General features: G+C 46.1%; 33 protein-coding genes (2 of these 33 cut by a window edge). 19 read left to right on the top strand and 14 right to left on the bottom strand.

Annotated features, from left to right (window positions below):
- The 6 genes from JI741_RS31485 to JI741_RS31460 all read right to left on the bottom strand — a co-directional run.
- Positions 1 to 157, bottom strand: partial view of an ulvan lysase-like protein gene (locus JI741_RS31485; RefSeq protein WP_202016439.1) — the start only. Its footprint begins 1,757 nt before the window's first position; the window shows 157 of its 1,914 coding nt (coding positions 1–157); it begins with the start codon at positions 155 to 157; the stop codon falls past the left edge of the window.
- Positions 158 to 213: 56 nt separating this feature from the next.
- Positions 214 to 1,506: an MFS transporter gene (locus JI741_RS31480; RefSeq protein WP_236676373.1), complete on the bottom strand. Its 1,293-nt coding sequence runs from the start codon at positions 1,504 to 1,506 to the stop codon at positions 214 to 216.
- Entirely contained in the window at positions 1,503 to 2,441 is a 939-nt protein-coding gene (locus tag JI741_RS31475) for an ROK family protein (protein WP_202016437.1), read from the bottom strand. The genes JI741_RS31480 and JI741_RS31475 overlap by 4 nt, the downstream gene beginning before the upstream one ends.
- 58 nt (positions 2,442 to 2,499) lie before the next feature.
- Positions 2,500 to 3,315 (bottom strand): glucosamine-6-phosphate deaminase, encoded by an 816-nt coding sequence (gene nagB / locus JI741_RS31470; protein WP_202016435.1) that lies wholly within the window; start codon positions 3,313 to 3,315, stop codon positions 2,500 to 2,502.
- Positions 3,316 to 3,555: 240 nt separating this feature from the next.
- The gene (locus tag JI741_RS31465) at positions 3,556 to 5,097 is read right to left on the bottom strand and encodes an alpha-L-fucosidase (protein WP_202016434.1); all 1,542 of its coding nucleotides are present in this window, start codon (positions 5,095 to 5,097) and stop codon (positions 3,556 to 3,558) included.
- Positions 5,094 to 7,664 carry a DUF4962 domain-containing protein gene (locus JI741_RS31460; protein ID WP_202016433.1) on the bottom strand — a complete coding sequence of 857 codons (2,571 nt, stop codon included), beginning with the start codon at positions 7,662 to 7,664 and terminating at the stop codon, positions 5,094 to 5,096. The genes JI741_RS31465 and JI741_RS31460 overlap by 4 nt, the downstream gene beginning before the upstream one ends.
- Before the next feature lie 253 nt (positions 7,665 to 7,917).
- On the opposite strand from JI741_RS31460, the gene JI741_RS31455 reads away from it, so the two are divergent.
- Entirely contained in the window at positions 7,918 to 9,900 is a 1,983-nt protein-coding gene (locus tag JI741_RS31455; protein WP_202016432.1) for a sulfatase family protein, read from the top strand.
- A 413-nt stretch (positions 9,901 to 10,313) separates the two neighbouring features.
- On the opposite strand, the gene JI741_RS31450 is transcribed toward JI741_RS31455, so the two are convergent.
- From JI741_RS31450 to JI741_RS31435, 4 genes are all read right to left on the bottom strand, one after another.
- Entirely contained in the window at positions 10,314 to 11,849 is a 1,536-nt protein-coding gene (locus tag JI741_RS31450; RefSeq protein ID WP_202016431.1) for a RagB/SusD family nutrient uptake outer membrane protein, read from the bottom strand.
- A 9-nt stretch (positions 11,850 to 11,858) separates the two neighbouring features.
- Positions 11,859 to 15,029: a SusC/RagA family TonB-linked outer membrane protein gene (locus JI741_RS31445; protein WP_202016430.1), complete on the bottom strand. Its 3,171-nt coding sequence runs from the start codon at positions 15,027 to 15,029 to the stop codon at positions 11,859 to 11,861.
- Positions 14,989 to 16,305 carry a glycoside hydrolase family 88 protein gene (locus JI741_RS31440; protein ID WP_202016429.1) on the bottom strand — a complete coding sequence of 439 codons (1,317 nt, stop codon included), beginning with the start codon at positions 16,303 to 16,305 and terminating at the stop codon, positions 14,989 to 14,991. The genes JI741_RS31445 and JI741_RS31440 overlap by 41 nt, the downstream gene beginning before the upstream one ends.
- A gap of 193 nt (positions 16,306 to 16,498) precedes the next feature.
- Positions 16,499 to 20,590, bottom strand: a complete 4,092-nt coding sequence (locus JI741_RS31435) for a hybrid sensor histidine kinase/response regulator transcription factor (protein WP_202016428.1) — start codon at positions 20,588 to 20,590, stop codon at positions 16,499 to 16,501.
- Positions 20,591 to 20,961: 371 nt separating this feature from the next.
- Between JI741_RS31435 and JI741_RS31430 the strand changes: the two genes are divergently transcribed.
- The 6 genes from JI741_RS31430 (at position 20,962) to JI741_RS33205 (ending at position 29,357) form a co-directional block, all read left to right on the top strand.
- A complete protein-coding gene (locus tag JI741_RS31430) occupies positions 20,962 to 22,479 on the top strand; it encodes a sulfatase-like hydrolase/transferase (RefSeq protein WP_202016427.1) in 1,518 nt (505 codons plus the stop codon).
- 346 nt (positions 22,480 to 22,825) lie between these two features.
- Positions 22,826 to 23,131, top strand: a complete 306-nt coding sequence (locus JI741_RS31425) for a hypothetical protein (protein ID WP_202016426.1) — start codon at positions 22,826 to 22,828, stop codon at positions 23,129 to 23,131.
- Between the two features lie 217 nt (positions 23,132 to 23,348).
- Entirely contained in the window at positions 23,349 to 24,581 is a 1,233-nt protein-coding gene (locus JI741_RS31420; RefSeq protein WP_202016425.1) for an MFS transporter, read from the top strand.
- 157 nt (positions 24,582 to 24,738) lie between these two features.
- Positions 24,739 to 27,105 carry an FAD-dependent oxidoreductase gene (locus tag JI741_RS31415; protein WP_369411896.1) on the top strand — a complete coding sequence of 789 codons (2,367 nt, stop codon included), beginning with the start codon at positions 24,739 to 24,741 and terminating at the stop codon, positions 27,103 to 27,105.
- 13 nt (positions 27,106 to 27,118) lie between these two features.
- Positions 27,119 to 28,822 (top strand): sodium:solute symporter family protein, encoded by a 1,704-nt coding sequence (locus JI741_RS31410; protein WP_202016424.1) that lies wholly within the window; start codon positions 27,119 to 27,121, stop codon positions 28,820 to 28,822.
- Positions 28,794 to 29,357 carry a beta/alpha barrel domain-containing protein gene (locus JI741_RS33205; protein ID WP_202016423.1) on the top strand — a complete coding sequence of 188 codons (564 nt, stop codon included), beginning with the start codon at positions 28,794 to 28,796 and terminating at the stop codon, positions 29,355 to 29,357. Before JI741_RS31410 ends, JI741_RS33205 begins: the two co-directional genes overlap by 29 nt.
- A gap of 146 nt (positions 29,358 to 29,503) precedes the next feature.
- Here JI741_RS33205 and JI741_RS31400 read toward each other — a convergent pair whose 3' ends face one another.
- The 4 genes from JI741_RS31400 to JI741_RS31385 all read right to left on the bottom strand — a co-directional run bounded on the left by JI741_RS31400 (position 29,504) and on the right by JI741_RS31385 (position 36,442).
- The gene (locus JI741_RS31400; protein WP_202016422.1) at positions 29,504 to 31,018 is read right to left on the bottom strand and encodes a RagB/SusD family nutrient uptake outer membrane protein; all 1,515 of its coding nucleotides are present in this window, start codon (positions 31,016 to 31,018) and stop codon (positions 29,504 to 29,506) included.
- A 17-nt stretch (positions 31,019 to 31,035) separates the two neighbouring features.
- Positions 31,036 to 34,317, bottom strand: coding sequence for a SusC/RagA family TonB-linked outer membrane protein (locus JI741_RS31395; protein WP_202016421.1), 3,282 nt, complete (start codon positions 34,315 to 34,317; stop codon positions 31,036 to 31,038).
- 308 nt (positions 34,318 to 34,625) lie between these two features.
- Complete coding sequence (locus JI741_RS31390; protein ID WP_202016419.1) at positions 34,626 to 35,645, bottom strand: FecR family protein; 1,020 nt, start codon at positions 35,643 to 35,645, stop codon at positions 34,626 to 34,628.
- A gap of 221 nt (positions 35,646 to 35,866) precedes the next feature.
- Positions 35,867 to 36,442 carry an RNA polymerase sigma factor gene (locus tag JI741_RS31385; RefSeq protein WP_202016417.1) on the bottom strand — a complete coding sequence of 192 codons (576 nt, stop codon included), beginning with the start codon at positions 36,440 to 36,442 and terminating at the stop codon, positions 35,867 to 35,869.
- A gap of 57 nt (positions 36,443 to 36,499) precedes the next feature.
- Here JI741_RS31385 and JI741_RS31380 point away from each other — a divergent pair, with 57 nt between their 5' ends.
- The 12 genes from JI741_RS31380 to JI741_RS31325 form a co-directional block, all read left to right on the top strand.
- Positions 36,500 to 36,769: a hypothetical protein gene (locus JI741_RS31380; protein WP_202016416.1), complete on the top strand. Its 270-nt coding sequence runs from the start codon at positions 36,500 to 36,502 to the stop codon at positions 36,767 to 36,769.
- Positions 36,770 to 37,470: 701 nt separating this feature from the next.
- Positions 37,471 to 38,514 (top strand): LacI family DNA-binding transcriptional regulator, encoded by a 1,044-nt coding sequence (locus JI741_RS31375; protein WP_202016415.1) that lies wholly within the window; start codon positions 37,471 to 37,473, stop codon positions 38,512 to 38,514.
- Positions 38,515 to 38,590: 76 nt separating this feature from the next.
- The gene (locus tag JI741_RS31370; RefSeq protein ID WP_202016414.1) at positions 38,591 to 39,454 is read left to right on the top strand and encodes an AraC family transcriptional regulator; all 864 of its coding nucleotides are present in this window, start codon (positions 38,591 to 38,593) and stop codon (positions 39,452 to 39,454) included.
- A gap of 44 nt (positions 39,455 to 39,498) precedes the next feature.
- Positions 39,499 to 41,763 carry a glycoside hydrolase family 95 protein gene (locus tag JI741_RS31365; RefSeq protein WP_202016413.1) on the top strand — a complete coding sequence of 755 codons (2,265 nt, stop codon included), beginning with the start codon at positions 39,499 to 39,501 and terminating at the stop codon, positions 41,761 to 41,763.
- Positions 41,760 to 42,890, top strand: coding sequence for a glycoside hydrolase family protein (locus JI741_RS31360; protein ID WP_236676372.1), 1,131 nt, complete (start codon positions 41,760 to 41,762; stop codon positions 42,888 to 42,890). Before JI741_RS31365 ends, JI741_RS31360 begins: the two co-directional genes overlap by 4 nt.
- A gap of 559 nt (positions 42,891 to 43,449) precedes the next feature.
- Positions 43,450 to 46,761 (top strand): SusC/RagA family TonB-linked outer membrane protein, encoded by a 3,312-nt coding sequence (locus JI741_RS31355; protein WP_202016412.1) that lies wholly within the window; start codon positions 43,450 to 43,452, stop codon positions 46,759 to 46,761.
- A 34-nt stretch (positions 46,762 to 46,795) separates the two neighbouring features.
- The gene (locus tag JI741_RS31350) at positions 46,796 to 48,295 is read left to right on the top strand and encodes a RagB/SusD family nutrient uptake outer membrane protein (protein WP_202016411.1); all 1,500 of its coding nucleotides are present in this window, start codon (positions 46,796 to 46,798) and stop codon (positions 48,293 to 48,295) included.
- 102 nt (positions 48,296 to 48,397) lie between these two features.
- On the top strand, positions 48,398 to 50,227 hold the full coding sequence (locus tag JI741_RS31345; RefSeq protein WP_202016409.1) for a LamG-like jellyroll fold domain-containing protein: 1,830 nt from the start codon (positions 48,398 to 48,400) through the stop codon (positions 50,225 to 50,227).
- Between the two features lie 150 nt (positions 50,228 to 50,377).
- Entirely contained in the window at positions 50,378 to 51,847 is a 1,470-nt protein-coding gene (locus JI741_RS31340; protein WP_202016408.1) for an alpha-L-fucosidase, read from the top strand.
- Between the two features lie 445 nt (positions 51,848 to 52,292).
- Positions 52,293 to 55,370, top strand: a complete 3,078-nt coding sequence (locus tag JI741_RS31335) for a SusC/RagA family TonB-linked outer membrane protein (protein ID WP_202016407.1) — start codon at positions 52,293 to 52,295, stop codon at positions 55,368 to 55,370.
- 22 nt (positions 55,371 to 55,392) lie between these two features.
- Entirely contained in the window at positions 55,393 to 56,916 is a 1,524-nt protein-coding gene (locus JI741_RS31330; protein ID WP_202016406.1) for a RagB/SusD family nutrient uptake outer membrane protein, read from the top strand.
- A gap of 82 nt (positions 56,917 to 56,998) precedes the next feature.
- Positions 56,999 to 57,671, top strand: partial view of an FAD-dependent oxidoreductase gene (locus tag JI741_RS31325; protein WP_202016405.1) — the start only. The gene runs 1,259 nt beyond the window's last position; 673 of the gene's 1,932 nt are visible here — the first part of the coding sequence; it begins with the start codon at positions 56,999 to 57,001; its stop codon lies beyond the right edge, outside the window.

The following is a 57,671-nucleotide window of genomic DNA, read 5'->3' as shown; positions in this document are numbered from 1 at the left end:
GACACCAGGCGGCTAACAACTGCTGTGATTCGTCAAGGAGTCGATTCGATTGAGGTGGTGCATTACCCTTTACTTCAATAGACGGAAATGAAAGCATGGTAAGTGCACCCACGGCTAGGTTCTGCAAAAATAGACGTCTGTTCTCTAATGTATTCATTGCATCATTCTTGTCTTACTAAAATAGGATCCTCTATCCGCATTTGGCCAGCGCTATTATACGGTCTGCCTGCGTTTATAAAGCTTGTTCCCAACCAAAGGCCTCGCCCAAAAGCCCACACTCATGATATAGCTGAGCAAACAAAAATTGAGAAACATTGCTGTGCGTAAGGATAGGACCTCACTTAAGGCGCCAATGAGTAGCGGTGCTATGGCACCACCTGCAATACCGGTACATAGTATGCCGGTAAGGGCGCCGTGATGTGTTCTGACTGAATTCAAAGCCAATGAGACAATGATAGACCACATGACTGAGGCAAAGAAACCGACAGCAGGGAAGGCCATCAAGGCTACAGGGGCAGGGCCAAGCAATGCCAGTACAAGGGATAGTCCCGCGAGCAAACTAAACAAAACGAGAACCACCTTGCTATCCATGACTTTTAGTAAGGCCAATCCGAGCAAACATCCCAAGGTTAAACACCCCCAAAAATTTCCAACCGTTTCTGCTCCATTGGTATTCGGATCGATACCGTGATATTTTTCCAGAAATTGGGACAGCCAAAAGGAGACCCCTTGCTCAAAGCCGACATAGCAAAAAATTCCGACGAAGAAACCAATGGTTCGTGGTGCTTTTATAATCCAAACAATATCTTTTAGGTCGCTAATTCGCTCCTCACTGTTAAGGACCGTTTTTGGAAATCGTATGCAGGTGAGAACTGTTATTATGATTAACGTGATGATAGCAAAGACTACATAAAGGGATGCCCATGGCATTTGATGTGGCGCCCAGGAATATAGTAGTATCCGTATTGCTCCGAACGGACTCTGGATTTCTGTAGGGTCCATCAAAAATGAAAAGAAATAGGGGCCCATAAATCCTGCCAGGCCAAAACAAAGCTGGCCAAGTACTGAATAGAAGGCAAAATGTTCCTCACCACCGGATGTTCTTAGTAATGGATTAATAGCGACCTGGAGAATTGCCATTCCTGCGCCGATCAGAAAGAGCGAAAATAGAAAGGTGGAAAAATCGGGAAACAGCACGAATGCTACCGACCCGCTTCCGGCAAGGGTGAAGGCGAATATCATGGTTTTTTTTTCCTTCCAGCGTTCTACCAGGATGCCGGCGGGGATTGACATTAGCGCGTAAGCAGAGAAAAAGGCCATCGTCATAAAGCCAAGCGAAGAAAGCTCAAGGTTAAAGCTGCTCTTGATGGAAGGGTTAAGCGCACCGAGTATGTTTGTTAAAAATGAAATTACAAAAAAGATAAGCAGGACAAGTGCCACCAGTGCGGGCCGTCTTTTCATACCGTCGAAATTATTATTGATGCTGATTTTGAGTTTGCTGTTCATAGAATGGACAGCGCACTGCGCGTGTGTTTTAGGGCAAGCAAAGCCGCGCCTTTAAATCCTGCTTTGTTTCCTGATTTCGCGGCAATAATTTCAACGCTTTTAAATGCCTGGGGTATCACATAATGTTTAATGTGATCGATCAATGCCGGCATGAACGTTGTTATAGCCGTTGAAAACCCCCCGCCAATAATTACGCGTGCGGGATTAAAAACATTTATGTAGCCAGCGAGTCCTAGCGCTAGGTAATGGAGGAATTCGTTGATGCATTGAATTGCTATAGGGTCATGAGCCACATACCGTTCCACTAGAAAATGGCCATCAATTAAATGATCAGGATAAACGTTCGGATCTAAACGTTGCCGATAATGTTTTAATAATGCCTGGGTAGAAGCAATATCTTCCCAGTTTTGAACTTTGCCATTTATCGACATCGGAAAGACGCCGAGTTCTCCGCCCATACCGAACTGACCTTGAAATGCCTGTCCATGGATATAAAGTGCTCCGCCTATTCCCGTGCCCAGACTAACGAACAATGCAGTGTCGCCTTGTTGGCATTCCACTTGAAACTCGGAGAAAGCTGCGGCATCAGCGTCGTTGTAGATACAAGTTGACAAACCAACGGAGTTCTGTACGATGTCCGCCAATGGCAAGTTTATCAGTTCAGGTATGTTATCGCATGTCAATATTATGTTTGAATTGCTTACCAGACCTGGGACGCCCACGCCGATGCAACACGTTATAGCGCCCATGGCTTTGGCGACCGCGATCGTCTCTTCAATAATTTTGACCAGGGTTACCCTAACCGATGAATCTTCTTCGCCTATTTTCGTAGGCCTTTCGAGGGCGTATACCTCACGACCATCGAATTCGATTAATCCATACTTTATGGATGTTCCCCCGACGTCAATGCCCAAAGCCACACATTTTGAATTCATAGTCCTTTGCGGGTTAGATTTTAATATTCTTCCGATGAAATCTGGTTTTTAGATTTCTTCATTTCATTCGTGGGTTCAATTGAGGCCCGTTCGCAGTGCGCAACACTTGCATTGCGGCCAGACGATCAAGCACAATAGAACATGCATCATGTTGTCGCAAGAAGGAAGCGGGAACCATTTCCGTGATCTCGCAGTCGAGCGTTCGCTTAACAATTGGTGCTTTTTGAACGCCCCACGCCATTAGAATTATGCGCTTGGCCTGCATAATTGTCTTTATCCCCATCGTGAGTGCATGGGTAGGGACTGCCTCCAAACATCCAAATCCTGGAACAGCATCCTTTCTGGTTATTGGATCCAGGGACACCAAGCGTGTTTCTGAATCTGATGGGGATCCAGGCTCATTGAATCCAATGTGTCCTGTTCTGCCAATACCTAAAATTTGTAAGTCGATGCCACCCCAGGAAACGATTTGCTGTTCATATCGCTGGCAGAAATCATGGACGTGGATAGCGTCAATGGTCCCATTCGGCATATGAACATTTTTAAAATCGATATCAATATGATTAAACAGATTATCCCGCATGAATCTGGCATAGCTCTGTTGATGCTCAGGACGCATGGGGAAATATTCATCCAAATTAAAGGTAACAACGTTCCGGAAACTCAATCCCTCATTACGATGCATGGCAATTAAGTGTGCGTATATCTTTTTGGGTGTTGCGCCAGTGGCAAGCCCTAAGACACAATAGTTACCATTTGCTTGCCGTGAGCGGATAGTTGTAGCGATTTGTTCTGCTACGTAGCGGGATCCATCGTCCAGGAGTGGGAAGATTAGAATGCGGGTTTTATCCCTGTCGATCGTTATATGCTTCACTCGTATAGCTGATTTTAGAAAAAGGCTGTCACCCCAAGCGGGATGCGACAGCCCACAACGTTAACCCAGCGTTGTGTTCCCCTTATTTGTAATTGTAAAAGTAAGCGCCATGCCCCGCAGGTAAACGGGCAATCGTTCCAATGCAGATGATGAATGTTTCATTATAGTTCAGCATACCTACATCTCGCGGTTGTAATTGCTGATGGTATTCGGCGGCGGAGGAATACACCATTTTGATGATCATTGCAAAGAAAATTTAAACACCGTGGCATAGTCGCTGGAAACACAATCTGGTATAGTTAAAAAGAAAGCATTGTCCATGGTCTCTAAAATGGCGGGTGTTCCGGTAGATAATTCTTCAACTTTCTTGACGGAAGATGGTGGTGGATAGCGATGTGGGGCGAAATCCCGAAGCTTTATCCGAGTCCCAATCGGCGGCTTCCCTAAGAAGATTATGTAGATCGATTTCCCATCTTTCGAAAAAGTATACCGATAGTCGTGCCAGGTGTAGGTGGTCGTATTTTCAAATCCACCGTGTTCGTTAACACCTGCAATCGTCGGGCCGCCTCCATAGATCAGCCAGGGGCGAGTGTTATAAATCGCCTCGCCATTCTGATGCAACCATTGTCCAAGTTGGGTGAGTGTTCGCTCTTGTTCGGGGGGTACGGACCCATCCGCACGGGGTGACACGGCCAAGAGTAACGCGCCATTCTTGCTAACAATGTCAATCAGACTATGGAGTACCATCTGTACAGGTTTGATCCGGCTGCTGTCTGTATAGGACCACGAGCCAAAATTTATCACGTCATCAGACATCCAGAAAGGATTGAATACTTCGGCATGCCCACCCTTTTCTATATCGTTGATGCCAATGGTGATGGGTAGATCGTGTTGTTTATAAACAATAGCAACATCTTGTTGGGTCTTGTTGGCGTGGTTCAAATAATATGCGCAAAATTCCTGACTATAGTTTTCAGGTATCAGGTTCAACCAAGAATCAAAATAGATGATGTCAGGCGAATAGCGGTCAACAACTTCATGAAGTTTCTCAGCCCAGCGGTAATAAAACTCATTTTTAGTAATGTTACCATATAACAAACGCAATCTTGGATCTGTAGATGATGTATGCCATTTCGGGTTATAGATGAAATGACTGTCATAGTTACCGTCGTTTTCGGAAGAACTGTTTCGTTGTAAATTACGCGCATGGTGGAAGCTTACAAAGAATTTAATACCCAACTTCGTCATCTCATTTTTGACCAAGCCTGCTATGTCCTTATGAGGGCCGGTATCAAAACTGTTCCAAGGATTTATCGAACTCTTCCACATCGAATAGCCATCGTGATGTTCAGCAACAATGCCTCCGAAGTGGGCACCGGATAATTTGGTGAGGTGGGCCCAATGCGATGCGTCAAAGTTTTTGCCGGTAAACATTGGGACGAAATCATGGTATCCAAATTTTGATTGATCGCCATAGGTTTCTTTGTGATATTGAAATGCTGGATCATTCACGTCATACATCTGGCGCGGGTACCATTCTGAGAATTTTTCAGGAACGGAGTATACGCCCCAATTGAAGTATAGACCAAACTTCCCGTCTCGTAGCCAGTCCGGGACAATTTTATGATTTGCTAAGGATTTCCAGGTGGGAAGGTATTTTTCTTTATGTATTGAATCTTGTGCTCCCAGCTGAAGGGAGGGAAGGAAAAACGCAAGGATTAGCGCGCCGTTCAAAACACAAAGTTTTGTTGTCATTTTAGTCGAATGATTTTTTTTCTTCATGGTTTATATTGCCCTGGTAGTTGGTTTCTTGATTTTGTAACTGTCTTCTTGCCCTCATCAGTCTCCAGCAACAATGTGGAAATGGAGGGATCGTACGTGAAGCCGGAACGCTCGGAGAAATCTTTGTTCACATAAAGCTGTTCGCCCTTTGTTATAACGGTTAAGCTCGGCGGCAGCTGGGTGTTTAATTCAGCCTGCAATCGAATATCTCCAATCAAAAATTGGTTGTTTGACATCGCTACGGACGGAACGGCCCTGCCACTGTCGCTCAGTTGGAAGATGGCTAAAAAGCGCATAGACTTTGTCTTCTCAACCGATTCAAAACGAATATGATACTGATTTGGAAGGCTCTTATATTTTTTGCGAATATCAATTGGCGGGGAATGAAACTGATCGGTAAGGGTTCCCTCAATTTTAGTCGAGGCCAGCACAGTTCCCCGCACATCGTTTTTGGCTGTTGACAATTTTAGACCTTGGTTGGCTAGCGCTGGCTTTTCCGGGCTATGCAATAGGAATGCCCATTGTGAAGGTTCCTCGGCTTCCAGAATATCATAGATAACCACAATGTCCTGGCGTAACAGAATGAGGTGACGTTCGAACAAGCGGAGGCGAGCGTCTCCGAATCCATTCTGGGGTGTTGCCAAAATTCCATTCTCAGCTAATAATGTTAGAAATTGTTGATCAACCACGGGCTTATAGGCCATTGTTGCATCTCCCATGACATAGGATATCTTGGTTCCGTTAATAAACCGTTTGATCCATCCGTAGCCTTCATGGCCAAAGGCCTGTCCCATTCCGTTTACTAGAATTCCGTTGTGGGCTCGTGTGTGTCTATAGGAGGTTAGGGAATGGGGATCTGCGAATGTGGTATAATACCCGGATGAATAGAAGATGGGGTCGCCCCGGCGGGAAATATTAAAACAGTTTTGGCTGGCGTGCATATGTCCCTTTGCGCCGAAAGGCGAAGAGCGAAAGTATACGGCGGTGTTGTGTTCGCTGTGGAGGACATCGGTATGGAGTGCAGCATCACCTACGCCAGGAAATAATTTCGCCTGCTCCATCGCGGGAGGGTTTTTGGTGTTCAGGTCCAGGTGAACGTCATGGATAATCTGGTACCATGGTTCTATCAAGGACAGTTCTTTTTCGTACCAGTCCTCCGCTTCACCCATAGGTCGCTTGGCCTTAAGAAGCGTCGCCAAGCGGTAGAGCGCACGTTGATCTTGATTTTCATTGGCGACGATCAGCATCATGGAATGGCCAACGTTACCATTTCCAACACGATCATGCATATCTCCAAAACCTTGTATACGTCCATCGACGGGAGCGAAATAAAACAGATAATCCGCCAGCGTCTTATACCAGTTCATTTTAAAGACATCGCAACCGCCAACGCTCTTCATAAGCAGTGCCATGTCAACAATGGCAGATTTATTTACCCCGAAATAGCCGATACCTTCCGCCCAGCCACCCTGTTGGGTTGATAGATTTGGAAAGCGCGCCAGGAATAACCCATAGGTGTACTCCAACATTTGCTTGCTTACCGGCAGTTCGTCAACGGTGGCTAGCGATGCGATAAAGTTTCCGGCAATCTCCATTTGCCAAAAGTGATTTTCGACCTGGCGCGTTTCAATGTCGCCTTGCCAATTTTTTAACCCCACGCTCAACCGATTTTCAATTACGTTTAATAGTTGTTGTTTAACAGGCTTGCTGAGTTCATTAACCAGAGCATCATACCCCATCGCTAATGAGGTCAGTACTTGAGAGCCGAGTAGGTCATTGGTGGGCCATTGGAGCAACACCATCATCCGCTTTAGCAGGGAAGCCAGCATGTCCTTGTCTCCTGATAGTACATAACCTTCTAGGATTTTAGTAAAACGGCCTACTTCTTTTCCGGTAAGGATGGACAGCGCTTTGTCCTTGGCGGGGTCCTTATCTGAAACGGGGCCCTCATATATAGGGGAAGCCATGGCCTTGTGTGCTTCCGCTACGATCGTGTTGTAGAGTGGATGATGTGGCGCCATTTTCCTGATCGTGGTCATGTCCTTTCCCTGGTTCATCACCCGAGGGTGTGTTTTCTTAATGGCGTTTAGAAACTCTTGGAAACTTGGCGAAGTAAAGACATATGCATCCTTGGTTACTGAAAATGCGAAAGGACCTCGGGAATCGACCACTTGATTGTCCTTCAGAATAGCATATTTCCAATACCATGTACCGAAGGCCAACGGTTTGTGAAGGTTGTAAAAACAATATTTGAGTTTTTCACTGACGTAGGTTGACCTCGTTTTGAATACGGAATCGCGGCTCACGTATACTTGATACCAAACCTCTTCACCCTTCCAATGGCGTTCAGATGGCCATAAAAAGGGCGAAGGATTCATTTCGGGCACCGTGCCGTTGGCTGGAGACGGTGTTGTTCGCCATTCCTCATAAAATGTCGAGGAAGGTTGTTGGCTTGACTGGGCGAGCGAAAGCTGCGAAAAGCATATGGCCAAAAAAGCAGTAGTCATACTCGATAGATAAAAGCCCTGTAATGCCCGCCGGTTGGGATGGCAAATCCGATAGTTCATTTTTATTGGTTTGATAGGCAAAAATGGAACTGTTGTCCGGGTTGCCCGGGGAATATTATCTCAAGAAACCTTTGTCACGGTTACCAATTCCTTTCGGCGTAAGGCCCTACGGGACGGATGTAACATATGTCGTTCCTACCTGAAACATTTGCCGTATGTCTGCCACTGGATTGCAAGTAACTTGCTGGTAATAATCCATGTCCTGAATGGGCTTATTATACATGTACCAACTCCTGTCCAAACTGCACGACCAATGAATATATTTTTAACACGCATCAGTATCACCATATTGACCCTATTTTCCTTTTGGGCAGCTCCAGGATGCACGGCCCAGGCTCAAAAGCAGGAAAAGCCAAATTTTATATGGCTTACTTTTGAGGACGCGAGTCCGTATGGTTTTAGCTGCTATGGGAACAAAGCCTTCACGACTCCAACCGTGGATAGCCTTGCCCAACGGGGCATACTTTTTACAAATGCTTATGCTACTGCACCTCACTGCTCGGCGTCTCGCTCAACATTGATTACGGGGTGTTTTGCCACCACGTTTGGCATGGACATTCATCGCGAAAAATATCAAACGCCTTCAGATATTTTTTATCCGTCCATTCTGCGAGCTAATGGATATTTTTGTTCCAACAATAAGAAGACAGACTACAACACGTTCACTTCGGACAAATCGCTCTGGAATGAATGCGGGGCATCGGCCAGTTACAATAGTGTGGAACGTAAGGAGGGCCAGCCTTTCTTTGCTGTATTCAACGCTACGGCCAGTCACATGAGTAGGATCAGGACGATTACAACGGAAGGGCGCGGCCACTATCTTGAACTCGGAATTGAGCCAGGACAACTGAAACTGCCAAAATACCTTCCTGATTTGCCAGAGGTCAGGTCTGACTTTGCCGTGCATCTGGAATCCTACCTGGAAATGGATGCGTGGTTAAGAACTTTTTTGTTGGATCTGAAGAATCGCAAGCTTGCTGAAAATACGATTGTTTTTTTCTTCAGCGATCACGGTGGATGCTTGCCCAGGGGTAAGGGATTTCCCTACGAGTCCGGTCTTAAAATTCCGCTAATTATATATATACCTGAAAAATGGCGAGACAAGTTTGACATCCCCGCAGGAGCTGTGAACAGTAACCTTGTTGGTTTTGAAGATTTCGCGCCAACGGTATTAAGATTAAGTGGTATTGATATTCCTCCATTCATGCAGGGCAAACCTTTTCTAGGCACCAGGCGTGTTAAAAAATATCAGTTCGGGTTCCGTTCCAACCAAGAAAATTATCACTTCGATCCCTGCCGGACAGCAACGGATGGTCGGTTCAAATATATTCGTAACTATCACCCGTATAAACCGTTCGCCTTGCGCAACCTCTATCAATCGGGAATGCCCGCCAATATTGCGTGGGACGAATACGTGCTGTCCGGCAAATGCACTAACCCCGATTGGAAGTCGCAGTACGAGGCCAAAGGAACGGAAATGCTATTTGATCTACGGACAGATCCCGACGAGCTCATTAATTTGGCTGCGACCCGTGAGCACCAAGTCAAGCTTAAAACGATGCGCAAGGCCGTTTCCGAACATATACGCGAATCGAAAGATCTGGGACTTTTTTACAGAGACATGCGCAAGGAAAAGACGGGCGGCTTATTCGATTGGGTTCGCTCAACAAACTTTCCGTTATCAGCCATGTATGACGCCGCAGAAAAAGCAAGTATGGCTACTTTGCGGGATACTACTTACCTGTCCAAATTGTTAAGCAGCCAATATGCGGAGATGCGGTATTGGGGTGCAGTTGGGTATGTCATGCTGGCGTCAACAAAGCAGCTTGTGCACGTGCCCCTGATTCTTACCAAGACTATGAATGATCCAGCTGCCGCGGTGTCAGCGACAGCCGCCGAAGCCGTTTTTAGGGTAACAAAAGATTCCAAAGCTCTCCGTCGTCTGGTGGACATCTTTATCACCAATGATAATTTTGCCTATTCGTCCCTGGAGAATCTTACATGGGTTGCTGATTGTAAACCACACCTCAAAGAGTATGTTGCAGAGTTCAAAAAACTGTCAACCGATGCAGAAGAAACAAAGGCTGACCGTATGGGAATATACCTCAAACTTAGATCACTTCTGGTTAACCTTGATGCATTACCAGTTCGCGAATTGTTCCCGCAGCGTGAAATTGAGGAAGGAATAAAGATAAATGAGACAAGGAACTGGCAAGCCCAATATCCTAAAAGCTAATACCCTAACGACACCGTTGTTTGTGAGCCAGATAAATAAATTACAGCGCCGCTGCGAAATTTGCAGCGGTATGGATGTCCTTGAGAACGGTGGTGTTTTCCCTCACAGCAGTAGATGTCCAGCGCCATGGCGTTAATGTTTCGGAGAAATCGTTTTAAATGTTAATATTTTTTACGCCTGGGCTTTCCAATGGAGGGGCAGAAACAATGGCCACAATAGAGGGTCAATCTCGTGGCAAAAAAAGACGCCATGCCAAAGCAGGTGCATAAGGAAGGAACCAAAAGTGGTCGGTAAGTTGTGTGATTTGAAAATGATCACGCCTTGAGATGAATGGAAACGTACTCAGTCATTAAAAAAATTGCCGAAACAGATATAAAATCCATTTCGGCAATCTATGAACTTACAACCGAATTCTACCGATAGCCATTGTTGGTGGGATCAGTGTCCAGCAACCTTGGATTTAGAAGGATTTCCTGTTGGGGGAGAGGATACAATACATGCCGGTCCCGAATATTGTCTTGCGGATTATTGAACGGCCGGTGTAACGTTTTTTTAACGGTCTCTACAAGAACTCCCCAACGCACCAGATCCATTTTTCTGCCGCCTTCACCGGAGAGTTCGTATTTGCGCTCGTCGCGGATTTTTAACCTAAATTCTTGTTGGGTTAAACCGCTCCAAGGCTTATCGATTTCAAAAGCGCGTTCTCGGACTTTATTTACAAAGGGATAAGCATTCGAAGGTCCGTTCAATTCATTTTCAGCTTCTGCTGCCATCAGGTATAGGTCTGCGAGGCGAAATACAATATTGTTGTTGGTGGAGTTATCACGTGATGAATTTGCCTGGTCCAGATTCCACATTTTTGAAAAGTAAGGCCAGCGTAGTTTAAATCCCAAATAGCTTGTGACGATGCTTTTGTCGTATCGCAGGTCTCCCTCTTCCCAGGTAGATTTGTCCGCAAGTTCAGGCAAGGGGATCGCTTTTCCATAGCCTGTCATGTTTTCATTTCTATCAGCCAACGCTTTTTGAAACGCTTGCAGTTGTGTCATATCAAATGGTTCATCCCTTGCAATGCGGGGATTATAATTGTTTACACGAAAGGATGCCAGCGTATTGATCACCCTGTTCTTACCGGTGAAATCTATCACGAATATTATTTCCTTGTTATATTGCTTAAGGGGATCTTTTTGATTGAATACTTCGGCATAGTCATCGAGCAAAGTGAATTGCCCACTGTTAATCACCTTGACAGATTCATCCAACATCCCTTGCCATTCTCCTGCCATCATGTGGTATTTGGCCTTAAGAGTAGCGGCAGCCCACTTTGTGGCTCGACCAAGGTCAACGCCGGTATACGACCCGGGCAATAATTCGAAAGCTTTTTGGAGATCTGCTTGCATCTCTTGTCGGATGATATTTTTGTCAGTCCGTTGGATCGTTGCGAGCTCGTCAATGGAGAGGAGGGTTCGGAAATAGGGGACATCGCCCCAGATGTTGGTTAGGTGGAAGTATGCCAACGCGCGCAAAAACAACAGCTCTCCTACGGCTTGTTTTCGATAGTCACCACTTACGTTGGGGCTTTTCTCTATGGACTCAATAAACAGATCACAATTGCGTACGACACTGTAAAGGTCCATATAGGTGTCCAAAATAAATTGAGAGGCTTCTGTAAATGTATAGCTATGAACGTCCGAATCTTCCGCACGATTTGCCGCGACCTCATCGGCGCCGTGCAAATAGAATTTATCAAGACCAACATCATTGTATAAAGATTTATTGTGGTAGATCTGGTAAACACCGTTTACAGCTAGTTGCGCTTCGCCATCACTTTTGAAAAATGAGTTTGGCGAGAGCTGGCTCTTCGACTTCTCTTCTAAAAAGTCATTACAAGACGTGGTGATCGCCAGCAAAACGAGGCAGGTGGATATTTTAAGTATAAAATTTGTTTTCATTTTCTTTAATTAAAATTCAACAGATAGGCCCGCGGTAAAAGACTTGGTATAAGGATATTGTCCCGATGCGACACCCTGTTCGAGCGCGCTACCTCCGTAGTTGTTAACTTCGGGATCACCCAGTGAATAGTTACTTAACAACCAGAGGTTGGTCCCGGAGACGTACACGTTAATTCTTTTAAAAACGCCATCGATACCCAGACCGACCATGGGAAGTTCATAGGACAATGTGACGGTGCGCAATCGTAAAAAGGAACCATCCTCAATCCACAACGTGCTTACAGGATTCCAGATGTTTGCTGAAGTACCAGCACGCGGAATGTTTGAGGTTTCGTTCACCCCTTCAATCCAACGATTAACAATGTCTGGCGAGAGATTTTCATCGCCTCTACCAAATATGGCTGATGAGTTTGCGGCGTTGAAGATTTTATTCCCGACCGAGAATTGAAAGAAGAAATCGAGGCTTAGTCCTTTATACTTCAAGAGATTTCTGAATCCTCCATAAAAATCAGGTTGTGGATTTCCTACAGGAATTTTGTCACCGTTATCAATTACGCCATTCCCATCTTGGTCTTTGTAGCGTGGTCCGCCGATAAAGGCAACGCCTTTCATGCCATCCGCTACAATCTCTTCTGCATTTTTGTAGGTACCCAGATATTCAACGCCGACAAAGGTTGGTGACACTTGACCGGGCATGAGTCGAATACCTGTCCCGGAAGTACCCGTGGCGACCAGGTCTGATGGAGGGGTACGTAAATCGATGAAGGGTGCCCCGCCCAAGTCAATAATTTTGTTTCGGTTGGCGGAAACTGTTAACGTGGTCTCCCAGGAAAAATTAGACTTCTCCAAATTGACAGTATAAAGGGACAATTCAAGTCCACGGTTTTCCATCGAACCAATGTTTTGCAACCTTGTACTTCCCACCGTTCCGGCAACTTTTCTTTCCAGCAAGAGGTCTTCTGTTTTTTTATTGTAGTAGTCGGCCTCAATCCTGATTCGATTGTTAAATAATCCGAGCTCTAGGCCAATGTCCAACTGCTTGGTGGTTTCCCAAGTGAGGTTGCTGCTAGGGAGTTCGCCGATAACCACACCGTTTAAAAGCTTCTCATTAAAGTACGTGTTGGTTCTGGCAAGGGTGGCAATGGAATTATACGGTCTCACGCCCTGTTCACCCACCAATCCATAGCTGGACCGGAGTTTCAGCGCTGAGACAATCTTGGAGTTCTGTAAAAATCGTTCCTGATCAAGGTTCCACGCGGCGCCCAGGGAAGGGAAAAATGCATACTTGTTGCCTTCCTGGAACACCGAAGAGCCATCACGCCTTCCTACCAGTGTCAATAAATATTTATTCTTGAACGAGTAATCGATGCGCGAAAGCAGCGAAGAGAATGTGCGTTGTACAAAGTTGGAGCTCAATTGATAAGTTGCTGGGTCCGAGCCAAAAGAGATATTATTAACGCCGACGGCGTCATTGACGAAACCGCCTGCCATCATAGAGGTTGTTTCTATCGTATACTTTTGCCACGTCGCTCCACCGAGGACAGTTAATATATGGCTGCCAAATTCACGTTTGTAGGTAAGTGTGTTTTCATTCAAGTAATTATCGCTGCGATCTTGTGTTACAGTAGCCAGCCCACCCAGACTCGAAATTTTTCTGTCTGGCAGTTGCCCAGGTAAATATTGGTTGTTTCGGTTGTTGGTTAGCTCAACACCAAAGGAGGATTTGAAAATCAAATGCTTTAGTGGTTCATATTCAACATAGACATTTCCAATGTTTTTACCTTCCTGACCGTAATCCTCCCGCATGTTTATGTCGGCAACGGGGTTACGTTCGGTGCGGGCGCTCTCTGGGTTAACGCCGTTATATGAACCATCGGGGTTATAAATTGGTCGTATGGGTAATGCACGGAACATGGCAGAGTAAAAATCGACTTTTGGATTTTCTGTCCGCACGCGTGAAAGGTTCATTCGCAATCCCGTTCTTACCTTTTCAGATATTTTGAAATCGAGGTTGGTCCGGAATAGATATCGTTCAAGGCCGGAGTTTTGAATGACGCCATTCTGTTTGAACCGGTTGAAGGAGACATAATATTTTACACGTTCAGCATTTCCTGACAGGAAGAGGTCGGCGTTACTAATTGTTCCGGTGCGGGATATTGCTTCCAGCCAATCGGTATTGGGGTATTCCTTTCCAGCAGGAAACGGAATTGGTAAGTTTCGATCAGTTTCACCGAACCCTGATGTTCCGGGCACAAACTGGGCTTCTTCATTTTTATAATCCAGGTAAGCCTGTCCATTTAAGGGGCGAACAGTATTTATTAGCGATTGGACCGATTGATAGTAATTGAAACCTACGTTTACTCCATCGGACCTTGCACCGTTTCCACTTTTAGTCGTAACAATGATAACCCCGGCTGCTCCACGCGTTCCGTAAATTGAAAGGGCGGTGGCATCTTTTAAGACCTGAATTGACTCGATGTCGTTCATGTTCAAACTATTTAAGTTGAAACCTTCTCCTGCGATAAAGCCGTCAATGACGAAAAGAGGATTGTTGTTACCGCTCAGCGAACTCGAGCCCCTGATTCTGATGGTGGCGGCCGCCCCTGGAGCACCACTATTCGAGGTTACCTGAACACCTGCCGCACGCCCCTGTAAGGCTTGATCGAGCCGGGCGACGGGTTGATTTTTCAGTTCTTCTGCGCTTACGGAAGCTACGGATGAAACGAGGTTTTTCTTTGTCGTTGTACCATAGCCGATCACAACGATGTCACCTAATGCTGTTGCATTTGGTTGTAAGGAAATGGCGAACTCCTTGCCCGGGGATGCGGGGAGTTCGACGTTTTCATATCCGATGTAGGAAATTACCAAGGTGGCTTCAGGTGACAACAGCGTTAGCGAGAATGCTCCGTTCATATCCGCTTGTGTCCCGTTGGAGGTGCCTTTCTCAAGGACACTTGCACCCGGCAAGGGCTGTCCAGTTTCGTCTTTCACGACTCCCTTTACCGGTGCCTGAAAACTTTTCATACCGGCATGAGTGGTTGGCCTTTTTAATCCAGTAGCTGAGGATAAACCTTCTACCGCATCAAAAAACACGGCCACAAGAAAACAGAACAGGAACGGAAAAATCTTACTGTATCGCTTACTGTGAAGCGATGATTTTGTTTGATAGACTTGCTTCATATGAAATTGAGTTGGATTTAAGTGCGGCCTGAGATTCAAGACCAAGGTGTCCCTTCAGTCTTTTGTATTTGCTGAGCGATTCAAGAAAATAATAATCTGCATAATTAAGCGGCGTGTTGACCTCAGAGAAATTTCGGAAGTTTCCAACCGCGTGATGAACAATGAAAATTTCATCGGCATTGTTTTCAGTAACGTACTTGTCTGTCAAGTTTTGAAGAATGGCCTCTCCGAATTGAAAGTACTGGGCGTTTTCTTTGGAGACGGTACTTAAATCAAGCATGGCGCTGGCCATTACTGCTGCTGCTGATGCATCTCGCAATACGTGCGGAATATTTGGTGCATCAAAGTCCCAGTAGGGGACCTTGTCCTCCGGCAACCGGGGGTGGTGCATAATGAAATGGGCAATTTTTTTTGCGTGTATTAGGTATTTTTCCTGGGCCGTTTCTTTGTACATCATTACATAGCCGTACAGTCCCCACGCCTGTCCTCTTGCCCAGGCAGACTCGTCGGAAAATCCCTGGTGCGTGAGCCTTCGTTTAACAATGCCGGTCAGCGAATCGTAGTCTATAACATGGTAGGAGCTGCCATCATCCCTAAAATGATTGCGAATCGTGAGGTCTGCGTGTGACGTGGCAATGTGATAGAAACTGGAATCACCTGTCGCATGAAACGCTTTTAACAGCAATTCAAGGTTCATCATATTGTCAATAATGATTGGAAAATTAAAAGCGTCATTCTTTACTGATCGAATCTCATTATCCCAAGATTTTATTCCGCCTACGGTGGTGGAATACCGTGATGACAGCGAACGTGCGGAGTTTAGCAGTACATGTTGCCAGCTGCTATCCTGGGTCAATCGAAACCCATTGCCAAAGGAATTATTAATGATAAATCCCAAGTCATGCGTGTTAGTGGCATACTGGATCGAGTCCAATCCTTGGGTAAACATTATCGCTTTGCCTTTGAAATATGAGTCGCCCGATAATTCGTACATATACCATAAGGACCCCGGAAAGAATCCGGAAGTCCAATCCTGCGCCTTCACGCAGCGCACCTCTCCATCCGGCCACATTGAGCGAGGATATGTACCGGGTTGCATTACTGTAGCAGCACGGCGCATTCTTTCTTCACTGAGTCGAACTGCTTTTTCAAACCAGGCGATATCGCCTGCGGATTGTTGCCGAGCTGGGGTAGTACAGGCCGTCATTAGGCCGAAGAAACCACATAGAAATACAAGACGCTTAAGACCGCGGAACGCGGAGGGACATTCATTCATATAACCTTCTTTATTGCACATGGGTACAAAAGAAGCACGTGATACTAAATCTAGGCAGGTGAAATGTTTCATAAACCACCAACAAATGCTCCCAAAGGAGCTTGGCGCTTCGGAAGGTGGCGCTGGAAGAAATCCTATACTCGCCAATGGAACGTGAAAGGACGCTGGAAATATTGGTTACTTTACGGAGAGGTTAATTCGCGTCGGGTTTTTCACTGGGGTGCATCTTTTCAGAGTTGTTTGCTTTGGCGTAATCCTTAGGCACAACATTATACTTTTGCTTGAACATTTTTCTAAAGTAGTTCAGATCTTGAAAACCCACAGCATCACAGACTTCGTTAACGTTCATGTAGTGTTGTTCCAGCAATTGTGCAGCAACCGATAGTCGGAAGTCCCGGATGAACTCCACCGGACTTTTGCCAGTTACTGCCTTCACCTTTCTGTACAAATGGACGCGACTCAACCCAAGGTCTTTGCCGGCCTTCACGATCGTTAATTCGGGATCGGCAATGTGCTGCCGTACGTAGTCCGACAATTTTTCAAGAAAGCGTTCGTCTAAAGACGCTGAATTTACCTGGTTGTCCTTCAGCAAAACCTCTTTCCTGGAATACTCACGAAGCTTTTCTTTGGAGATCACCAAGTTGCTAATTTTATACTTGAGCGTATCCACGTCGAATGGCTTTGAAATAAAATCGTCGGCACCTGCCGTGTAACCTTCCTTCGCGGTTTCCTCTTCGCCTTTTTCTGTTAAAAGTAATACCGGGATATGGCAGGTCCGGGGTTCACGCTTTATCATTTTCACGAGTTCCAAACCAGTCATACGGGGCATCACGATGTCGGAAATTACGATGGAAGGAGGAGAATTTTCAATTACCATCAAGGCTTCCTCGCCATTGGCTGCTGTCATTACATCGAAATCTTCGCTAAACTTCTCTTCCAGGAGATCTCTCAATTCAAGATTATCCTCAACAATAAGGAGAGAATATTGCCTTGTCCGGATTTTTTGAGGAACGGACCATTTTTTCTTGAATTGGAAAAGCTTGTTTGTGGGTGATTTTGTTTTTTGGGTTTCAGTAAAAGCGTCGGTTATAGGAATGCCAATTAAAAATTTAGCATACTCTCCATAAACGCTTTGAGCCGTTAGATATCCTTGGTGCAATTCGATCAAAGCTTTAGCGATTGACAATCCTATTCCAGTTCCCTGTTTGTGATTAGATTCACCTTGATAAAAGCGAGTGAAAATATTTTTTAAGTCATTTTCATGTATTCCAACACCTGAATTTCGAATGCCAATCTCGACGAATTGTGTTGTGTCTTCTTTTTCATTGACCGTGGACACCAGACGGACTGTAATATAAATGTGGCCACCGTCTGGGGTAAACTTGAAGGCATTGGACAGTATGTTATACAACACTTTTTCCATCTTTTCGCGGTCCATATATAGTCGTTGGTCCGGAATTTCACTATCAATGTTGTATTCAATATTCCTGGAGTGGGCGATTCCCGCAAAGGACTCCATAACTTCCTTTACAAACGGTGTAACGGTGCAGCGACTCACATGCAGGGGTGTATTTTCATTTTCGATTTTTCTAAAATACATCAGTTGGCTGATCAGTCTGAGCATAAAAGCAACATTTCGTTTGATGGCTGTTAGCGCCTTCTGAAGGTCGGCATTCTGCGTTTTCTTCATCATGTCCTCTACGGAGGCGTGAATGAGTGTAAGCGGTGTTCTGAAATCATGGGATATATTGGTGAAGAAATCGAGTCTAAGCTTGGTAAGTTTTTCCATCTGTTCTTTCTCCAAATGTTCCAGGTCCAGTTTATTCTCAAGCTGTAGTCTGATTAGCACGACTCTGCGTGCGATATACAGTAGCAGTGTGCCGATGGCAAAGTATGCCGCGAAGGCCCAAGGTGTTTTCCAAAAAGGAGACAACTTTACAATGTTGATAGACTTTATTTCCTTACTCCAGTGGCCGTCACCGTTCGCGGCGCGGACTTTAAAACTATAGGTTCCAGGATCGAGGTTTGTGTAGGTAGCAGACATTGTTTGTCCCACATAGTTCCATTCCTTGTCAAAGCCCTCTAGTTTGTAGGCATAACGATTTGCTCCAGCATTGGGGTAGTCGAACGCGCCATACTCTATGGTGAAAACATTTTGATCGTGCGTAAACTCAAGATTTTGAGTTTCCTCCAGCGACGTTTTTAGTATACCTGTATCATCGTTGGGTACTATTGCTCTATTAAAGACTTTCAGATTTCTGAAGGTCAACTTTGGCTCAATCGTGTTGTCGGTAATTTTATCCGGGTTAAATGCAAGCAATCCCTGAAGTCCTCCAATGAACATGGTGCCACTGGAATGTTTGAGTAAGGAGTTTTCATTAATTTCGTCGATAGGTATCCCATTGCTGGGTGTGTAGTTTTTAAACGTCATGTTCACCGGATCACACTTGGAGATCCCGGAAGGTGTTGTGATCCACAAGCTATTCCAATGGTCTTCAGTGATGCCATAAACGATGTCGTTTACCAGTCCGTCACGAGTCGTGAATCTTTTAAATTCACCCCGGTCTTTATTCATCAGATTAAGACCTCCGCCATAGGTTCCTACCCATAGGTTTCCGTTCAAGTCTTCATAGACAGAATACACGCTATTGTTACTTAGGCTGCCCGGGTGATTTGGGATGTTCACATAGCGTTGTACTTTAGTGATAGAAGAGTATCGAAATAGACCATTTGTTTTGGTTCCAATCCACACGGTGCCCGAACGATCTTTAGACAGGCACGCGATGCTAGGCTCTTTGTTGGTTGAGTCTTTGCCCAAAGGGACGCTGCTTATCCGTTTTGTTTTATAATCGTACCGGTTTAAGCCTGCGTCTGTTCCGATCCAAATATCGCCTGGGCTATTTTCTACTAAAGCGACCACGGTGTTGTCTGATATGCTCTGCGTACTTCCCTTTTGACGGTTAAACGTTGAAACCGTTTTGTTTTTACCATCTAACATAAACAAGCCATGCAGGTAGGTGCCTACCCAAAGATTTCCTTGCGAATCGAACAGTAAGGACTTTATGGTATACAGGTCAATTGGTTTGCCGTAATATGTTTTTATGGATTCCACTTTTTGAGTTTTTCGATCCAAATAGAATAGTCCGCCACCCTCTGATCCTATCCAGATGTTTCCCTTGTCGTCTTCAGCCATGCTGCCGATGGTATAATTGCTTAGGCTATTTTGATTTGAAGGACTTGTGCCGACCAACAAAAAAGAAGACAATGATGGATTGACGATGTTGATACCGCCAAAATAGGTGCCGACCCACAGGAAGCCACTGGGGTCAATTAGCAGCGAACGGATTGAGTTGTCGCTTATGCTTCGCGGATTCCAGCTTTCCTTCTGATAAACGCGAAAGGCGCGTTTGTTAGTTTCCAGATAGTTGAGACCATTATAGGAGGCAATCCAGAGATTACCGATCTTATCAAAGGCCAAGGCACGAATGAAATCATTTGAAAGGGTGTTGCTCTGATCTTTGTTATGATAGATATGTTGTATAACGCCGTCGACGTTTACCAGATTAAGGCCCTTCGATGTCCCTATCCAGATTGCGCCATATCGGTCTTCGGCAATGGCGGTCACAAAACTGCTGGAAAGGCTCGTGGTATCTGCCGGATTATGTTCAAAGTGTGTGAAGCGATCCCGGTTAGGGTCGTAACAATACAGTCCCCCAAATCGTGTACCAATCCAGATACGGTGTGACTGGTCTTCAAAAAGTGAATAAACGTGATTGTCAGTAAATATTTGTGCGCCTTGGCGATTAGTAAAGAATTTGATGAATTTCTCGGAGTTTTTCTTTTTCAGATTCAATCCATTTTCGGTCCCTACCCAGAGGTCGCCGTTCGATGCACACAACACCGAGAGGACTTGATTGTCGGAGAGCTCGTCGGCACTGTTTGGGTTACTGGTATAGGCTTTAAAGTTTCCGGTGGACTGATCCAAGGCATTTAAACCATCTTCCGTGGCTATCCATAAGATGTTATTGGCGTCCTCGTCCATAGAACGGACGTAATTATTGCTAATCGAATTTTGATGAGCTTCATGTCTATACACCTTGAAGATTAAACCATCATAGCGATTTAGTCCGTCTCTTGTTCCAAACCAAAGATACCCATTACTGTCCCTGAAAATTGACATCACGCTGACCTGGGAAAGCCCGTGCTTCACCGACAATTTATCAAATGAAATCGCCGACGGAATTTGGCCCCAGGCACAATCCATATACAGCGTGAGGCAAATCATGGCAACCCATCGTATACAGCCGCATAGTTTCATCAGTGTCATTTTTACATTAAGATCGCAAAATGAATTAAAAAATCGGACACATCACTCAGTCGATACTAGCCAAATGTTTCATTCACCAGTCCCATTTGTATCAATTGTCTTGGTGATAAAGCTCCCAATGCGACGATCTGATACCGCAAGCGATGATATGCGTAACATTCTTTGGACCTGGCTGCCAGGGTTCAAATTAACTTTGTAGAGAAATTCGGTTCCTTTTTCAGCATCATTAACTTTTGAGCCATTCATCGTAATGGGGCAATCAGGGTAGTGGGAGAACATTGGGCACCAGAGCGAGGTACTAACGTTAGAAGACGACTATTTGAGTAACTATGGACACTGTAAAACACATTCTCTTTTATGCCGCACTTTCAGTTCTCACCATTGCCTGTCAACGGGAGAAGGAGAAGGCCAAGTTTCAAATAAAGCACCATCCTAACTTTTTGATATTGATGTCCGATAATCACTCTTGGCAAGATTTAGGATGCTATGGCAACACGTTGCTAAAAACACCAACAATCGATCAGGTTGCCAAGGACGGCATCAAGTTTACCAACGCATTTTGCAATGCTCCGTCCTGCTCACCGGCCAGAGCGTCGATGCTTGCAGGACAGCAGCCTTGGCGTCTCCGGGAAGCAGCAAATTTGTGGGGAGGCTTTCCTAAAATGGAATTGTACCCAGAAATACTGGAGAAAGCCGGTTACCACGTTGGCATTGAAGGAAAAGGGTGGGGACCCGGAAATTATGAAGTTGACGGTTGGCCTCACAATCCTGGGGGGCAGTCTTACAACTCCTTCGAAGAATTTTACAATGAAGTGGATAAGGGACAGCCTTGGATGTTTTGGTTCAGTAGCCGTGATCCACATAGGCCATTTCGCAGAAATGGGTGGGAGTCGGCCGGCATTGATCTTAAAAAAATCAATGTGCCCCCGTACTTACCCGACACTGAAGAGGTGCGAAAGGATATGGCAGATTACTATAATGAAATCCAGCTTTTCGATAAAGACGTTGCTTCGTATTTAGCACTACTCAAGGAGGTAGGTGAATTGGATAACACCGTTGTGATAATCTGCAGTGATAATGGCTGGCAAATGCCGCGAGGGCTAGCCAATCTTTATGATTTCGGCACAAAAATTCCATTAATCATTTCCTGGCCTTCACAACTGAAAGGAAATCGGACAATTGACGATTTTGTTTTGTTGAGTGACCTGGCGCCAACCATTTTGGAGTTAGCCGGAATTGAGATCCCCCTTCAAATGGACGCGAGCAGTTTGACAGGACTCTTAAAAACAGCCGATGCAGCGGGCGACGGGGATAGACGTGAGTTCGCAGTAATGGGACGAGAACGACATGCGTTCGCCAGAAACAATGGTGCGGGCTACCCGGGTCGGGCTATACGCACAAAAGACTTTCTTTACATTAGAAACTACAATGCAGATGCATGGCCGGCCGGCGATCCGCCATTGTATGGCGACGTTGATGCACACATGCTGCAATATCCGTCACCAACCAAAATGTATATGCTCAAGCATAAGAACGATGAACGGGTAGCCCCACTCTTTACTAAAGCGTTTGGGAAAAGACCTTCTGAAGAACTTTATGATCTAAAAATAGACGGCTATCAAATGACGAACGTAGCGGATCGTCCTGAATATCAAGCAATCAAAGCCGGGCTTTTGGAGCAGTTAACGAAAGAACTACAAAGAACAAATGACCCACGGCAGGGGGACGCACCTTTCAACTGGGACGCAGCAGCTTATTATATGGAATCGGATAAGCATCCAAAGCCTAGTGAAGATGCAATCCGTGAATTAGGATTGAAAGAAGAATATAACTACGTGAAGCCCTAGCAAGGGATCTGCTAGATACTTTCTATAGGTGTTAAAATAAAAAAACATGAAGCCTTTCTATACAGGGTCCCTAAAAATATTTCCGTCGTTATTAGTGAACTACTAAGTTGATGAGACATGCAATCGTGTAGTCCTAGCAACGGTTCATTTGCTAATTTCTCATTATCATTGGATAAATAACCATAAGCTTATCGAACTAAGCGCACAGATATTTGTTCGAATGCTTTCGGAGATACGTCAAGTTTTTTGTTGATCTGTGGAGCATTCAAAAGATTTAACGAAACGGTGTGGGCAACGATCTTTCCATCTGCCCTTAAATCCTGGCCGAATGAGAAGATTTTGACTTATGACATTCACACGAAGACGGAAAACCTATGTCCTTACTGAGTTTGACTCCAGGATACTGGAGGAATTTCTAGACGGTGGTTTTTGGACCATTGATGATTTGCACAATAGTTTGTCACAGTACCCGCTGCTGGTGACCATGAGGGCTGTTCATATGCTGACCGCTCACGGCTATCTTCAACAGCAGCGGATCAAGGATAAGAGTTTTTACTTTTTGAAAAGCAAAGTGCACCGTATGGAGCAGGGTTTGCGAGAGGGTCGGACTGACAGTATGCAGCAGAAATCCGGTGTCGACTTTACCATGTAATGGGCACTTGAGCGTGAGTTTCAATTTCCGATGGATAAGATTCAATGTAAACAAGAAAGATCAACCACCTTGCCTGACCAAGAATAAGAACCATGACATGGATGCAAATAAAGTCAGTAGTCTTTCCACGCAGAGGCGATACATGGCTCAGTAAAAATTCATTCTTTTTTCGTTCTGATGCAGCATACCGCCTGCAACCTTAAATTGATAAAGGCCAATGATTAATCAACATTTGTCTGCTAAGCAGGCTCTTTTTAGTGCGCCCGTTATCGTGGCCTCGCTGGGATACTTTGTGGATATTTATGATTTACTGCTGTTTGGAATTGTTCGGTTGCCGAGCTTGCAAGCCATCGGGGTAAGTTCTGACGCGTTGTCAATGGTCGGCGCATCAGTGCTTAACTGGCAAATGTTGGGTATGCTCATGGGCGGAGTGTTGTGGGGAGTTCTTGGTGATAAGCAGGGTCGCCTTTCGGTCTTGTTCGGATCGATCATCACCTATTCGTTGGCTAATGTTGCATGTGGCGCTGTTGGAACGGTAGAGATGTATAAAGTGTTCCGTTTTATTGCAGGAGTAGGCTTAGCAGGGGAGCTTGGGGTCGGTATAACGTTAGTGGCTGAATCCGTACCGACGCGTTATCGGGCGTTGGGTACTTCACTGGTTTCAGCCGTTGGTTTGCTTGGTGCGGTTGTAGCTTTTTTTACGGTGAAGCTTTTCGATTGGCGCACTGCTTATTTTGTTGGTGGTGGAATGGGGCTTTCCCTGCTGGTGCTGCGAATCAATGTTGCAGAGTCATCGGTATTTTCAAACGCGAGAAAACAAAAGCATATCCAGAGAGGAAATTTTTTATCACTCTTTGTCAACTGGGACAAATTCAGACGGTATATGTGCTGTGTTGGCATAGGCCTGCCGACTTGGTTTGTCATTGGTATCCTGGCGACATTTGCCAACGAAGTGGGCGAAGCAAAAAATGTTTTTCCCGTGATTGATCCTGGTTTGGCGATCATGTGGTGTTATGTTGGGTTGTCCGTGGGTGACATGTTTAGTGGTTTTTTGAGTTATTGGCTCAAGTCCCGAAAACAAGCTATTGGCTATTTGTTGGGCTTTACAATCATCATTTCTATGGTGGGGTTACTGTGGAACTATGCAACGAGCTCGGTCTATTACATAGTCATATCGTTGGCAGGTTTTGGTATTGGGTATTGGGCGATGTTTGTCACGGTAGCGGCCGAACAGTTTGGTGCTAACCTTCGCGCCACCGTGGCTACGACAGTCCCCAATATGGTAAGGGGCTCTTTGGTATTGCTGGTGTTGGCATATCAATTTTTGAAATTGTACATCCCTGTTCATTTGGCTGCACTCACCGTTGGAATCATATGTTTTGTTCTTGCCTTTTCTGCACTGCTCGCAGTCTCTGAAACATATGACCGTGACATGGATTTTGTTGAATAGCACCCCTCACGTTGTGTTGCCCGGGCTAATATGCCATCACAAGAAGCTAATAAGCGATCACACAAATTGTTTTTGAGGCACAATCTTGCCTGCAGTTTAGCAATTCACGCAATCATCGTTCAGGGCGAGCGCAGCCGGTTTCTGTGGCTGTGGCAGCATGGAAAAGATGGTGGCACGTGTTGCACATGGAACTGACAACAGTATTAAATATAACCATATGATAAGGGAAGGAGGGACGATGTCCCGAACACTGAATCAAACTACCATTTTTTCTGATCTTGTTATTGTGGGAGGCGGGATGGCAGGTACCTGTTGTGCGATCTCAGCCGCGCGTGAGGGTCTAAAGGTCACGTTGGTTCAAGACCGTCCAGTGCTTGGCGGTAATGCGTCCAGCGAAGTACGGCTATGGGTTCTTGGCGCAACCTCCCATATGGGAAATAACAACCGCTGGGCTAGGGAAGGAGGGGTGATCGATGAAATATTGGTAGAGAATATGTATCGCAACCGCGAAGGCAATGCCGTGATATTCGACACTATTCTGCTGGACAAGGTGGTGGCCGAAGCAAACATTACGTTGCTCTTGAATACTTCGGTTTATCAAGTCGAAAAAAATGCTGAAGATAATATCGCCAGCCTCATAGCCTTTTGCAGTCAGAATTCTACAGAGTATAGGTTGCATGCTCCGCTGTTCTGCGATGCATCCGGTGACGGAATCATAGCATTCCTTTCAGGAGCTCCCTTTCATATGGGTGCGGAGAAAGAACAAGAATGGGATGAAAAATTTGCGCCCAGTAAAGAATATGGAGAACTACTCGGCCATTCATTATATTTCTATACCAAGGACACCGGCAAACCCGTTCGGTATGTTCCACCTTGTTACGCCATGCGCGACATTGCTAAAATTCCGCGTTACAGGCAGTTTAATACCCATGAGCATGGATGCAAATTGTGGTGGATAGAGTATGGTGGCAGACTGGATACCGTGCATGAGACGGAGAGTATAAAATGGCAGCTCTGGAAGGTCGTGTATGGCGTTTGGGATTACATTAAGAACTCCGGTAATTTTCCGGATGCTGAAAATTTAACCCTGGAATGGGTTGGAACCATACCGGGAAAGCGTGAGAGTCGGCGCTTTCTGGGCGACTATGTCCTGACGCAGCAAGACATTGTTCAACAGCACCAGCATGAAGATGCTGTCGCGTATGGAGGATGGTCAGTTGATCTTCACCCGGCTGATGGCGTGTTCAGCGATAAACCTGGATGTAATCAATGGCATTCGAAAGGAATCTATCAGATTCCATACCGTTGCTATTATTCCAACGCAATACAAAATCTTTTCCTGGCGGGTAGGATTATCAGTGTTAGCCACGTAGCCTTCGGATCTACCCGAGTGATGGGTACCAGCGCCTATGGCGGGCAAGCCGTCGCTATGGCGGCTTCGCTCTGCCATACGAATAAATTGAAGCCAAGAGCGGTGGGTGAACCTTTCTTCATGAAGAAGCTTCAGCGCAAGTTGATGGAGTCTGGGCATCATATTCCAGGCATTGTGTTGGACGACTCGCGTGACCTCGCACGCCAAGCGGTAATAAACGCCTCCAGCGAACTTCAGTTGACACACCTGCCGGTCGAATTGAACGAAGTTCTGGATACCTCGGTAGCGCAGATGATCCCCGTCGGCTCTGGCCCGATGCCGTCTTTTTTCATGGATGTAATTGCCGAATGTAGCACAGTACTCAAGGTCGAACTTCGCGTCTGTAGTAGGATGCATAGTTATTCACCCGATGTTACCTTGGGATCCCTTGAAATACCGCTGCAGAAAGGGGTGAATAATGTTCCGTTAAATTTCAATTTGATATCCAAAGTCCATCGGTACATTTATTTGACCTTCCTCAAAAATCCCAGCGTGATGCTTCCCTATACCGCGCAGCGCATGACTGGAATATTAACGGTCTATCATCATGTCAATCCGGCGGTGTCAAACTTTGGAACGCAAACGCCTCCAAAAGAACTGGGTTTCGATGCATTTGAATTCTGGACTCCAAAACGCCGCCCCAAGGGCCATAACCTGGCGTTAAAATTTAATACTCCCCTGGGTGGATTCGAAGCGCGGAATATATGCAACGGATTGGCTAGGCCCACTATACAACCAAATGCCTGGGCAGCAAGTTTAGCAGACAAATCGCCGTCTATTACCTTGGAGTGGGATGCTCCAAAAGAGATTCAGTTGATTGTTCTCAAATTCGACACCGACTTTGATCATCCCATGGAAACCGTTCTGATGGGGCATCCGGAAGATGTGATGCCTTTTTGCGTGCAGCATTACATTATTCGGGATGAAAACGGCAAAGTGATTTATGCTAAACGAGACAATTATCAAACCATCAACAAAATTAAACTCGCCTCCACAATAAAAACGAAGAAAATAACCATTGAGGTTTCTCATCCATCCCAGCACGTTCCTGCGGCAATTTTTGAGATCCTGTGTTACGGTCCATGTGAAAAGAATGTCGCCGAACATATTTGACAATTCACATATTATGATTCCATTGGATGTACTAGTTATGATCGTTTTTGCCATCCTTATCTTTGCGATAGGCGTGGCATTTACTCGGGTAGGCAGCAAAGACGGGCAAGCTTTTTTTGAAGCGGGTGGTGATACGCCATGGTGGATAAATGGCCTTTCGCTTTTTATCAGTTATTTCTCTGCAGGCACATTCGTAGTGTGGGGATCAATCGCCTACAAGCACGGCGTTGTGGCCAATGTGATACAACTCACCATGGCCATAAGTGGGATTATCGTGGCCATGTTTGTTGCGGGCAAGTGGAAACGAACTGGCACGAGGACGGCGTCTGAATTTATCGGGCTACGCTTTGACATAAAGACGCAACAATTTTATACGGTATTGGTTTTGTTTTTGAGTTTGGCCCATACAGCCTCCGTATTATATCCCGTAGGTAAAATGGTCCAACTGGCAACACCATTCTCCCTGAACACATGCATTGTCGTGATTGGATTGGTGGTAATCCTCTATACTGCTGCCGGAGGGTTATGGGCGGTGCTGGTGACCGATGTTGTGCAATTCATAATATTAATGGCTGCAGTGGTTATTGTTATCCCGGCATCGCTGGCAGACGTTGGTGGTATGCAACAATTCATCAACAAGGCGCCGGCCCATTTTTTTGAACCCTTCAACGAGGACTATACTGCGCTGTTCATGCTTGCCTTTGTAGGATACCAGACTTATTACATTGGTGGCAACTGGGCATATGTGCAGCGGTATACGAGCGTGTCCACAGAGCGGAATGCAAAAAAGGTGGCCTATCTTTTTGCGGCACTTTATCTGATTAGTCCATTGGTCTGGATGCTTCCGCCCATGATTTACAGAGTCATTAATCCATCCCTTGAAGGGCTTGAACCGGAAGGTGCCTATATGATGCTCTGTCAGCGTGTACTTCCAGCAGGCTTGATCGGATTGGTATTGTCGGGAATGGTTTCGGCAACCTCTAGCAAGGCCAATACCACGATCAATCTTGCTGCCACCGTGTTTGCCAAGGACGTGTACAAAAATTTGATTAGACCGCTTTCGAGTGATCGCGAGCAGATTTTTGTTGCCCGGCTGTTCACCGTTGTATTTGGGATTGCGACCATAGGGGTAGCATTGCTCATCCCAAGACTTGGCGGCATCGTTGAACTCGTATTGTCGATCGCCTCCATTGCCGGTGGGGCACTGTTCGCGCCGATTATATGGTCGTTGTATTCTAAGAGGATTACGGCATTTTCTGTCGTCTTTACCACGTTGTTGACCCTGTCGGTCTGTCTGTATTTTAAGCTACTGCATCCAGTTTTCTTCCAGGTGAAATTGTCAAGGATGCTTGAAACATCAATAGGTGTTTTTCTGCCGCTGCTTTCTTTGTTTGCATTCGAGTCGTACTACAGATCAATCAATCGGCTTTCATCGTCGGCTTTGCAGTTTGAATCCGAGCCACCCGTGGTCAAAGCCATCACGGTGGGAGTTAAGCAGCAGAATGCGTTCGGTGTGAAAGTAATTATTATCGCCGCTATCGTCGTTGGGGCAGGAATATTTGTGCTTGGTCTTTTGGCGAAGAACGATTTAGTCGTGATGGTCGTAGGGGCCGTGATACTGATTCTTGCACTCCTGGCCGGAGCAAGAATTTCGATGACCAGTGGACGATCAACCGTTGCTTTGCCAGATGCGACCAAAAATAGAAAAGGTAATTAAGACGATACGTAGCGCTACGGTAGTTTCGGTTTGTCACTATAAGGAATCAGAGACAGCCATTAACGATATCACGCAGCGCTATAGGGAAGGGCAGCGCGTTTTTGAAATTTCACGGCGAAGTATGAATGCACGCCGTATTTTTGCGGAGCTTGTGCAATGTCGCCCACAGCGATTTCCGGACGCCGTGCTTGGCGTTGGTATCATTCTGGAAGCTAAGTCAGCTCGCTTTTTCCTGAGGGCTGGGGCGGATTTCCTAGTGTCGCCGATAACCCAGCTGGACATAAAAAAGCAATGTGACCAGGCAAGAATTTTGTGGATACCGCACTGTTTTATAGCGAAGGACATGGTCTATGCCAGCAAACTTCGTTGTCCAGTGATTAAGATTTTTCCCGACGACGTGAGCGGGCCTAATACAGTCTGTAATCAGTTTTCGGTAGCGCCTCAAGTTCGGATTTTACCAAACATGCCAAAGGGAGGTTCTCCGACTCTCCGATCCTTCGAACATATCGTACTTTCACCGGCTTATGCGATCTGAAATTATAGCCGAATTTAATCGGATTGATTTTCGTTAGTGAAAAAAGTTTTAATGGTGGGAGAGGCTTGCCGCTTTGGCGCGATGGACAAAAAAACAACCCGGTACTACGCGGGTTGTTTTATTTTGATTTGGGCTTCGAATTTGTTTTACCAGGGATCGTTTTGCGTCATCTTGATATTGGTATTGATCTCATTTTGCGGAATGGGGAAGTACTGGAATTTATCCTCATAAAATTCGCGGCCCACTTTGTCGCTGTTGCTCATTTCTTGTTGGATTAACCCCCAACGTTTGAGATCGTAGAAACGAAGTCCTTCACGATAGAATTCGATCATGCGTTGGTGACGGATCTCATCCATCATATCATCGGCAGAAAGACCGGCGGCCAGCGGAGCCAGGTGTGCACGTTCGCGAATGCGGTTCACAAGGGGATAAGCTTCGGCGGTTCGGCTCTGCAGGGTGAGGGCTTCAGCATACATCAATAAAATGTCGGCGTAGCGAAGTACTTTTTCATTGATCTCGGAGATCCAGATGCCTTCGTTGTTGTTGCGCCAGTTTTGATATTTGCGTATTCTGGCCTTGGAGTTGAACGGGTTTGAGAACGATGCGTAGGGAAGGTTGTAATACAGTGCGCCGGGATAATTCCACACCAGCGAGGCGTACATCCTCGGATCAAAATCGTTGTCGATCGTTTTTTCTTTTTCAAACTCGTTGAAGATTTTGTCTGAAGGGAACATTTCGAACCAGCCGGCCACTTCTGTAGGGGCAAACTCTTGTGCGGTGGTGACGCCTTGTGACTCGCCGGCGTTTTCACCATTCCAAGGAGCCGTACCACCAACGTTTTGCATCTGGATTTCAAACAGCGATTCTTTGTTGTTGTCCGAGCCAGCCAGGAAGTTTTCTTCATAGTTGGTGAGCAAGTCGTAGGTAAACGGCGCTTGCGGATGGCCATCGGGTTGTGCCAACAGCTTGAATGTGTTTTCGGCTTCAGACCATTTCTTGGTGTACACGTAGGCTTTGCCGAGGTACCCCAGGGCCGAACCTTTTGTTGCACGGCCAACGGCGCTGGCGTCGTTGGAAACCGGCAAGCCTTGGCTGGCCTCTTTCAGGTCGCTGATAATTTGCGCCCAGACGTCGGCTTCCGGGGATTTGGCAATAGCTGCCTCGGCGCTGCTTTTGGGAACCGCCGTAACGATGGGTACCGATCCAAAATTGATGACGAGAATAAAGTGATTGGCGGCACGCAGGAATTTTGCTTCTGCCGTCAATCGTGTTTTCAAGGCATCGCTTAATTCGCTTGCCGGGAGATTTTCGATCACCTGATTGGCGCGGAAGATGGCGTTGTACGCTCCGGTAAAAATTCCCGCGGGCACACCAGTCGTGGCATTGTTGGTGAAGGTCGACAATTGGTAAAGGTCCTTCACGTCGTTGCGAATAAACATATCATCGCCACGGCCGTTGGATAACTCAACACCGCGCACTCCCCAATAGCCGTTGTCCACTTGCTTGAACATTTTATAGGAGGCGGCCAAGCCGGCTTCAAAGTCGGCCTGTGTTTTCCAGAAGCTTGCCGTGGTAAGACTATTTGGATTTACCTGGTTCAGTTCATCCGTACACGCTGCCACTGCAAAGAGTGACAGCAAAACAATTGTATGTCGTTTCATCGTGTTCATGTTTTAAATTAAAAGGAGAGTTGAACGCCAAATAAAGAAGTCCGGGGCAGCGGGTAGGCCACGTGACCAAAGTCCACACCGCGATCCAGCACCGAGTACGGCAATCCGGTATCCTGACGTCCAATGTCGGGGTTAAACCCTTTATAGCCCGTGACGGTAAACAGGTTGTCAAAGCTCACATACAAACGGCACGAAGTAATGCTGGCACGGTTCACCAAATCCTTGGGCAACGTATACCCGATCTGTAACGTCTTGAAACGCAGGTAGGATCCATTTTCCAGGAAGCGTGTCGAGGTTTGCGAATTGTAGTTCGGGTCGTTGATCACGGCACGCGGCATGTCGGTGTTGGTGTTGGAGGGTGTCCAAGCATTCAAGGTCGATGCTGCATAGTTTTCTTCCAGGCTCATGCTTTCCAGATCCTGACGGAAACCGTTGTAGATCTTGTTGCCTTGTGTTCCCTGGAAGAAGATGGTGATATCAAAATTCTTCCAGGATGCATTGCCGCCAAAGCCGTAGGAGAATTTAGGCGTTGGACTGCCCACATATTGGCGGTCGTTTTGATCGATCACGCCGTCGCCGTTGGCATCTTCAAATTGGATGTCGCCGGGTTTTGCATTGGGTTGAATGAGCTGGCCATTTTTCGAGTAAGCATTGATCTGTTCCTGTGTTTGGAAGATGCCCATGTCCTTGATTAGATAGAACGAACCTACAGGCAGACCGGCTTGGGTTACGGTAGCGGATGCACCGTGGTGGGTAGGCTGGCCACCAAATATCTGTTGGCTTCCGGTTCCCAGTGCGGTTACTTCGTTGTTGATGGCGGTGAATGTACCGGTGAGTTGATATTTGAAGTCGTTCACCTGGTTGTTATAATTCAACGCCAGCTCCAGGCCTTTGTTGGTAATGCTACCTGCGTTAACATACGGGTTGCTGCCACTGGCGCCCGAAGACAGAGGAAGGGGCACCTGCAACAGGATGTCGGTGTTCTTACGGATGAAATAATCAGCCGTCAGGTTCAGCTTGTTACTAAATAAGCCCCAGTCCATTCCGATGTCAAACGTCTTGGAGCTTTCCCACTTGATGTTTGGCGTGGCAAAGGCGGTTTGCGAAGAACCGTTCCACAGGTGTTGATCTTGTCCGGTTACGTAGTTGAGGTTGGAATTAATGGTGGGCACATACAGGTAGTCGGGAATTTCTTGGTTACCCAGCACACCATAGCTTGCCCTTACTTTCAGGTTTGTTACCACGGGTTCCAGGGCTGTAAAGAAATCTTCGTTGGAGGCGTTCCACGCCAGGGCGACGGAAGGGAATGCACCGTATTTATAGCCGTTGCCAAAACGCGAGGAACCATCACGACGGAATGTACCCGTCAGTACATAGCGGTTGTCATAGGAATACACGAGACGTCCCAGGTAAGAAAGCAAAGCATATTCCTTTGCGTTGCTATTTACTTGTGCATTGGCCGTACCGGCGTCCAGCACGAAAATGCCATCGGGCATGCCGGTCTTATAACCGATGAGGGTACGGAACTGGGTGTTCTGATAGGTAAAACCGCCAAGTGCCTGGAGGCTGTGCTTACCAAACGTCTTGGAATAATTCAGTGTGTGTTCCTGGAGGAAGTAGTTGTTCTGGCTTCTTGTTTCAGTGAGCTTGGAGATCGCGTTCACAAACAAAGCACCCACTTGGTAGGGGGAGATGTAATTGAAGTTGTTTACCGATGTGTTGGTGTATCCCAGGTTGTACTTATACTTGAGGCCTTCGGCCAACGTAAGTTCAGCGAACAAATTCAGGATGGCCGTGTTGGTGTTGTTCTTCATTTTTTGAAGGTTCAACGATGCTACCGGGTTGGCCACATCCACTACCGGTCCGTAAGCGCCGCTATAGCCGCCGACTGCTGTGGGATCGTAAACGTTGAACACGGGGATCATCTTGGTGGCGGCTTCCACCGGATTACCACCTTGTCCACCCAAGCCAGGGGGTTGGGGTCTTGCATTTTCGCGGCTCAGGATAAAGCTTTGACCGAGCTTCAAAATCCCTTTGGTGAACTCAGATTTCATGCGCAGGTTGATGCGTTCGTAGTTGGTGTTTTTTACAATACCGTCCTGGTTCAGGTATCCGCCCGACACATTGAATTTATAGTTCTGTCCACCGCCGCCTGCCGACAGTACATAGTTCTGCACCGGTGCGGTGTGATAAATTTGTTTTTGCCAATCTGTGCCCGATGTAGTAGGCGCAGGGTTGTTGGCAGCATCCAGGCGGGCAAGACCCGCGTTGTCGTGTGCAGCATTGCTTACAGTCGCCCAATCCGTGGCATTCAGCACATCCAATTTCTTGGTTACGTTCTGTACGCCTACGTAGGAGTTAAAATCAAATTTTATCTCGCCTTCCGAACCGGACTTGGTGGTGATCAGCACCACGCCATTGGAAGCCCGCGAACCATAGATTGCGGCAGCGGATGCATCTTTTAAAATGTCCATCGAGGCCACATCGGAAGGGTTCAGGTTGTTGATGTTGTCGACCTGCACGCCGTCTACGATGTAGAGCGGGTTGTTGCTATTCAACGAACCCGTACCACGGATCAAGATCTTTACACCCGAGCCAGGCTCGCCACCGGCGGATTCTACCTGCACGCCGGCCGCACGGCCTTGCAACGATTTTTGAATGGAGTTGGATCCTTGAGTTTTTAAATCATCGCCTTTGATGGAGGAGATCGCTCCGGTAACATCCTGTTTGCGCTGTGTACCGTAACCTACCACCACCACTTCACTCAGCGATTGCAGTTCGGGCACCATCACTACGTTTATCGTCGTTTGCGAACCCACTACGATTTCCTGGGAAGCATAACCGATAAAGGAAATAATCAATACCGATTCCTCGTTGGGAACAGCAAGGGAAAATTTGCCCGTCGCATCGCAGGTGACGCCATTGCTTGAGCCTTTCACCACCACGTTTGAGCCGGGTAGGGGCTGACCATCGCTGTCGGTAACCTGGCCGGTGACCGTAACCACCGCGCTGGCACGGATGGCGGTCTCGTAGGAGGAAGCTTCCTCTTCCGGCACGGAAGCGGGTTTCAGAATGATTTGGTTGCCGTCTACTTCATAGGAAATGCTGGGACCTAGTATTTCAGTCAGGGCATCACTGATTTTTACATCGGAAATCTCCAGTGATACCGGGCTAAAGGATCGGATGAGCTGGGACTGATACGTGAACTTTACTTTTGCTTCTTGCTCGATGACCTGCAGAATGGCTTTGATACTTTTCTTTTCAACATGAACGGAAATTTTACGATCCAAGATTTCCTGACCTTTGGATTCGAATCCGTATGCCCATACGCTGAAAACACCTGCCATTACTGCTTGTATCAACGATATTCTCATAAGAGCAATAATTTTTTTAGGAATAGGTTTATTCATACCTTGTAATAGGTTTTTGTGTGTAACAATTCAAAAACGAATGCCTGGTTTATCCCTTGGAAAAACCGGGTGAGGGCCGGTAATGCTGGAACATTATCGGCCTGTTTTTTTTCTGGTGGATAGCAATTATTTCATGCGTGATCGGTTAAGTGTAGGATGTGCAAATATCATCATCGTCTTTAGTGTTTTTAGTGACTACATCCACGGCTTTTTAGAATGATGCGTGTGCCGTGGATTTCATAGGTCCCCTCGATGGCTTTGCAGATAATCCGTAGGCGTTCATAGAGACCTTCTTCCGAAAAGACTGTAGTAAGCTCGCAGAATTGCAATGCGCTTGCATCGTAGTCAATGTCAACCGCGTACATTTTTTCCAGCGACTTCAAAATGTCTGTTACCGGCTTCTCATCAAAGGTCATCACCTTTTCCTTTTCGATGGCCAGCACCGGTTGAGGGTTGTCCACCAGCGTAGTGGTGACTTTTTCTTTGCTCAAATCGAAAACGGCTTTTTGATTGGGCACCAGGATGGCCTCTTCCTTCATGGTTTTGGTTAACCCAAAATGTTTCTCCACCTGCCGGGACACCGAAACGCGGCCCGTTTTTACCGAAACCGTAATAGACGAATCGAGCTTATCTGCATACACCGAAAAACTGGTGCCCAAAACTTTGGTGATCACATTTTTTGTATAGACCAAAAATGGTCGTTGCTTATCGTGGGCCACTTCAAAAAAGGCAACACCCGTAAGTTGCAATTCGCGTTTTTCTTTGCTGAAATGTTTTGCCATGCGCAACGTACTGCCCGGTTGTAGCGTAATCACGCTTCCGTCTTCCAGCGTTACCGCTTTGGCCACGGGGTGGTCATTGACAATAATCATTTCAGCACCCTCCACCGCGGCGAAGTCGCCTTCATTTGCGGCAAAGTTGTCAGTGGCCAGATACACGCCCATCCCAATGCATATAAACAGGGCGGCGGCCACACTGGCAATTTTCCAATACAATCGCGAAGGTGTGGGCACCACCGGCTCATGTATGCGTAAGGACAGCTTCTGCCACAGCACATTTTCCAATTGTTGGTGCTGCGCTTGGTCTATGGAAAAATTTGTCTCCTCGCCGATGGTATCATACCACCGCTGTACCAAAGCCTCCTCTTCGGCTGTACATAGTCCTTTTTGATACTTCATCAAAATCTTCTCAAATTCCTTTCTGCTCATGGGGGCTTGTCGCATACCCATTAAGACGAACAACTCAGGAGAATCCCTAAAACGTTTTCGGAAAAACTTGATCTTTCATCCTGCCTCGGCAAAAAAACTTTGACAAGGGGCATCTCTAACAAAAACGGCCTTACAAAAGAATAAAGGCATAGGCTAAATGGCGTTCACGCGAAACGCAAGCCGGCATGATCTTAAGAGACAAAAAGACAGGAGGGGGACAATTAATAAAACAAGAGCAGGGCCAGGAGCACAAAGTCTTTCAGGTAGACTTTCAGTATTTTCAACGATTTGGTAAGATGATATTCCACGGCCTTTTCGGAAAGTCTTACCACTTTTGCCACCTCTGCAATGGACCGGCCCTCGAATCGACTAAGGGCAAAGACCGCTTTGGTTTTCTCCGGTAGGCGAGACAGACCGGTCTCCAAGGCTTCCGCCAGATTATTATAGGATACCATTTCCTGCGTGGCGTCGGCCTGTCGGGGGATGAATTGCTTGTAGTAGCGCCAGTATTTATCCTTCACCAGTGTAGCACGAATATGATCGATGCATTTGTTGCGCAGGGCAGTGCGAAGGTAGTGAAGCAGGTTGGAGATCAGCAGCGTGCTACGTTTTTCCCATAGCGTAAGAAACAGCTCTTGCACAATTTCTTCAGCAAGTTCGTGTGATTGTACTTTGCAATAGGCCTGGTGATATAACGTTTTCCAGTACTGCTTAAAGATGATACTATACGCTTGTTCATCGCCTTGCCGCAATGCCTCGATAAGGTCCTGCTCTTTCCATTCATTATCTACCTGCATTGCGCTCTTGACGTTAGTAAGTGCCCAGCCCGAATCCTAAAAATTTCGGCCAAGTGTATGCATAAGGTTCAACAAATGCAATCGTTTGTTTGTTTTTTGGCAACGATTGAAGCCTTTGAAAGGCTGTTTGATCAACATGGCTTCTGTATTAAGATATTCATTTTCAATACCTTAATATCAGATGACCAACCCTCCAGCAGAACAATCGAACGCTACACCAACGGGCCTGTGCAAGGGAGGCAAATCTTTAAGATGAACGCCTGCGGAATGCCGATGAATTGCTTCAACAGCAAACGCCCCACGCCAACGCGTGGGCTGTTTGAATAAACGCTTTATGTGGGTAGACTTAAAAATAAACATGTTCCACCTTGTCAAACATGTCACTATGGTGTACATGATGTTCAATGAAATATTTCAATCGCGCACCGACAATAATTCTTACCCTTCCTTTGAGTTCCATTGTCATCCCTGCGTCTAATTTTTCCTTGGCCTGTATGACGCCCCTCCCCCGCAGCGTGGGTTTGCCATCATCAAAAAGATCTGGTGAGTATCTTCATGTTTTCTTATCACTACAATTCATTATTTCCATCGCCGCTTTCGTTTTTCTATTCCACTGGGGGAATTCTGGGAGGGAAGTTCGATAAGCATGAGAAGCGCGTGCCGGTAGGTTGAGCTATCGAACGCTCCACCCGCTATCCTCAACAAGCCGTTTGAATTCCTTTAACCCCGCCTTGTAGAATTCACATTCTTATCAATGGAAACAGTGAGAATTGCATTCAATGCCGAACGCTCTCACAATGAAATAAGCATCGCTTTGACCCAAAAATGTTGGTCAATTGTTGTTACAACGTTTGAACATAAAGTGTATGATTTACATCTAAAATGGGATCTCCAAAGGATAGCATTTGTCAGCTAGACGACATTTTAAATTGTTAATAGCCAGTCTGTTAAATTATTTTTTTGGACAATTTTGAAAGTATAAAATCTGCCAATATTTTTGTTACAACGTTTGAACAAAATAGCATTTTGTGAAGAAAAAATCGACCATAGTTGACATCGCGGCAAGGGTGGGTATTACCCCGTCGGCTGTATCAAAAGCACTTCACGGAAATACCCGGATTAGTGACGATACGCGAAATGCTGTTCTGAAGGCGGCACAGGAGCTTGGCTATCAACAGAACAGTATGGCGAGCGCCCTTAGAACGGGGCGGACCGGTTTGATTGGAATACTGGTGCCAGGCATTCACTATAGTTTCTTTTCCTCGGCCATCAAAGGAGCCGAAGAGGTGTTGAGTGATGCTGGATACAGTGTGATGATTTCTCAGTCGAAGGATTCACAGGAGCAGGAGAAAAAGCAGTTGGACGGTTTTGTAAGAGCCAACGTTGAGGGAGTAATTGCTTCGCTGGGGATGGAAACTAAACAAGTAGGTTTCTACCAAGAATTTTCCAAAGACAGGCCTCTCGTACTTTTTGACAGAGTGTTTGAGGATGAGTCCATCAGCAATATTGTGATTGATGACTTTCAGGCTGCCGTGAAGGTTGTTGACCACCTGGCGGAGATGGGCTACCGTCGCATTGCTCATCTGGGAGGCTATTCACATATCCTGGCGTTTAACAAGCGGATGGAAGGTTATAAATATGGCCTTGTCAAACATGGCCTTCCTGTGTTGGATCATTTTATTTTTGAGTCTTCCCCTGATAAAGATTTTGCAATGGCGGTGATGGAAAGTCTTTTTAATCTTCCGGATCCCCCGGATGCCGTGGTTGCGGCCAGTGACTATTTAGCGTTGGGAGTTTTGAACTTTGCTAAAAGCCGACAGATTGACGTACCTGGGCAGCTTGGAATTGTGGGGTTTAGCAACGAAGAATTGACCAAACATATCACGCCGTCGTTGACCACGGTGGATCAGTTCAGCGAGGCCATGGGGCAGGCGGCCGCCGAACTACTTCTTGATCAAATATCCTGCATCCATAAAGGACAGGAAGCCGTTTCTCAGCGGCGTGTCTTTATTCCCAAGTTAATTGTGCGGGATTCGACACGAAGGGAACTTCACTTAGCGAATGATGAATGATCGCATGAAGACCTCGCCCACATGGACTCATGCCAAAGCAAAATAAAAAAAAGTGTTTTGATATCTAAAAATAGTCATGAATAAGTACGTATTGAAGGACACTGCCGGTCCACAGAGTTCATTTATGATTAAGCGGCAACATGTTCCCTATTTTTACCATGAGATGCACTACCATCCGCAGCTTGAGTTAAGTTTGGTCGTGCGTGGAAAGGGGATGCGCTATGTTTCCAATAAAATTGAACCTTTTCAAGACGGAGATTTAGTACTGCTCGGCGCAAATGTTCCTCATTTATGGAAATCAGATCAGCAATATTTTGATAAACCTCAGTCGGATGCATGCGAGTCTATTACGGCCTATTTCTCCTATAATTTCTTAGGTGATGATTTCTTTAACAAGCCGGAGCTCAGACAAATTCGTGAGTTGTTGCTCAAAGCATCAGCGGGTGTAAAAATCACGGGCAAGTTGCACAACGAGGTATCGTGGGCGATGGAACGTATGGAGCAGGAGAGCCAAACCAAAAGGTTATTTATACTGCTTGATGTTTTGCAAAAAATTAGTGAGTCTCAGGACATGAGACCACTTACAGAATCTGCCATTACGGCAACCGCATTTTCAAGTAGCAACGATCGTCTCGAACAAGTGCATCAGTATATCTTTGAAAACTTTCGTAATCCCATTACCCTGGATGAAGTTGCGCACGCTGCAAGCATGAGCCCCACCGCATTTTGCAGATATTTCCGCCAGCGCACCACCAAGACGTTCTCGCATTTTTTATCGGAAGTCCGGATCGGGTACGCCTGTCAATTACTTCAAGAGAAACGTAATAAAATAGCGCAGGTCTGTTATGAATCAGGATTTGCCAATCTATCCACTTTTAATAAACAATTTAAAGCTGCCATGCATATGACGCCCATCCAGTATGTGCGCTCAAATGTGTGAGTTGTCGAAAGCTTCTCAATACCTAACCACTAACCTTCAAACGAATGATTTATTTGCCTATTGTAAGAGGGAGTTTCCTCTTGCCTGAACGTTTCATGTGTATTGTGATCCTTGCTGTGCTAATTTCAGGGGTGGCAAGTGCCCAACGGAAAGTGGCCCACAGCAGCACGCCCCTTCAACGGTTGTGGTATACTAAGCCAGCAGATCGATGGCTGGATGCGCTACCCCTTGGAAACGGTTCTCTAGGAGCAATGATTTTTGGTGGTGTTGATGGTGAACGAATACAATTCAACGAGTCCTCTTTGTGTACCGGGAGTTTAGATAAAATTGGTAGTTTTCAGCCATTTGGAAATATTTTCCTGGCGTGGAAGTACAATACCGATGCGTCTGCCACGGCTTATCGGCGGTCGCTTGTCTTGAACAATGCAATCCACGAGACGTCATTTAAAAAGGGTGCTATTGCGTTCAAGCGCGTCTATTTTACAAGTCATCCAGATCAAGCCCTGGTGGGTTTGATTACCGCGAGTAAACCCAAGTCAATTAATGTCGAAATAAAGCTAAAGGATGTTCGAGGAGAAAAATTAACAGAAGGAACATCTTCGTTATTCTTTCAGGGAAAGTTGGAAAACGGTATTTCGTATGCTGCTTGTTTGATCGTAAAGGCGAAAGGGGGAGTGGTGACACCAACAGATTCCTCGATCATTATTCGAGACGCTGACGCCCTGAACTTTTACCTTACCGCGGCTACCAGTTTTAAGCTCCGCGCTGGGGCGGAATTTGCCGCTGGAGAAAATCCGGAAAAGTTAGTTCGTGCAAGGGCGAAGCGCGTTAGCGAAAAGGATATCGATAAGGTGCTCACCGATCATAAGGAGGACTTCAGTGGGTTATTTGATCGCGTGACGTTGAAGCTTGGTGATGGACCTGACAAACCCACGCTACAAAGATTACAGGATTATACGCAAGGCGCCAGTGATCACGACCTGGAAGCATTGCTATTCCAATACGGACGTTACCTATTAATAAGCTCATCACGTGCTGGTGGAACACCAGCAAATTTACAAGGCCTTTGGAACAATGATGTGAAGCCGGAATGGTATTCGCAGTATACTACCAATATTAATATTCAGATGAATTATTGGTCAGCGGAGCCGACCAATCTTTCGGAGTGTCATGAACCATTATTCGACTGGGTTGAAAATCTAGCCGCGATAAACAGATCTACCAGCGACAACGTGTTGAAGACCAGCGTGGGCTGGGTAACGTACAGTACTGACAACTTGATGGGCGGTGGCAGTACCTGGCGCATACACCGTCCGGGGAGTGCATGGTTGTCACAACATTTTTGGGAACGGTATGCCTTCACCGGTGACTCATTGTTTCTGGCCAGACGTGCATACCCCTTGTTAAAGGAACTTGTCAGTTACTGGGATGGTCATTTGGTTGAAACGTCAGCGGGCAAACTCATATCTCCCGACGGCTGGTCACCGGAACACGGTCCCCATAAAGACGAGCTTGATAAACGTCCTTATCCGGGAGCATCCTATGACCAGCAGATTGTCTATGATCTGTTTACAAACTATATCGATGCAGCTAAGAAATTAAAAATTGACGACGGTTTCTGTTCAAACGCAGAGCGCCTGCGCTCGAAACTTTTAGGTCCACGTGTCGGCAAATGGGGACAGTTGCAGGAGTGGGCTGAAGATCTCGATGACTCGACCGATCATCACCGCCACAACTCGCACCTGTTTGCGGTCTATCCCGGTCGGCAAATCACGCTTCAGCAAACGCCGCAATGGGCACGGGCCGCCTCGCGTTCACTCCTGTCAAGAGGCATGGAAAGTACAGGCTGGAGCGTTGCCTGGCGTCTTAATCTTTGGGCGCGTCTGGCTGACGGTGAACATGCTTATGCGCAAATGCGGCGGCTGATTCAGTACGCGGAATCACCGGGTCAAGCTGAGAAATGCGGACTATACGCGAATCTTTTCAATGCTTATCCTTTTCAGCTAGACGGTAATTTCGGCTATACTTCTGCCGTGGCAGAAATGCTTTTGCAGAGCCACGAAAATGTTATTCATCTCTTGCCAGCACTTCCAAAAGCATGGGCTGACGGTGAAGTTAAGGGATTAAAAGCGCGTGGTAATGTTGAGGTGGCGATGCGATGGAAAAGCAACCATTTGGTAAATGCTACGCTAAAAGCTGTACGAAGCGGGACCTATACCTTTCGGTATGGTGATAAAGTTGCATCGGTCTACTTGGTTGCTAACAGACCTCACGTTATTGACTTAAAAACCAAAACACATACACAATGAAGATGATTAGATTTTTAGTGGCCTGTATTTTGACGCTGATTGTCATTGTCGCCTCGGCTCAAAAAATAAAAACGGACCGCGATGGCAGCCTTACGTCCATGAATGATGTCGACCTGTTTTCGATGATCCAACCCATTCCGGCAACAAATGTTTTTGCGGATTCCGCGTACAACATTTGGTGTGGCTCGGTACTAAAAGGCTACAATGGTAAGTACTACATGTTCTACAGTCGATGGCCGCGATCCCTTGGTCACTATGCCTGGATCAGCCATTCGGAAATAGCTTTGGCCAAGGCTGATAACCCTGGGGGACCTTATCGGCACGTGAAGGTCATCTTCAATTCTCGCGGAAGTAAATATTGGGACGGTGCAGCCACCCACAACCCTACCGCCATTCTGCACAATGGCAAATACTATTTATATTATGTAGCGACTACCGGAGATGGGTTGCTGAAGCAGCCGACCACCATGAAGGATTCACATTGGTGGCACTATCGGAATACCCAACGGATCGGTGTGGCCGTCTGTGATGATCCTGAGAAAGAGTGGCAGCGTTTTGATGAACCGGTGCTCAACGTGAGCCGGGATTCAACGGCCTTTGATGCGTTGATGGTTTCCAACCCGGCCGTGACAGTCGACGATGATGGTAAAGTAATTTTGATCTATAAACAGGTTGGTCGAAATGGAACCTTGCACGGTGGGAATGTTAGGTTTGGCGTCGCGTTTGCAAAACAGATGCTTGGCCCTTTTGAGAAACATCCTAATCCCATATTCGAAGCCAGCGGCATCGACCGTAAAGACACGTGGATGGTTGCAGAAGATCCATACCTGTGGACTTATAAAAAGAAACACTATGCGATCGTTCGGGATGTGGCTGGTCATTTCACGCACGGAGAGGCAACCTGGGCAATGCTTACCTCTCTCGACGGCGTTACCTGGCAACCTGCCAAGCATCCTAAAGCCGCGCCATTTCACTTGAAGTTTAGCGATGGTTCACTCAGCGAGGAAGCGCCAGAGAGGCCATGTTTGTTGCGAGAGAAAGGCGTACCTATAGTATTGTTCGGCGCATTGGGGATTAAAAAGCGTGAGCATTCGTACAATGTGGCTATGCCGTTGAAGGCAAACTAGGCACAGAGATTTTCCACTCTGGCCAGACAAAGCATTACCTACGGGTAATGCTTTTTTTTTATCCATCACGACCTCATCAAAGTAACTTGCTAATTCCTTACCACTGACTGCTAAAATTCCTTCACAATAGCTTTCTCAGAAATCGGAATTTCAATCGATTGAAGGTGCACGTTTGAGTTATGATGAATCACCGCACCGTCATTTCCGAAAAACAGCTCTTGTGATTGGGTATTTATTTTCTTCTGATTAGAAATTGTTGAATGCTGAATTGCAAACGTTCATGGAAAAGTCTCGATCTCATCCTGGGCAATACATTCGGGTGTTCGGTGGCTGATCATGAACAACCGAAAGATGCAACGGTCGCGGAAGGCAGTTACGTTGTTTCGCGAAGAATGATTTTAATAACAACAAAAAAACAGTATGAAGGAGAAAGGGAAAATTTAAATAAAAATGAAGGGCCGACAGAAAGTCTGACGGCCCTTGCCCCGGAGAATTAATCTTGGCGGACTGATCTCAGGGTAATTGTTCAAATCGAAATTCAAACAAATCTTGTAAATATATGAATTTTTATACTTGGTGGGTTCCAGGCTGTATAGGTACGGTTGTTAACCGACTATTTGCCAACTTAATTGATCGACGAGCAGGGTGTTTTTTTGCCTTACTCATTAGTGCATTTCTGTGGCCGATGTGTCTCCAAGCACAGAGTACTAAGGTTGTCAGCGGGGTGGTCTATTCCGGAGATACGGATGAACGATTTCCCGGCGTAAATATCCTTGTTGAAAACACGACACAGGGAACATCGACAAATGAAAATGGTGAGTTTACCATAGATGTACCTAACGAAAACTCAGTACTGGTTTTTTCATTTATAGGCTATTTATCACAAAAAATAAAAGTCGGATCTCAAAGCAAACTTGAAATTCGATTAACGCCAGATGAAGAAGTACTGGATGAGGTAGTTGTCATTGGATATGGTGAAGCAAAGAAATCTGATTTGGTGGGCTCAGTGGGACACGTAAAAACCACGAAATTTCAGGAAAGTGGCTATGGTAATTTTCAGCAGGCTTTCGCCGGGCGTGTGGCAGGCGTTGTTGTCAATGAAACCTCCGGGCAACCGGGGTCGGCCCTGTCCGTTGAGATTCGGGGTGCTAGTTCACTCAACTTCTCGACACAGCCACTCTATGTAATTGACGGTATTCCACTCGAATCGCCCAATGTGGGTGCCTTGAATTCCAACGCCAACTTATCGGGGGGAGCTGTTGCAAGCCCATTGGCGTCGATCAACCCGAATGATATTGCCAGTATTGAAATTCTTAAAGATGCTTCGGCGACGGCTATTTATGGGTCGCGAGGAGCGAATGGTGTCGTGCTTATTACGACCAAAAGCGGTCAGAAAGGGAAGACCAAAATCGAATTTAATTATTCCACGAGCGTGGCCACGCCCCTTAAACAAGTTGACGTACTGGGCGCTGCGGATTTTGCGCAAATGGCCAATGAGGCCTACAGATACCGTAACCCAGCAAGTGATTTTATTCCATATCTGGAAAGTGACATCCCTAATTTAGTTGAGTTTAATCCTCAAAAAGCAGTGACGGTGAAGGCCGTAACACAGGACGCAAACATTTCAATTTCAGGGGGCGAAAACCGATCAAGATATTATATCTCGGGGCAATTTTTTAACCAGCAGGGGCTAATAAAATCTACGGGATTTAAACGGTATAATTTTAAGGTTAATTATGAAAATGAAATAACATCAAAATTAATACTGAACACGAGTATCAACCTGACCGCCAGTAAATCAAACGGAAACCTGACAAGTGATATCATTCAAACGACGCAGCGATGGGCTCCGATATTGCCATTTTATACGCCCGATGGCACCCTAAATCCTATCACGGTTCCTTATTATTATGGTACAGAGGCTTATGATGATCCGACGTACGGCCGTATTTATTACAACGCAAGATTTCCGATTACTGAGGTAATATCTCGGATTAGCCCAAATAGTTATGCCACAAATCCCGCCAATTATATTGATGGAAACATAAAAGGCGGTGGAACGGTAAATATCAATACAAATACGCAGATCCTTGGAAATGCTACATTAACCTACAAGATTTCAAAGGATCTTAAACTCGCGGGTGTACTGGGTGTAACCTCGTATAGCGGGACACTGGAAAACTACCTGCCGTCGACCATTCTACCTGTATTTACAACGCAGCGCGGCGTAGCCTCTTTGGGGAATCTTCAGAGCAATAAGGTGCTTTATCAGGCCACGCTGAGTTATGACAAAAAATTTGCGAAACATAATCTGAATGCGGTGGTTGGCGCTACTGCTGAGAAGTATATTGAAAAAAGACAAACGGTTTCCTCGCAAGGGTTTGTAAATGATTTAACGGGGGTGAATGCTATTCAAGCCGGACAGGTGCCACAAGCACCCGTCAGTGATTACAGCGGTTATCAGTTATTGTCATCGATTTTCAGAACGAGTTATAATTATGATGATCGTTACTACCTGACGGTATCCGCGCGGTATGATGGTTCCTCTAAGTTTGCGGAAGATAATCGATTTGGCTTTTTTCCATCGGTTGGAGCCTCCTGGCGGATCGTCAACGAAAAGTTCATCAAAGACCTTCAAGCCCTTAGTGAACTGAAGCTACGCGCGAGTTATGGGGTGATCGGTAATCAAGCGCTTGGTCCATACAATACGCTTTCAACGTTAAGCGCTGGCACGGTAATGTTTGGCAATGCCCAAGCGAATGCGGCATATTCGCCAAGCCGTTTACCAAACCCTGGTTTAACCTGGGAGAAGACGAGCCAGACTAATATTGGTCTGGATCTTGGTCTGTTTAAAGATCGCGTTAGCCTGCAAGTGGACCTTTATCAAAAGATGACGGATGACTTGTTATACACCATTGATTTACCGGGTACTACTGGTTTTACAAGCTACACGAAAAATGCAGCAAGCGTTAAAAATGAAGGGCTGGAGATAGCACTCTCCACAGTCAATGTTGAGACCGGAGAGTTCAGCTGGTCAACAAGCTTTAATATTGCTTTCAATCGAAATCTGGTGAATAGACTGGCTGGAAATTCAGGCGAATTTTTGGGGATCAATCAGTTAATCGGAAACTCTTATCTTTTTATTCTTGAGCCTGGGAAACCCATTGGTCAATTTTTTGGTCTGAAGGCCGAACCCGTCTGGAATGAAGAAACGATTAAAACCAAGCCTGCGACATTTCAGCCCGGTGCGCGCGAAGGAGATATGCGCTACGCTGACATCAACAACGATGGTCTGTTGACCAACGATGACAGGGTATTTATTGGTTCGGCCTTGCCCCAATTTACGGGTGGATTCCGTACCGAACTTCGTTTCCGAAACTTCGACCTTGCAGCTTTTTTCAATTTCTCGTATGGCAATAAGATTTTCAATCAGAATGATTGGATCCTGACTAACATGAGTGGTGATAATAACGTCTATCAAAAAACATTTGATGCTCGTTATATTCCGCTTTCAGCCATACCCCCGGGGTCAACTCTGGAAGCCGTTCAGGCCAACAATGCCACTACCCGCGTACCCACACCCGGTTCGACCTTTGACCGTCGGGAAGTGAGCGACTTTTATATTGAGGATGGATCGTTTCTGCGCTGCAAAGATATCAATATTGGCTACACCTTTCCCCGGTCAATAATCAGTAACCTAAGGATTAGTAATCTGAAAGTGTATGCAAACCTTCAGAACTTGGTAACCTGGACACGCTATTCAGGCTTTAATCCTGAAGTTGGTGCAGGTAGTCTTGCGACAAGAGGACTTGACAACGGTAGCTACCCCATATTCAGGAATTACCGATTGGGTGTTATGGTAACTTTCTAAAAATTATTTGTCGATTTAATTAAAGATCATTTCCATGAATCAAGTATATACACTATTCGTCTTTTGTTGTTTGATGGCTACCTGCTCTGGCTGCAGTTCCTTTTTGGAAGAAGACCCCAAAAGTCAGATCGCCACAACGAATTTCTATAAGAATGATAACGACGTTGTTGGGGCAGTCAATGGTATTTACCTGGCTATGCGAGAAGATGTGACGGGTAATATTTCACCTATTTGGATGGCTGAAATGCCAACGGATGATGCACGATTGGGTGGAACACCAGTGAGTGAACGACTGGAAGTTGAAAACCTGATTTATGCCTCCCGACACAATTTTGTCAGGGCTGTGTGGAACACAGCATACAAAGCTATTGGCCGGGCAAATGCAGTGCTTACGTATGTTGACACCTTGACTAATACTACCCTAAATCGCGCAGTCGTCAGGCGGTCTTTTGGTGAAGCTCGTTTTTTGCGCGCATTTTATTACACTCGGCTCGTGCAATTATATGGTGATGTTCCGCTGGTATTGACACCCGTAGACGAAAGCACGCTGTATCCGGTACGTTCTCCGAAAACTGATGTGTACCAGCAAATTATTGATGATTTACAATATGCCGAAAAGACCCTGGCACCCAATTACACCTATACGGAGGCAAACGGTGGTCGCGCCACGGCGGTTGCTGCGAAAGCACTGTTGGGTTATGTGTATATGGTCATGGGGGGATATCCGATGAACGATGCCAGTAAATGGCCGCTAGCGGTTGCTAAACTGGAAGAGATCATTGCAAACAAAACCCAATTCAAGGTGGATATTATGCCAGCCTACCGAGATATTTTTGATGTTACCAAAAAAGCGGCCAACAAAGAGAATATATTTTATTACAAAGGTGTGTCAGGACAAACATCCAGTTTTTTAGCCTATACCCGGCTTCAATATTGGTATTATGGATTTACCTCCGTTATACCTACTAACGAAGTTATTGACTCGCTATACCAACCGACTGATCTGCGTCAAAATGTGAGTATTGCCCGCAAATCTGGTTCATCCATTGTACCGATAACAACCCCGCCGGGAACGACCATCCCCATTATCAATAAGTATGTTGATAACCTGACCAATAGTAATGACAACCAGAATGATTTTCATGCCTTGCGCTATTCGGATGTGGTGTTGATGTATGCTGAATCCCTAATTGAAGTGGGGGGAGCGAACAATCTGGAAAAAGCATTGACGGCCATCAATTCGGTACGGGTGCCCCATGCGGGTTTACCTGCATTAACCTATACTGACCAGGCCGATTTACGTCAAAAACTTCGTCAGGAGCGACGGCGTGAGCTGGTTTTCGAGGGCAAGCGATATTATGATCTGATACGCTGGAATACGTTTGTACCCACCATGAAGGAGCACTTGGCCAGAGAGTATAACAAGGCGATCACTGATTTTAACTACGTCGATCAGAACCGAATGCTGATGCCACTGCCGTATATCGACTTGGTTAATAATCCGAATCTAACGCCTCAAAATCCCGGGTACTAATAAATATTTGCAGGATAGGTCACCTGACCAGATGGTGTAAATGAGCGGAGGTTCTATGTGAACATCTGACTGAAGTGTATGAATACTTTAACAATAATTTTTATGACAACGAAGAAACTTTATGCGATACTTTTCGGTATCGCTGTGTTTAGTGCTGCAACTAGCAGTGTTTGCGGCCAACCACCCGACGAATCCTATACACTGCTTTTTGAAGAAAATTTTAAAGGAAAGACCGTCAACGAAAATGATTGGAGATATAGATTAGGCCCACGTGTTGGCACCGGTATAGACGGGTTTGGATTAAAAGAAAATGTATTTGTGTCCGACAGTGGATTACATATTCTGGCCAAACAGGAAATGATAAACGGCAAGCTGGAGAACACCGGTGGTGGAATAATCAGTAGGCATCAATTTGGTTATGGCTACTATGAAACGTTATCAAAACCATTCATGCAAGGTACCGGGGTGCATTGTTCATTTTGGCAATCAGGTGGAGCTTTTCCGAATAATAGCATCTTCGAGATTGATTCTTACGAAATTGATTCTAAGTACAAAATGGGATGTAATAATTTATACATTCATCTCGGTTCAAAGCAGCATCCCTATGTACCCTGGCCCTGCCGGGCAAACCTGCCATTTGAATTTAGACCTGACGGATGGTTTCTGGATGCCTATGAGTATACTCCCGAGGGCGTTACATTTTATGACAATGGCAAGGTGGTGGCCCGTGCTGAATGGCGCGAACTTACTGCGGCGCAGGTCGTTTGGTTGTCAGCCCTAAATGGAGTGGGCAAAGTAGATGCTGCCAAGCAGCCCGGAGAAACTCTGTTTAAATATTTCAGGTATTATGCAAAGCCTTATCCGGGCATCAATCTATTGCCAAATGGAGATTTTGAATACAATATGGACAAGATCCCAGGCGATACGCCTATCGCCTGGCAAGTTGAAGGAAACAACAAGGTGATTGCATTGCCTATAGGTGCATCGAAAATTGGTGATTATCATTTAAGGATTGGGCACGTCAGTGAGAAAACAAACGTTACGCTCTATCAGGTACTTGAATACATTCTCAATGATTCGTATCAACTCTCAGCCTGGGTAAAAGTTCCGCCAAGTGTTTCGGAAGCAAGTATCGTTGTTTCAGAATTTGGTAAAAAGGATATCAAATTAATGCTCCCGACAAGCGATGAATGGAAAAAAATAGTTATTCCCGATATCAACGTACAATGCAACAAAGTTAAAATAGCTATCCAGGGCATAGCTCCTACAGGTGCATTTATATCGTTAGACGATTTGCGTTTTTTTAAACCGAATCTTTCAGCGAGCGTAACCAATGAATCAGGACCTCAAAAATACACGGGGGAACCGGTATGGAAGATAGCGCAGAAGTATCCAATAGACTTCAAAGACGATAAAGCCTTTTACTTCTTTGATAGAAATGTCGGACTGGGTGATTTATCAACAATTCATCTCGAAATAACCGCTGATAAGTTTATGAATACTTCCCCGATTGCGCGAATGCCGAAACAGGGAAATTCCGGATGGGCAATTCGATTAAATGATGCGGGTGATATTTCTTTTAGTCTGGGGAGCATGGCCACCCATACTGATGTGATTGCCAAAAATGCTTACCGGCCAGGGATAAAAACTGCGGTGACCTGTACATATGATAAAGGAGAGGTTGCAATATATTCTGACGGCGAGTTAGCGGTTAAGAAAAGGGTAGTGGATTTTAATATGGATGATAAAACTGCTGCAGGTAAAATGGGAAATACAGGAACAGTCTTCGAAGCAGTAGGCGAGGTAATGGCCCCATCAAAAGATAAGACCGCTTTAGGAAAAATTGAGCCTTATAACGGGAGAATTGAAAATGTGCAGGTATTTAATAATGTACTTTCTCCAAGCCAAATCAAAGATCTGATTAAAAAGTAAACCAGTGAGTTGTAAAGTGTAGTGATCGCATGGGATTTTTGGTCTCGCGCTCGTTCGATTTACTTGATTACACTGAAGTAAGAAGCAAGAGTTTACACTGCTCTAAATTGAGTCTTATCACGTTGGGTAGGTGTAAACATAATTGTCCAAATGTTAAAATACGATGTCACGCATAAAGCTTTCAGAATGAATAAAGTAACAATGAAGACTATAAGAATTTTTTTAGTTGCTCTGCCTTTGGCCGTAAGTGCGCAACAATCAGCCGGTCAAAAAGCATCTGCCCAAGGGTTTAGTGAAATGACTACGCTGGAGCAGTTTGGCGGGCCATCGTTAGGAACTTACGCCCCATCGCTAGCCGAAAAAAAACGGATAGCATGGTATCAGGAAGCCCGGTTTGGAATGTTTATACACTGGGGTTTGTATTCAAAAATGGCAGGATACTGGAAAGGTGAAAAAGTTTATGGTGGTGAATGGGCACTTAAATTACATAAGCTTCCCCTTGAGGAATATCGTGAATTGGCAAAGGAGTTTAATCCATTACGATTTAATGCTGAGGAATGGGTGTCAGTGGCTAAAATGGCCGGTATGAAATACATTGTTATTACGGCCAAACATCATGATGGCTTTGCGATGTTTAAGTCAAGGGCGTCGGCGTATAACATTGTGGATGCCACTCCGTTTCAGCGTGACCCTATCCAGGAATTGAAAGAGGCTTGCGACCGGCAGGGCATTAGGTTCGGGATTTATTACTCACATGCTCAGGACTGGGACGAACGTGATGCATATGGTAACAACTGGTCTTTTAGCGGGTATCAAGGTGATATCGACGTCTATCTTGAAAAGAAGGCTCTCCCTCAAATCCGCGAAATCTGTGAGCAATATCATCCCGCGATTATGTGGTATGACACACCCGGTGGTATGACATTAGAACGCGCCCAGCATGTCGCCGAAGTTACCCGCAGGAGCTCACCTGATGTCCTGATCAATAGCAGAATATTTTCTGGTCCCGGAAGTAACGTTGGGCTTTGGGATTACACAAATGGTGGCGATAATGAAGCATTTGAACAATATTCGAATGTCCCCTGGGAACTTTGCGGAACCATGAACCAGAGTTGGGCTTATAAGAAATGGGATACTGATTTTCGCCCGGTTAGTGAATTACTTTATCACCTTATCGATGCGGTTTCTAAAAATGGAAACTATTTGTTGAACATTGGCCCCGACGGTGAGGGTGAGATTTCATTGGCCTATACTGTGCGTTTACGGCAAATAGGCAAATGGCTAGCCGTGAACGGAGAAGCTATTTACGGTTGCCATGGTACAGCTTTTGGAACTGAGTTTGGAGAGTACCACCAAGTGGATGGCAAAAGGAAATTCGTTGCGGCTCCTGCCAACTGGCGTTGCACTACGAAACCGGGAGAAGTATACATCCACATTCTGAACTGGCCAGAAGATGGTCAACTTGAATTGCCTGCTTTGAAGGCGAAAATAAAAAGCGCAACCTTCCTGGCAAATGCAAACGCCAAGATACGTGTGGAGCAAACTCGTGATCGTACTATCCTGACAATGCCTAGAAAGGCGCCCGATGAATTTGTTTCCATTGTGAAGTTGAGCCTGTAAATGTTAGAATTTATCTTGTTTGGAAACAGTCGGAGCAGGGTTTGGCCTAAGTACCTGCGGCACTGTTCAGCGAAGAGGTGTAAGCAATCTAAAGTCGCTCTGGAAGCAACATAGTAGGACGTTTCCAAGTGCTCGAAGATTTACAGGTATCCGATCGAGAGCTATAAATTGATGAGATGGAGACCATGGGTAAATTGGTTATTTTTTTAAAGGACTAGTTTGCATATATACCACCTGCCAGGGTATAATCTTCAACTGGCGTTTTATTCATTTTATCTAGCCCGACTCTGTAGACCCAATCTGCTAATTCTTGACCACTGCCTGCTAAAATTCATTCACTTTTTTTTTAGCAGAAACCAGACTTTGCAATCGATTGAGGTCGCAAGGGGATTCGATGATACATCACACCTCTGGATGACTTCATAAACTAAACCTTAAATAAGTAATGAAAACATTTTCTACAGGAAAAACAGTTTTGCGATTGGGTCTTTTCCTTCTGCTTCTCCTGGGCAGCTCCAATTCACTGAGAGCCCAGGCAATCGTTCATGGAAGGGTCTCAACCACGTCTGGGGAGATACTTCCCGGCGTTTCGGTGCTGATCAAAGGGACAGCCAAGGGAACAACGACGGACGTAGAGGGTAACTTTACATTGTCGGATGTACAATCTTCGGATGTCTTGGTCTTCTCCTTCATCGGCTATTCAAACCAGGAGGTGGAAGTTGGAAATCAAACGAGCATTATCGTTACGCTTCCACCGGACGTTAAAACGCTTGGCGAGATTGTCGTTGTCGGCTACGGAACACAACGCAAGATAGAAACCACCGGCTCCATTATTTCGGTGAAAGCTGAAGAACTCATGCAGACACCCGTAGTCAATGTTGCCCAGGGGTTGCAGGCGCGTGCGGCAGGCGTACAGATTACTCAAAATTCGGCTGCACCTGGAGGCAGTATCAGCGTTCGCGTTCGGGGTACGAACTCGATCAACGGAACATCGGAACCACTCTATGTTATCGATGGCATTCAGATTTCGAATGGCGCCAGCAATAGCGGCGTATCCAGTGCGGGAAGTGCCAACGATAGTGGTAGTAAAGACCTTAGTCCGTTGTCCACCATTAACCCCGGTGATATTGAATCTATTGAAGTATTAAAAGATGCTTCGGCGACGGCCATCTATGGGTCGCGAGGCGCCAATGGTGTGGTATTGATCACAACCAAGCGAGGTAAGGCCGGTTCTACCCGAATTACTTACGAGACGTATTATGGCATGCAGAAGGTACGCAAAACAATGGCCCTGATGAACGCGGCAGAGTTTGCACAACTGGAGAACGATGTTTTCAAAACCAAGGTGTACAGTGACCCCGCTTCCTTAGGTCAAGGCACCGACTGGCAGTCGCTCATTTTTCGGGAAGCGCCCATGCAGAACCACCAGTTGTCCATCAGTGGTGGTAGCGAAAAGACCCAATTATCTCTTTCCTTGAATTACTTTAATCAGGATGGGATTATTGTCAATTCAAACTTCAAACGCTATTCGCTCAGAACAAGTTTTGATCATCGTGTCAGCAATCACCTTAAGATCGGCACCAACATCATGGGAAGTTATAACATAAACAGTGCTGTGCCGACTGGCAGCGGGGGCGACGGCAACTCCGATGTTTTGAACGGTGTATTGGGTGCAGCCATGGCTGCGGGGCCTACGTTGAAGCCTTATCGCGACGATGGATCAATTTATAACTTCTCCGACCAGCTTGACGGTCGTTACCGGGAGGTGGTCAATCCGCTGGCGCGCCTGGCTGTTCTGAATAAATCCAACATCAACAGAGTATTGGCAAACGTCTATGGTGAAGCGAATGTGGTAACTGGTTTGACGTATCGTGCATCGTTTAATGCGGACTTGCAGAACTCCTTGACCAATGGTTATACGCCGCGCTACACGATCGCCTTTGTTGATCAGAATCCTTCTTCCGGTTCAGGATCGAAAACCTGGTCGAACACGCTCACGCTGCTACATGAAAGTATTCTGACCTATTCAAAAACGCTGGCCGAAAATCATACGGTGAAATTTACCGGCGTATTTGCTACACAAACCACGGCATTCCAGACCAATGCGGTAACGGCAAACGGTTTTCCTAACGACGCCACCACAAATGAGAACCTGGGACTTGCGCTCACTGTAGCAACTACCAGTAACCGAACAAAAGAGCGTTTGGATTCCTACATGGGTCGCATCAACTATGGCTATAAGGATAAAATATTTTTTGATGTAACGGCAAGGACAGATGGGTCCAGTAAGTTTGGTGCAAACAACCACTACGGTTTCTTTCCTGCAGCCTCCGTTGCCTGGCGCTTGAGTGAAGAATCCTTTATGAAGGCGGCAACCTTCGTGAGTGACTTGAAGCTTCGGGGCAGCTATGGCTTAACTGGAAACGCCGGTGCTATCAGTCCCTATAAATCGCTGCCACTGTTGGTGACGGGCAGCAACTATCAGATTAACCATGCTTACCAAAAAGGGATCTCGCCGGCTGGAATCGTGAATCCGGATTTACGCTGGGAGAAATCCCTTCAGGCAGACATTGGCATTGATGCGAGCTTGTTTCAAGACAGGTTGGAACTTACCGTAGATGTTTATAAAAAGACGACACGGGATTTGCTTTACGACATGGCGTTGCCACTTTCTTCGGGCTACAAGTTCATAACAACCAACTTAGGAGCCATTGAGAACAAGGGGCTTGAACTGGCGGCGACTGCGCACTTGACGCCGGGGGCTGTGAAATGGAATATTTCGGCCAATGCGACATTTAATCGCAACAAAGTTCTTGATATCGATGGACAAACGCAGGAACGTTTTGTAACGCCGTATTCGGTGATTAAAGTTGGTCAGCCATTGGGGTTATTCAAAACTTACATATTCAACGGGATTTATCAAACCGGTGAACCGGTACTGGCTGGGCCTGACGGCGGTCGCACAGGCGGGGCAAAGATTCTGGATTCCAACAAGGATGGCGCCATCAGCGCCGACGATCAGGTCATTTCTGGCAACCCCAATCCCAAGTTCATTTATGGATTTTCGTCCAACGTTTCCTTTCGGAAATTTGATTTTAACGTCTTCTTCTCTGGTTCCTACGGAAACGATATATACAATTTTACCCGCTATAGCTATGAAAACCCCAACGGTCTGCGCAACCAGTTTGCTTATGTTGTGAACCATTGGAGTGAGACGAATCCTAGCAACGAATTGTCGGGCCCACTCCAGGGAGGACGTCAGCCGATCACGGATAAATTTATTGAAGATGGATCCTATCTGCGTTGCAAAAATATAACCCTTGGCTATACTCTTCCTGCCATTAAAGGGGTGAGCAACATCCGCGTATATGTGTCGGCAAACAATTTATTTACGGTAACCAACTACAGTGGTTTTGATCCGGAAGTAAATTCCTTTGGCAATTCAAACGTGGCCATCGGTGTGGACAACTTTACCTACCCCACAGCCAAATCTTACTTGGCGGGAATACAAGTTTCTTTTTAACCATTGTTAATGATCTAACGAGATGAAAATAATTGCAATAAAGCGAACCATAAAAGTTGTGCTTGCCAGTGCGCTGTTGGTATCAGTAGCATCCTGCAAACTCAACGAGGACCAGTACGTTTACTCTTCCATTTTTAAAGATAACTTTTACAAAACAGCCTCTGATGCTGAAGCCGCGATCTCCGCTGCCTATGGCCCATTAGGAGATATGTATGGTGGTCCGGCAGCCGTGCTGGCTTCCGATCTTAGTGCTGACCAGATGTATCCCCGGGTTGTAGTGTCTCGCAATACGTTGACCTTGTTCACCTACGATACGAATTTCACCGGCCAGCGCACTGCTGGACGCCAGGGAGAATCTCCTTACCAAATCTGGCTGTCCTGCTATGACGGGATAGAGAAAGCGAATTGGGCCATACGGGGTGTACCATCAGCATCGATGGACGCCGCCCGCAAGCAACAGATTATTGGTGAAGCCTATTTTCTGCGCGCGTTTTATCATTGGACAGCGACAAAGAATTTCGGTAATGTAATTGTCAAAACTGCGCCAAGTGACAATGTGCAGCTCGCGGCTTTGCCGAAGAGTCCTATGGCCGTGGTCTATAAGCAAATTTATCAGGATCTGGATTCTGCTATAGCTAAACTTCCCGTACACACGGCAGGACTTCCGAAGGGACGTCCCTCAAAGGAAGCTGCTCTTGCACTCTACGCAAAAGCGGCACTCTATAACAGTGACTGGGGTACCGCCGTGGCTAAAGCCGAAGCCGTGTTGTCAAATTCATTCCTGATGTTAATGCCCAATGTGCTGGATGTTTATGATGCATCTAAAGAGGACATCGCGCGGGTTGAGAATATCTTCGCGTTTGAATCGGAATCCACTACCTCGGTGACGGGATCCCAGTCGGCCTCCTCACAGCAACTCACGGGTCTGTATGGACCGCCCGCCAGCAATGGCCCGGCCTATGGTGTGACCACGTATGGTTCCTGCTTTGTGTATCAAAAATTCTTTGATTCATTCGATCCAAAAGATAAACGACGCAACCTTTTGGATACAACCTATATCGACAAGAAAGGCAACGTCGTTCCGCAAGCCAGTATCACTCCAGTAACCAAGAAGGGTGTATTGGTAAAGAAATATCGGGATCCGGTCTCTATCAGTGGGTATACACCCAACGTTCCTATTTTTCGAGTTGCTGACCTCTATCTTATTGCCGCAGAAGCCGAAGCAAGGTTGAATGGCGCCACCTCAAAAGCATACCAGTACATCAACCGCGTTCGTCAGCGTGCAGGGTTGGACGATTTGACGGAGGGTTTGGGTAAGGATGCCTTTGTCGATGCCGTGATCCAGGAACGTTCGTGGGAGTTGTTCTGCGAAGGGGACCGTTGGTATGACCTGACACGCACCGATAAATTTTTAACGGTAATTCCGTTGGCCGTCAATGAGATTTATCCCGTACGTCAACCCCAGGCCAGGAACAAATACTTTCCGATTCCTCTGGATGAGCTTAACGCGAACCGATCACTTGAGCAGAATGATCCGTGGAAATAAGTGTCGTAGGATCGACGGGATAGGAAATAAAAAAGATCTCCAAAGGTTGATGGAGCCGAGCTAGCAAGAAAAAAAGTAAGAGATGAAACGAAGACAATTTATCAGCCATGCAGGTAGTACAACGCTGCTGCTGTTGGCAGGGAACATAGGTTCCTTTGCCGGTAAGAAAACTACATTGAAAGGTGAGTTTGTTTTCCTAGAAGCAGAGCAGTTTGCAGACCTCGGCGGGTGGGACCTGGATCAACAGTCGATGGATCAGACGGGTTCGCCTTATCTCCTGGCGCACGGCTTAGGTGTGCCTGTGCAAGATGCTACTACGCGCGTTCAACTTCCCTCACCCGGTAAATATCGGGTGTGGGTTCGAACGCGTGACTGGGTCGCACCCTGGAATGCCCCTGGTGCGCCCGGGAAATTTCAGGTGTTAATCAATGGGAACGCGCTGCCCGAAACGTTTGGCACAAAAGGGGCGGAGTGGCATTGGCATGATGGCGGAATAGCCGACCTACCGCGGCATTCTACGATTGCTCTTCACGACTTAACCGGCTTTGAGGGCCGTTGTGAAGCGATACTTTTATGTAAGGACATTGACTTCGAGCCCACCAACGATGTGAACGCCCTGACACGGTTTCGTCGTAAGTTGCTCGGGCTTCCCGACAAGCCGCAGGAGGGTGGCAACTTTGATTTAGCGGTCATCGGCGGGGGGTATGCTGGTGTTTGTGCCGCGCTCTCGGCGGCAAGAAACGGATTGAAGGTCG

The sequence above is a fragment of the Chryseolinea lacunae genome (genome assembly GCF_016735595.1).
Lineage (GTDB): Bacteria > Bacteroidota > Bacteroidia > Cytophagales > Cyclobacteriaceae > Chryseolinea > Chryseolinea lacunae.
The sequence above is the reverse complement of the archived record's forward strand: the minus strand, read 5'-3'. Positions and strand labels throughout refer to the sequence as shown.

Excerpts from the sequence above, each read along its gene's own strand:
- JI741_RS31480 (WP_236676373.1), bottom strand. The coding sequence starts at position 1,506 with ATGAACAGCAAACTCAAAATCAGCATCAATAATAATTTCGACGGTATG.
- JI741_RS31475 (WP_202016437.1), bottom strand. The coding sequence starts at position 2,441 with ATGAATTCAAAATGTGTGGCTTTGGGCATTGACGTCGGGGGAACATCC.
- JI741_RS31465 (WP_202016434.1), bottom strand. The coding sequence starts at position 5,097 with ATGAAGAAAAAAAATCATTCGACTAAAATGACAACAAAACTTTGTGTT.
- JI741_RS31460 (WP_202016433.1), bottom strand. The coding sequence starts at position 7,664 with ATGAACTATCGGATTTGCCATCCCAACCGGCGGGCATTACAGGGCTTT.
- JI741_RS31455 (WP_202016432.1), top strand. The coding sequence starts at position 7,918 with ATGAATATATTTTTAACACGCATCAGTATCACCATATTGACCCTATTT.
- JI741_RS31450 (WP_202016431.1), bottom strand. The coding sequence starts at position 11,849 with ATGAAAACAAATTTTATACTTAAAATATCCACCTGCCTCGTTTTGCTG.
- JI741_RS31445 (WP_202016430.1), bottom strand. The coding sequence starts at position 15,029 with ATGAAGCAAGTCTATCAAACAAAATCATCGCTTCACAGTAAGCGATAC.
- JI741_RS31440 (WP_202016429.1), bottom strand. The coding sequence starts at position 16,305 with ATGAATGAATGTCCCTCCGCGTTCCGCGGTCTTAAGCGTCTTGTATTT.
- JI741_RS31435 (WP_202016428.1), bottom strand. The coding sequence starts at position 20,590 with ATGATTTGCCTCACGCTGTATATGGATTGTGCCTGGGGCCAAATTCCG.
- JI741_RS31430 (WP_202016427.1), top strand. The coding sequence starts at position 20,962 with ATGGACACTGTAAAACACATTCTCTTTTATGCCGCACTTTCAGTTCTC.
- JI741_RS31425 (WP_202016426.1), top strand. The coding sequence starts at position 22,826 with ATGACATTCACACGAAGACGGAAAACCTATGTCCTTACTGAGTTTGAC.
- JI741_RS31420 (WP_202016425.1), top strand. The coding sequence starts at position 23,349 with ATGATTAATCAACATTTGTCTGCTAAGCAGGCTCTTTTTAGTGCGCCC.
- JI741_RS31415 (WP_369411896.1), top strand. The coding sequence starts at position 24,739 with ATGGAAAAGATGGTGGCACGTGTTGCACATGGAACTGACAACAGTATT.
- JI741_RS31410 (WP_202016424.1), top strand. The coding sequence starts at position 27,119 with ATGATTCCATTGGATGTACTAGTTATGATCGTTTTTGCCATCCTTATC.
- JI741_RS33205 (WP_202016423.1), top strand. The coding sequence starts at position 28,794 with ATGCGACCAAAAATAGAAAAGGTAATTAAGACGATACGTAGCGCTACG.
- JI741_RS31400 (WP_202016422.1), bottom strand. The coding sequence starts at position 31,018 with ATGAAACGACATACAATTGTTTTGCTGTCACTCTTTGCAGTGGCAGCG.
- JI741_RS31390 (WP_202016419.1), bottom strand. The coding sequence starts at position 35,645 with ATGAGCAGAAAGGAATTTGAGAAGATTTTGATGAAGTATCAAAAAGGA.
- JI741_RS31385 (WP_202016417.1), bottom strand. The coding sequence starts at position 36,442 with ATGCAGGTAGATAATGAATGGAAAGAGCAGGACCTTATCGAGGCATTG.
- JI741_RS31380 (WP_202016416.1), top strand. The coding sequence starts at position 36,500 with ATGCATAAGGTTCAACAAATGCAATCGTTTGTTTGTTTTTTGGCAACG.
- JI741_RS31370 (WP_202016414.1), top strand. The coding sequence starts at position 38,591 with ATGAATAAGTACGTATTGAAGGACACTGCCGGTCCACAGAGTTCATTT.
- JI741_RS31365 (WP_202016413.1), top strand. The coding sequence starts at position 39,499 with ATGATTTATTTGCCTATTGTAAGAGGGAGTTTCCTCTTGCCTGAACGT.
- JI741_RS31360 (WP_236676372.1), top strand. The coding sequence starts at position 41,760 with ATGAAGATGATTAGATTTTTAGTGGCCTGTATTTTGACGCTGATTGTC.
- JI741_RS31355 (WP_202016412.1), top strand. The coding sequence starts at position 43,450 with ATGAATTTTTATACTTGGTGGGTTCCAGGCTGTATAGGTACGGTTGTT.
- JI741_RS31350 (WP_202016411.1), top strand. The coding sequence starts at position 46,796 with ATGAATCAAGTATATACACTATTCGTCTTTTGTTGTTTGATGGCTACC.
- JI741_RS31345 (WP_202016409.1), top strand. The coding sequence starts at position 48,398 with ATGACAACGAAGAAACTTTATGCGATACTTTTCGGTATCGCTGTGTTT.
- JI741_RS31340 (WP_202016408.1), top strand. The coding sequence starts at position 50,378 with ATGTTAAAATACGATGTCACGCATAAAGCTTTCAGAATGAATAAAGTA.
- JI741_RS31335 (WP_202016407.1), top strand. The coding sequence starts at position 52,293 with ATGAAAACATTTTCTACAGGAAAAACAGTTTTGCGATTGGGTCTTTTC.
- JI741_RS31330 (WP_202016406.1), top strand. The coding sequence starts at position 55,393 with ATGAAAATAATTGCAATAAAGCGAACCATAAAAGTTGTGCTTGCCAGT.